This is a genomic window from Curvibacter sp. PAE-UM (assembly GCF_001432305.1).
Lineage (GTDB): Bacteria > Pseudomonadota > Gammaproteobacteria > Burkholderiales > Burkholderiaceae_C > Hylemonella.
The window spans coordinates 500428-555431 of sequence record NZ_KQ483358.1; the positions used below are offsets into that span (position 1 = coordinate 500428).

57 protein-coding genes (2 of these 57 only partly in view) are annotated in these 55004 nt (G+C 65.7%); 20 read left to right on the forward strand and 37 right to left on the reverse strand.

Translation table 11 applies throughout. The features are described 5' to 3' along the window. The 14 genes from rplB to AO057_RS02555 form a co-directional block, all read right to left on the reverse strand. Positions 1–56 carry the beginning of a 50S ribosomal protein L2 gene (gene rplB, locus AO057_RS02490; protein ID WP_057674141.1) on the reverse strand. It extends 769 nt beyond the left edge of the window, so the window shows 56 of its 825 coding nt (coding positions 1–56); the start codon lies at positions 54–56; its stop codon lies beyond the left edge, outside the window. Between the two features lie 2 nt (positions 57–58). Beyond that, the gene (gene rplW / locus AO057_RS02495; RefSeq protein WP_057674142.1) at positions 59–373 is read right to left on the reverse strand and encodes a 50S ribosomal protein L23; all 315 of its coding nucleotides are present in this window, start codon (positions 371–373) and stop codon (positions 59–61) included. Next, on the reverse strand, positions 370–990 hold the full coding sequence (gene rplD / locus AO057_RS02500; protein WP_057674143.1) for a 50S ribosomal protein L4: 621 nt from the start codon (positions 988–990) through the stop codon (positions 370–372). Before rplD ends, rplW begins: the two co-directional genes overlap by 4 nt. After that, positions 990–1670, reverse strand: a complete 681-nt coding sequence (rplC, locus tag AO057_RS02505) for a 50S ribosomal protein L3 (RefSeq protein ID WP_057674144.1) — start codon at positions 1668–1670, stop codon at positions 990–992. Before rplC ends, rplD begins: the two co-directional genes overlap by 1 nt. A 191-nt stretch (positions 1671–1861) precedes the next feature. Next, entirely contained in the window at positions 1862–2176 is a 315-nt protein-coding gene (gene rpsJ, locus AO057_RS02510; RefSeq protein ID WP_028250951.1) for a 30S ribosomal protein S10, read from the reverse strand. A gap of 23 nt (positions 2177–2199) precedes the next feature. Beyond that, positions 2200–3390, reverse strand: a complete 1191-nt coding sequence (tuf, locus tag AO057_RS02515; protein WP_057674145.1) for an elongation factor Tu — start codon at positions 3388–3390, stop codon at positions 2200–2202. Between the two features lie 140 nt (positions 3391–3530). After that, a complete protein-coding gene (gene fusA, locus AO057_RS02520; RefSeq protein ID WP_057674146.1) occupies positions 3531–5633 on the reverse strand; it encodes an elongation factor G in 2103 nt (700 codons plus the stop codon). Positions 5634–5702: 69 nt separating this feature from the next. Beyond that, positions 5703–6173, reverse strand: coding sequence for a 30S ribosomal protein S7 (rpsG, locus tag AO057_RS02525; protein WP_057674147.1), 471 nt, complete (start codon positions 6171–6173; stop codon positions 5703–5705). A 160-nt stretch (positions 6174–6333) separates the two neighbouring features. After that, entirely contained in the window at positions 6334–6711 is a 378-nt protein-coding gene (gene rpsL, locus AO057_RS02530) for a 30S ribosomal protein S12 (RefSeq protein WP_057674148.1), read from the reverse strand. A 152-nt stretch (positions 6712–6863) separates the two neighbouring features. Next, entirely contained in the window at positions 6864–8042 is a 1179-nt protein-coding gene (locus AO057_RS02535; RefSeq protein ID WP_057674149.1) for a D-alanyl-D-alanine carboxypeptidase family protein, read from the reverse strand. Next, positions 8039–8674, reverse strand: a complete 636-nt coding sequence (locus AO057_RS02540) for an alpha/beta hydrolase (RefSeq protein ID WP_057674150.1) — start codon at positions 8672–8674, stop codon at positions 8039–8041. Before AO057_RS02540 ends, AO057_RS02535 begins: the two co-directional genes overlap by 4 nt. Before the next feature lies 1 nt (position 8675). After that, the gene (locus AO057_RS02545; protein ID WP_057674151.1) at positions 8676–9035 is read right to left on the reverse strand and encodes a (2Fe-2S) ferredoxin domain-containing protein; all 360 of its coding nucleotides are present in this window, start codon (positions 9033–9035) and stop codon (positions 8676–8678) included. Further along, positions 9032–10153 (reverse strand): VanZ family protein, encoded by a 1122-nt coding sequence (locus AO057_RS02550; RefSeq protein ID WP_057674152.1) that lies wholly within the window; start codon positions 10151–10153, stop codon positions 9032–9034. The genes AO057_RS02545 and AO057_RS02550 overlap by 4 nt, the downstream gene beginning before the upstream one ends. Before the next feature lie 13 nt (positions 10154–10166). Then, entirely contained in the window at positions 10167–10595 is a 429-nt protein-coding gene (locus AO057_RS02555; RefSeq protein WP_057674153.1) for a CopD family protein, read from the reverse strand. A gap of 331 nt (positions 10596–10926) precedes the next feature. Between AO057_RS02555 and hemB the strand changes: the two genes are divergently transcribed. Further along, a complete protein-coding gene (gene hemB, locus AO057_RS02560; protein WP_057674154.1) occupies positions 10927–11928 on the forward strand; it encodes a porphobilinogen synthase in 1002 nt (333 codons plus the stop codon). A 17-nt stretch (positions 11929–11945) separates the two neighbouring features. Further along, positions 11946–13040 carry a magnesium transporter CorA family protein gene (locus AO057_RS02565; protein WP_057674155.1) on the forward strand — a complete coding sequence of 365 codons (1095 nt, stop codon included), beginning with the start codon at positions 11946–11948 and terminating at the stop codon, positions 13038–13040. Position 13041: 1 nt separating this feature from the next. Here AO057_RS02565 and AO057_RS02570 read toward each other — a convergent pair whose 3' ends face one another. Genes AO057_RS02570 through AO057_RS02585 form a run of 4 tightly spaced genes read right to left on the reverse strand, consistent with a single transcriptional unit; the run spans position 13042 to position 15913 of the window. Beyond that, positions 13042–13728 carry an LON peptidase substrate-binding domain-containing protein gene (locus AO057_RS02570; RefSeq protein WP_057674156.1) on the reverse strand — a complete coding sequence of 229 codons (687 nt, stop codon included), beginning with the start codon at positions 13726–13728 and terminating at the stop codon, positions 13042–13044. 1 nt (position 13729) lies between these two features. Further along, the gene (locus AO057_RS02575; RefSeq protein WP_156404455.1) at positions 13730–14593 is read right to left on the reverse strand and encodes an amidohydrolase family protein; all 864 of its coding nucleotides are present in this window, start codon (positions 14591–14593) and stop codon (positions 13730–13732) included. Positions 14594–14597: 4 nt separating this feature from the next. Further along, positions 14598–15281 carry a dienelactone hydrolase family protein gene (locus AO057_RS02580; protein WP_057674158.1) on the reverse strand — a complete coding sequence of 228 codons (684 nt, stop codon included), beginning with the start codon at positions 15279–15281 and terminating at the stop codon, positions 14598–14600. Between the two features lie 23 nt (positions 15282–15304). Continuing rightward, complete coding sequence (locus AO057_RS02585; protein WP_057674159.1) at positions 15305–15913, reverse strand: 2-hydroxychromene-2-carboxylate isomerase; 609 nt, start codon at positions 15911–15913, stop codon at positions 15305–15307. A gap of 79 nt (positions 15914–15992) precedes the next feature. Between AO057_RS02585 and AO057_RS02590 the strand changes: the two genes are divergently transcribed. The 3 genes from AO057_RS02590 to AO057_RS02600 are packed head-to-tail and all read left to right on the forward strand — an operon-like array spanning position 15993 to position 17862. Beyond that, positions 15993–16739 (forward strand): SDR family oxidoreductase, encoded by a 747-nt coding sequence (locus tag AO057_RS02590; protein WP_057674160.1) that lies wholly within the window; start codon positions 15993–15995, stop codon positions 16737–16739. Beyond that, positions 16739–17227: a MaoC family dehydratase gene (locus AO057_RS02595; protein WP_057674161.1), complete on the forward strand. Its 489-nt coding sequence runs from the start codon at positions 16739–16741 to the stop codon at positions 17225–17227. Before AO057_RS02590 ends, AO057_RS02595 begins: the two co-directional genes overlap by 1 nt. 2 nt (positions 17228–17229) lie before the next feature. Then, complete coding sequence (locus AO057_RS02600) at positions 17230–17862, forward strand: MarC family protein (protein WP_057674162.1); 633 nt, start codon at positions 17230–17232, stop codon at positions 17860–17862. Positions 17863–17869: 7 nt separating this feature from the next. Here the strand turns inward: AO057_RS02600 and AO057_RS02605 are convergent, their stop codons facing one another. The 8 genes from AO057_RS02605 to AO057_RS02640 form a co-directional block, all read right to left on the reverse strand. Next, on the reverse strand, positions 17870–19474 hold the full coding sequence (locus AO057_RS02605) for a gamma-glutamyltransferase family protein (RefSeq protein WP_057674163.1): 1605 nt from the start codon (positions 19472–19474) through the stop codon (positions 17870–17872). Between the two features lie 56 nt (positions 19475–19530). After that, a complete protein-coding gene (locus AO057_RS02610; protein ID WP_057674164.1) occupies positions 19531–20856 on the reverse strand; it encodes a TRAP transporter large permease in 1326 nt (441 codons plus the stop codon). Continuing rightward, positions 20849–21376 carry a TRAP transporter small permease subunit gene (locus AO057_RS02615; RefSeq protein ID WP_057674165.1) on the reverse strand — a complete coding sequence of 176 codons (528 nt, stop codon included), beginning with the start codon at positions 21374–21376 and terminating at the stop codon, positions 20849–20851. Before AO057_RS02615 ends, AO057_RS02610 begins: the two co-directional genes overlap by 8 nt. A 126-nt stretch (positions 21377–21502) precedes the next feature. Then, positions 21503–22597 carry a TRAP transporter substrate-binding protein gene (locus tag AO057_RS02620; RefSeq protein ID WP_057674166.1) on the reverse strand — a complete coding sequence of 365 codons (1095 nt, stop codon included), beginning with the start codon at positions 22595–22597 and terminating at the stop codon, positions 21503–21505. A 120-nt stretch (positions 22598–22717) separates the two neighbouring features. After that, the gene (locus AO057_RS02625; RefSeq protein ID WP_057674167.1) at positions 22718–23338 is read right to left on the reverse strand and encodes an ABC-type transport auxiliary lipoprotein family protein; all 621 of its coding nucleotides are present in this window, start codon (positions 23336–23338) and stop codon (positions 22718–22720) included. Positions 23339–23349: 11 nt separating this feature from the next. Then, complete coding sequence (locus AO057_RS02630) at positions 23350–24285, reverse strand: MlaD family protein (protein WP_057674168.1); 936 nt, start codon at positions 24283–24285, stop codon at positions 23350–23352. 10 nt (positions 24286–24295) lie between these two features. Then, positions 24296–25087, reverse strand: coding sequence for an ABC transporter ATP-binding protein (locus AO057_RS02635; protein ID WP_082605381.1), 792 nt, complete (start codon positions 25085–25087; stop codon positions 24296–24298). A gap of 157 nt (positions 25088–25244) precedes the next feature. Continuing rightward, the gene (locus AO057_RS02640; RefSeq protein ID WP_057674169.1) at positions 25245–26375 is read right to left on the reverse strand and encodes an MlaE family ABC transporter permease; all 1131 of its coding nucleotides are present in this window, start codon (positions 26373–26375) and stop codon (positions 25245–25247) included. A gap of 97 nt (positions 26376–26472) precedes the next feature. Between AO057_RS02640 and AO057_RS02645 the strand changes: the two genes are divergently transcribed. Both AO057_RS02645 and AO057_RS02650 read left to right on the forward strand, forming a co-directional pair. Then, the gene (locus tag AO057_RS02645; RefSeq protein ID WP_057674170.1) at positions 26473–27255 is read left to right on the forward strand and encodes an enoyl-CoA hydratase/isomerase family protein; all 783 of its coding nucleotides are present in this window, start codon (positions 26473–26475) and stop codon (positions 27253–27255) included. A 91-nt stretch (positions 27256–27346) separates the two neighbouring features. Continuing rightward, positions 27347–28858: a DASS family sodium-coupled anion symporter gene (locus AO057_RS02650; RefSeq protein WP_057674171.1), complete on the forward strand. Its 1512-nt coding sequence runs from the start codon at positions 27347–27349 to the stop codon at positions 28856–28858. A 3-nt stretch (positions 28859–28861) separates the two neighbouring features. Here AO057_RS02650 and AO057_RS02655 read toward each other — a convergent pair whose 3' ends face one another. Further along, the gene (locus tag AO057_RS02655) at positions 28862–29758 is read right to left on the reverse strand and encodes a LysR family transcriptional regulator (RefSeq protein ID WP_057674172.1); all 897 of its coding nucleotides are present in this window, start codon (positions 29756–29758) and stop codon (positions 28862–28864) included. A 91-nt stretch (positions 29759–29849) separates the two neighbouring features. On the opposite strand from AO057_RS02655, the gene AO057_RS02660 reads away from it, so the two are divergent. Then, a complete protein-coding gene (locus tag AO057_RS02660; RefSeq protein ID WP_057674173.1) occupies positions 29850–31361 on the forward strand; it encodes a CoA-acylating methylmalonate-semialdehyde dehydrogenase in 1512 nt (503 codons plus the stop codon). 144 nt (positions 31362–31505) lie between these two features. Further along, positions 31506–33212 carry a GMC family oxidoreductase gene (locus AO057_RS02665; protein ID WP_057674174.1) on the forward strand — a complete coding sequence of 569 codons (1707 nt, stop codon included), beginning with the start codon at positions 31506–31508 and terminating at the stop codon, positions 33210–33212. Positions 33213–33221: 9 nt separating this feature from the next. Here the strand turns inward: AO057_RS02665 and AO057_RS02670 are convergent, their stop codons facing one another. Then, entirely contained in the window at positions 33222–33536 is a 315-nt protein-coding gene (locus AO057_RS02670; protein WP_057674175.1) for a hypothetical protein, read from the reverse strand. Positions 33537–33810: 274 nt separating this feature from the next. On the opposite strand from AO057_RS02670, the gene AO057_RS02675 reads away from it, so the two are divergent. Further along, positions 33811–34569 carry a sulfite exporter TauE/SafE family protein gene (locus AO057_RS02675; RefSeq protein ID WP_057674176.1) on the forward strand — a complete coding sequence of 253 codons (759 nt, stop codon included), beginning with the start codon at positions 33811–33813 and terminating at the stop codon, positions 34567–34569. 13 nt (positions 34570–34582) lie between these two features. On the opposite strand, the gene mrdA is transcribed toward AO057_RS02675, so the two are convergent. The 4 genes from mrdA to AO057_RS02695 are packed head-to-tail and all read right to left on the reverse strand — an operon-like array spanning position 34583 to position 39099. Next, on the reverse strand, positions 34583–36565 hold the full coding sequence (gene mrdA, locus AO057_RS02680; protein ID WP_057674177.1) for a penicillin-binding protein 2: 1983 nt from the start codon (positions 36563–36565) through the stop codon (positions 34583–34585). A 9-nt stretch (positions 36566–36574) separates the two neighbouring features. Further along, the gene (mreD, locus tag AO057_RS02685; RefSeq protein WP_057674178.1) at positions 36575–37105 is read right to left on the reverse strand and encodes a rod shape-determining protein MreD; all 531 of its coding nucleotides are present in this window, start codon (positions 37103–37105) and stop codon (positions 36575–36577) included. Next, positions 37102–38040 carry a rod shape-determining protein MreC gene (gene mreC / locus AO057_RS02690; RefSeq protein ID WP_057674179.1) on the reverse strand — a complete coding sequence of 313 codons (939 nt, stop codon included), beginning with the start codon at positions 38038–38040 and terminating at the stop codon, positions 37102–37104. Before mreC ends, mreD begins: the two co-directional genes overlap by 4 nt. Positions 38041–38055: 15 nt before the next feature. Continuing rightward, positions 38056–39099 (reverse strand): rod shape-determining protein, encoded by a 1044-nt coding sequence (locus AO057_RS02695; RefSeq protein WP_057674180.1) that lies wholly within the window; start codon positions 39097–39099, stop codon positions 38056–38058. Positions 39100–39311: 212 nt separating this feature from the next. On the opposite strand from AO057_RS02695, the gene gatC reads away from it, so the two are divergent. From gatC to gatB, 3 genes are read left to right on the forward strand one after another with little or no spacing between them, the layout of a single operon-like run. Then, on the forward strand, positions 39312–39617 hold the full coding sequence (gene gatC / locus AO057_RS02700; RefSeq protein WP_057674181.1) for an Asp-tRNA(Asn)/Glu-tRNA(Gln) amidotransferase subunit GatC: 306 nt from the start codon (positions 39312–39314) through the stop codon (positions 39615–39617). Then, a complete protein-coding gene (gene gatA / locus AO057_RS02705) occupies positions 39617–41104 on the forward strand; it encodes an Asp-tRNA(Asn)/Glu-tRNA(Gln) amidotransferase subunit GatA (RefSeq protein WP_057674182.1) in 1488 nt (495 codons plus the stop codon). Before gatC ends, gatA begins: the two co-directional genes overlap by 1 nt. A gap of 1 nt (position 41105) precedes the next feature. After that, a complete protein-coding gene (gene gatB, locus AO057_RS02710) occupies positions 41106–42599 on the forward strand; it encodes an Asp-tRNA(Asn)/Glu-tRNA(Gln) amidotransferase subunit GatB (RefSeq protein ID WP_057674183.1) in 1494 nt (497 codons plus the stop codon). A 49-nt stretch (positions 42600–42648) separates the two neighbouring features. Here the strand turns inward: gatB and AO057_RS02715 are convergent, their stop codons facing one another. Next, complete coding sequence (locus AO057_RS02715; protein WP_057674184.1) at positions 42649–43299, reverse strand: hypothetical protein; 651 nt, start codon at positions 43297–43299, stop codon at positions 42649–42651. Between the two features lie 2 nt (positions 43300–43301). Then, complete coding sequence (gene pyrE, locus AO057_RS02720; RefSeq protein ID WP_057674185.1) at positions 43302–43994, reverse strand: orotate phosphoribosyltransferase; 693 nt, start codon at positions 43992–43994, stop codon at positions 43302–43304. A 10-nt stretch (positions 43995–44004) separates the two neighbouring features. On the opposite strand from pyrE, the gene AO057_RS02725 reads away from it, so the two are divergent. Then, positions 44005–44796, forward strand: a complete 792-nt coding sequence (locus AO057_RS02725; protein ID WP_057674186.1) for an exodeoxyribonuclease III — start codon at positions 44005–44007, stop codon at positions 44794–44796. Positions 44797–44803: 7 nt separating this feature from the next. On the opposite strand, the gene AO057_RS02730 is transcribed toward AO057_RS02725, so the two are convergent. Both AO057_RS02730 and AO057_RS02735 read right to left on the reverse strand, forming a co-directional pair. Next, on the reverse strand, positions 44804–46138 hold the full coding sequence (locus AO057_RS02730; protein ID WP_057674187.1) for a DUF3422 family protein: 1335 nt from the start codon (positions 46136–46138) through the stop codon (positions 44804–44806). A 41-nt stretch (positions 46139–46179) separates the two neighbouring features. After that, positions 46180–48681 (reverse strand): bifunctional diguanylate cyclase/phosphodiesterase, encoded by a 2502-nt coding sequence (locus AO057_RS02735; protein WP_057674188.1) that lies wholly within the window; start codon positions 48679–48681, stop codon positions 46180–46182. Positions 48682–48914: 233 nt separating this feature from the next. Here AO057_RS02735 and AO057_RS02740 point away from each other — a divergent pair, with 233 nt between their 5' ends. From AO057_RS02740 to AO057_RS02750, 3 genes are all read left to right on the forward strand, one after another. Beyond that, positions 48915–49553, forward strand: coding sequence for an MBL fold metallo-hydrolase (locus AO057_RS02740; RefSeq protein ID WP_057677146.1), 639 nt, complete (start codon positions 48915–48917; stop codon positions 49551–49553). Between the two features lie 131 nt (positions 49554–49684). After that, positions 49685–50287, forward strand: coding sequence for a hypothetical protein (locus AO057_RS02745; protein ID WP_057674189.1), 603 nt, complete (start codon positions 49685–49687; stop codon positions 50285–50287). Positions 50288–50429: 142 nt separating this feature from the next. Next, on the forward strand, positions 50430–51071 hold the full coding sequence (locus tag AO057_RS02750; RefSeq protein ID WP_057674190.1) for a hypothetical protein: 642 nt from the start codon (positions 50430–50432) through the stop codon (positions 51069–51071). A gap of 47 nt (positions 51072–51118) precedes the next feature. On the opposite strand, the gene AO057_RS02755 is transcribed toward AO057_RS02750, so the two are convergent. Then, positions 51119–52003 (reverse strand): M48 family metallopeptidase, encoded by an 885-nt coding sequence (locus tag AO057_RS02755; RefSeq protein WP_057674191.1) that lies wholly within the window; start codon positions 52001–52003, stop codon positions 51119–51121. Positions 52004–52037: 34 nt separating this feature from the next. Here AO057_RS02755 and AO057_RS02760 point away from each other — a divergent pair, with 34 nt between their 5' ends. From AO057_RS02760 to AO057_RS02770, 3 genes are all read left to right on the forward strand, one after another. After that, positions 52038–53366, forward strand: a complete 1329-nt coding sequence (locus AO057_RS02760) for an AmpG family muropeptide MFS transporter (RefSeq protein WP_057674192.1) — start codon at positions 52038–52040, stop codon at positions 53364–53366. Between the two features lie 79 nt (positions 53367–53445). Further along, positions 53446–54156 carry a response regulator gene (locus AO057_RS02765; protein WP_057674193.1) on the forward strand — a complete coding sequence of 237 codons (711 nt, stop codon included), beginning with the start codon at positions 53446–53448 and terminating at the stop codon, positions 54154–54156. A gap of 1 nt (position 54157) precedes the next feature. Beyond that, positions 54158–55004 carry the 5' portion of a sensor histidine kinase gene (locus AO057_RS02770; RefSeq protein WP_057674194.1) on the forward strand. Its footprint extends 344 nt past the window's final position, so the window shows 847 of its 1191 coding nt (coding positions 1–847); its start codon is at positions 54158–54160; its stop codon lies off the right edge, out of view.

The following is a 55004-nucleotide window of genomic DNA, read 5'->3' on the forward strand; positions in this document are numbered from 1 at the left end:
ATCTTCACCACGCCACGACGGCCCGGCGAAGTCGGTTTCATTTTGATGACAGCCATGATTACGCAGCCTCCCCGGACAGGTTCAGCTCTTGACCCGGCTGCAGCGTCACGTAAGCCTTGCGAACGTTGTCGCGACGACCGACGGACTTGCCATAGCGCTTGGTCTTGCCTTTGGTATTCACCACAGACACGCCCTTGACCTCAACCTTGAACATCAGTTCAACGGCGGCCTTGATTTCAGGCTTGGTCGCGTCCTGCAGCACCTTGAACGTCACTGCATTGCTCTTCTCGGCAACCATGGTGGCCTTTTCGGACACGATGGGAGCGACGAGCACCTGCATCAGACGACCTTCTTCAAACTTGGCGGTGCTCATGCGAACATCTCCTTGAGTTGGTCCATGGCCGCCTTGGTCACCAGCACCTTGCGGTAGTGCACCAGCGACAGCGGATCGGCGTAACGCGGCTCGACCACCAGCACGTTGGTCAGGTTGCGCGAGGCCAGGTACAGGTTTTCGTCGACCTGGTCGGCGATCACCAGCACGGAGTCCAGCTTCATGGCCTTGAACTTGTCAGCCAGCTGCTTGGTCTTGGGCGAATCCACCTTGAGGGACTCGACCACGGCCAGGCGGCCTTCGCGGGCCAGCTGCGAGAAGATCGAAGCCATACCGGCGCGGTACATCTTCTTGTTGATCTTCTGGGTGAAGTTCTCGTCCGGCATATTCGGGAAGATGCGACCGCCGCCGCGCCACAGCGGGGAGGAGGTCATACCAGCACGAGCGCGGCCGGTACCCTTCTGCTTGAACGGCTTCTTGGTCGAGTGCTTGACCTGTTCGCGGTCCTTCTGGGCGCGGGTGCCCTGGCGAGCGTTGGCCTGGAAGGCCACCACGATCTGGTGCACCAGCGCTTCGTTGTATTCACGACCGAAAACGGTGTCCGGGGCTTCCATCTTGGAAGCAGCCTGGCCCTGGTCGTTCAGGAGTTCGATCTGCATCAGTTCGCCCCTTTCGCGTTCTTGGCCTTGGCCTTCACGGCGTGGCGCACAGTCACGAAACCACCGGCGGAACCAGGGATCGCGCCCTTGATCAGCAGCAGTTGACGTGCTTCATCGATACGGATGACGTCCAGGTTCTGGATCGTCTTGGTCTGGTCGCCCATGTGGCCCGTCATGCGCTTGCCCGGGAACACGCGGCCCGGATCCTGCGCCATGGAGATGGAGCCCGGAACGTTGTGCGAACGGCTGTTACCGTGCGACGCGCGCTGCGACTTGAAGTTGTGGCGCTTGATCGTGCCGGCAAAGCCCTTGCCGATCGAGGTGCCCTGCACGTCGACCTTCTGGCCCACGGCAAACACATCGGTCACAGCCACAGCAGCACCCGCCTGGTACTTGGCGGCAGCATCGGCCTCAACACGGAATTCCTGGATGATTTCACCGGCCTCAACCCCTGCCTTGGCAAGGTGGCCAGCTTCCGGCTTGGTCACGCGCGAAGCTTTGCGCGAGCCAAAGGTCACCTGGAGGGCGACATAGCCGTCGTTGTCCTGGGTTTTGATCTGGGTCACTCGGTTGTTGGACACATCCACCACCGTGACGGGCACTGCATCGCCGTCATCAGTGAACAGACGCATCATGCCCACCTTGCGCCCCAGCAACCCCAATCGATTGCTCAGACTCATTTTTTCTCCTTTGCTTTCACCGCCACGACTTCAATTGGTCATGGACGTTGGAATGTGAAAGAGGGTTAATAAAACTCGGTCGAAATTCGACAGAGCCTGACAGTATAGCCTGATCTGCCACTTCTGGCAAATCAGGCCATTTCCGTCGGTTTTGGGGCTCCCGCCTTTCGGCCTGGAACTCCGAACTTGCCTTACTGCAGCTTGATCTCGACGTCCACACCAGCCGGCAGGTCGAGCTTCATCAGGGCGTCGACCGTCTTGTCGGTCGGGTCCACGATGTCCATCAGGCGCTGGTGGGTGCGGATTTCGAACTGGTCACGGCTGGTCTTGTTGACGTGCGGCGAACGCAGGATGTCGAAACGCTTCATGCGCGTCGGCAGGGGCACAGGGCCCTTGACGATGGCGCCGGTGCGCTTGGCAGTGTCCACGATCTCGGCAGCCGACTGGTCGATCAGCTTGTAGTCGAACGCCTTGAGGCGGATGCGGATTTTCTGTTTGGTAGCCATGGTAATTCCTTGTTGCTAGCGAATTACGCCAGGATCTTGGCCACCACACCGGCGCCCACCGTCTTGCCACCTTCGCGGATGGCGAAGCGCAGGCCTTCTTCCATGGCGATGGGGGCGATCAGCTTGACGGTGATCGACACGTTGTCGCCCGGCATCACCATTTCCTTGCCTTCGGGCAGCTCGATGGCGCCGGTCACGTCCGTCGTACGGAAGTAGAACTGCGGACGGTAGTTGTTGAAGAAGGGGGTGTGGCGGCCGCCTTCGTCCTTGCTCAGCACGTACACCTCACCCGTGAAGTGGGTGTGGGGCTTGATGGAGCCGGGCTTGCACAGCACTTGGCCGCGCTCGACTTCTTCACGCTTGGTGCCGCGCAGCAGGATACCGACGTTGTCGCCAGCCTGGCCCTGGTCCAGCAGCTTGCGGAACATTTCCACGCCGGTGCAGGTGGTCTTCTGGGTGACCTTGATGCCGACGATTTCGATTTCTTCGCCGACCTTGACGATGCCGCGCTCGATACGGCCGGTCACGACGGTGCCGCGGCCAGAGATGGAGAACACGTCTTCCACGGGCATCAGGAAGGCACCGTCCACGGCACGCTCAGGGGTGGGGATGTAGGTGTCCAGGGCGTCGGCCAGCTTCATGATGGCACCTTCGCCCAGCTCGCCCTTGTCGCCTTCCAGGGCCAGCTTGGCCGAGCCCTTGACGATGGGGGTGTCGTCGCCGGGGAAGTCGTACTTGGAGAGGAGTTCGCGCACTTCCATCTCGACGAGCTCGAGCAGCTCGGCGTCGTCGACCATGTCGCACTTGTTCAGGAAGACGATGATGTAGGGAACACCCACCTGACGGGCCAGCAGGATGTGCTCGCGGGTCTGGGGCATGGGGCCGTCAGCGGCGGACACGACCAGAATGGCGCCGTCCATCTGGGCGGCACCGGTGATCATGTTCTTGACGTAGTCGGCGTGGCCGGGGCAGTCCACGTGGGCGTAGTGACGGTTCTTGGTCTCGTACTCGACGTGGGCGGTGTTGATGGTGATGCCGCGGGCCTTCTCTTCAGGAGCCGCATCGATCTGGTCGTAGGCCTTGGCCTGGCCGCCAAACTTGGCCGCCAGCACAGTGGTGATGGCCGCCGTCAGGGTGGTCTTGCCGTGGTCCACGTGACCGATCGTGCCCACGTTGACGTGCGGCTTGGTCCGCTCAAATTTCTCTTTTGCCATTTTTCAAATCTCCAAAGAGCATTCCCGTGTATTGGTTTTACGTCTGCATCCGATTGCTGGTTCGCCCCGCACGGGAACAGGGCGGCACCGGATCGCAGACAACAAAAAAACAGCCCCGTCAGCACGGGGATGCGAACTTCTTACTTGGCGCGAGCAGCCACGATGGCTTCGGACACGTTGCGCGGAGCTTCAGAGTAGTGCTTGAACTCCATGGTGTACGTGGCACGACCCTGAGTGGCGGAACGCAGCGAGGTCGAGTAACCGAACATTTCGGACAGCGGCACCTCGGCCTTGATGGCCTTGCCACCACCGACCATGTCTTCCATGCCCTGCACCATGCCGCGACGCGACGACAGATCGCCCATCACGGTACCGGCGTAGTCTTCGGGCGTCTCGACTTCCACGGCCATCATGGGCTCGAGGATGACGGGGTTGGCCTTGCGGCAGCCTTCCTTGAAGCCGAAGATGGCCGCCATCTTGAAGGCGTTTTCGTTCGAGTCCACATCATGGTAGGAGCCGAAGGTCAACGTCACTTTCACGTCCACCACCTGGAAGCCAGCCAGCACGCCGGAGGTGATCGCCTCGATCACGCCCTTCTCGACCGCCGGGATGAATTCGCGCGGCACGACACCACCCTTGATGGCGTCAACGAACTCGAAGCCCTTGCCGGCCTCGTTCGGCTCGACCGTGAACACCACGTGGCCGTACTGGCCCTTGCCGCCGGACTGGCGCACGAACTTGCCTTCGACTTCGGTGACCTTCTTGCGGATGGTTTCGCGGTAGGCCACTTGCGGCTTGCCCACGTTGGCTTCCACGCCGAACTCGCGCTTCATGCGGTCCACGATGATTTCGAGGTGCAGTTCGCCCATGCCGGCAATGATGGTCTGACCGGACTCTTCGTCGGTCTTAACACGGAAGGACGGGTCTTCGGCAGCCAGGCGCTGCAGGGCGATACCCATTTTTTCCTGGTCAGCCTTGGTCTTGGGTTCCACGGCCTGTGCAATCACGGGCTCAGGGAATACCATGCGCTCCAGCGTCAGGATGGCATCCGGATCGCACAGGGTTTCACCCGTGGTCACATCCTTCAAGCCCACACATGCAGCGATGTCGCCGGCGCGGATTTCGTCCACTTCCAAGCGGTTGTTGGCGTGCATCTGCACGATACGGCCGATACGTTCTTTCTTGCCCTTGATCGGGTTGTAGACCGTGTCGCCCTTGGTCAGCACGCCGGAATAGACGCGCACGAAGGTCAACTGGCCGACGAAGGGGTCGGTCATCAGCTTGAAGGCCAGAGCGGAGAATTTCTCGCTGTCGTCGGCCTTGCGGGAAGTTTCCTTCTCGTCTTCGTCGAGGCCACCCACCGGGGGGATGTCCACCGGCGAGGGCAGGAAGTCGATCACGGCGTCCAGCATGCGCTGCACACCCTTGTTCTTGAAGGCGGTACCACACAGCATGGGCTGAATCTCGGCGCCGATCGTGCGGGTGCGGATGCCCAGCTTGATTTCGGCTTCGCTCAGGTCGCCTTCCTCAAGGTACTTGTTCATCAGCTCTTCGCTGGCTTCGGCGGCCGCCTCAACCATACCCTCGCGCCATTTCTTGGCGGACTCGAGCAGTTCAGCGGGAATCTCTTTGTATTCAAACTTCATGCCCTGGGAAGCCTCGTCCCAGATGATGGCCTTCATCTTGATGAGGTCGACCACGCCGGTGAAGTTTTCCTCGGCACCAATCGGGATCACGATCGGCACGGGGTTGGCCTTCAGGCGCAGCTTCATCTGGTCATAGACCTTGAAGAAGTTGGCACCGGTACGGTCCATCTTGTTCACGAACGCCAGACGCGGCACCTTGTACTTGTTGGCCTGGCGCCAGACAGTTTCAGACTGCGGCTGCACGCCGCCCACGGCGCAATAGACCATGCAGGCACCGTCCAGCACGCGCATGGAACGCTCCACCTCGATGGTGAAGTCCACGTGGCCGGGGGTGTCGATGATGTTGAAGCGGTGCTCGGGATAGGACAGTTCCATGCCCTTCCAGAAACAGGTGGTCGCAGCAGAGGTGATCGTGATACCACGCTCCTGCTCCTGCTCCATCCAGTCCATGGTGGCCGCACCGTCGTGCACTTCACCGATCTTGTGGTTCACGCCGGTGTAGAAAAGAATACGCTCGGTAGTCGTCGTCTTGCCGGCGTCAATGTGAGCGGAAATACCGATATTGCGGTAGCGCTCAATGGGCGTTTTGCGTGCCATGATGGTCTTTCGTTAAAACAGGTCAGGCCCGCTCGTGGCGGGCCTGCGCACCTGTGGGGCAGTTGTGGCTTAGAAACGGAAGTGGCTGAAGGCCTTGTTGGCTTCGGCCATGCGGTGCACTTCATCACGACGCTTCATGGCGCCACCACGGCCTTCGGTGGCCTCGATGATTTCGTTGGCCAGGCGCAGGGCCATGGACTTCTCGCCACGCTTGCGGGCGGCTTCCTTGATCCAGCGCATGGACAGGGCCAGACGGCGCACCGGGCGCACTTCAACCGGCACCTGGTAGTTGGCGCCGCCGACACGGCGGGACTTCACTTCGACCATCGGCTTGACATTGTTGATGGCGATCGTGAACAGCTCCAGCGCATCCTTGCCGGTTTTCTGTCCAATGGTTTCGAGGGCACCGTAAATGATGCGCTCGGCAACCGCCTTCTTGCCGCCTTCCATGATCACGTTCATGAACTTGGAGAGGTCGACATTGCCGAACTTCGGATCCGGCAGGATTTCACGTTTAGGGACTTCGCGACGACGTGGCATGTTTCACCTCATACTGCTTCAGTTGGCATCTTTTCAGACACCGCGAGAGCCATACAGAACTCTCACTTACTCGACCCACCCGGACGATTCCGAGCTTCGGGTCACTACGCTCAAACCGTCTGCCAGACGACTTGAACACCGAAAAATCAGGGCTTGAGAATCAAGCCTTCTTGGGGCGCTTGGCGCCGTACTTGGAACGCGACTGCTTGCGGTCTTTCACGCCTTGCAGGTCAAGCGAGCCACGCACGATGTGGTAACGCACACCCGGCAGATCCTTGACACGACCGCCACGAACCAGCACCACGCTGTGTTCCTGCAGGTTGTGGCCTTCACCGCCGATGTAGGAAATGACTTCGAAACCGTTGGTCAGGCGCACCTTGGCGACCTTACGCAGAGCGGAATTCGGCTTCTTGGGCGTCGTGGTGTACACACGGGTGCACACGCCACGGCGCTGCGGAGAGTTCTGCATGGCAGGACTCTTCGACTTGATGGTCTCGACCTCGCGGCCTTGACGCACTAGCTGGTTAATGGTTGGCATTTAAAAACGTCCCTCAACGTTTGATAAAAACGAAAACGTGAAACCCTTCGGAATTTCCGAAAAGCCTTCAAGTGTATCAGGTCAACCATGGACCCGCAATGCTTCCCTCGCCAATCCGCCTGTGCCGAGACCCGGAGAGGGGGCCGACGGGCTTATTGGATCCAGAGCCTGAAGGCATCCCAGGCGCGGCCGATCAGGCCCGCCTCTTCCACCGATTCAAGAGCAAGCAATGGAATTGTTGAGAGTGTGTGCTCGCCTATATTTATCTTCAAGGTACCGCTGGCCTGGCCCTTTTTAAGCGGGGCAATCAGGGGGTCAGGGCGCACGGCCTCGGTCCGCAGGCGACCGGCATATCCCGCCGGCACCGTCACCACCACAGCCAGTGGACGTCCCAACCGGACCTGGGCCGACCGGCCCTTCCAGACCGCCGGGGTGAGTACCGGCTGGTTGGCATCGAACAATTTGACCGCCTCGAAGGCGGTGTAGCCCCAGTTCAGCAGTTTCTGCGTCTCGGTGGCCCGGGCATTCTCGCTGTCGGTCCCGAGCACCACGGCCAACAGGCGCCGGACACCGGGCGCGCCGGCCGGCCCCAGATGGGGAAACTCGCGCTGGGCCGTCGCAATCAGGCAGTAACCGGCCGCTTCGGTGTGGCCAGTCTTGAGGCCATCCACTGACGGATCGCGAAACAGCAACAGGTTGCGATTGCTGTCATTGGCCGGCGGGGTGCCCTCGTAGCGGTATTTTCGGATGGCATGGAAGCGGGCCTGGTCCGGGAAGTCACGCAACAACCGTGTGGCCAGGATAGCCAGGTCGCGCGCCGTGCTCAGCTGGCCGGGCTGGGACAGGCCGGTCGGATTGACGAAGCGGGTCGCCTTCATCCCCAAGGCCTGGGCCTGCTCGTTCATGAGCTGGACAAAACGCTCCTCGCTGCCCGCTACGCCTTCGGCCAACGCCATGGCAGCATCGTTGCCGGACTGCACCAGCAAGCCCTTGAGCAGATCCTCCACCGGCACCTTCATCCGGGTGTCGATGAACATGCGCGAGCCGGGCTGGCGCCAGGCACGCTCGCTGACGGGCAAGGCCTGCTTCAACTCCAGCAGCCCCAGGCGCAGTGCATCAAAGACCAGATAGGCCGTCATGAGCTTGGTCAGGGAGGCCGGCTGAACCGGGCTGTCCGCCTCGCGGGCGGCCAGCGTCTGGTCGCTGGTCAGGTCCAGCAGCAGATAAGCCCGGGCCGCGACCTCGGGCGGCTGGGGCATGGCCTGGGCCCAAGCGTTGCCCCACAACAGGCCGCACGCAGCAGCCAGCAGGGCTAGGACGTTTTTCATCATGGCGCGGAAGAGAGGTGGCGCACCACCAGACTCTTGAGCAGGGGCAGTTGCCCATGGAAGAAGTGGCTGCCGCCGGGCACCACCGTCACCGGCAGCACCTGGGGACGGGCCCAGTCCATCACGGCCGCCAGCGGCACCGTGTCGTCGTGTTCACCGTGGATCACCAGGGTGCGTTCGTGCAGATCCTGGGGCACCTGGGCTACCTGGAAACGGCTGGCCGCCGCCCCGACGAACACCAGCTTGTCGATCTGGCGCGCCGGCCACAGGGAGGTCAGGGCCTGGCTCATCACGAAAGAGCCAAAGGAAAAGCCGGCCAGTGCCAGCGGGCCTTCGGGCGCGTACTGCTGCACCACGGCCAGAAAATCCTCGGCTTCGCCCCGACCTTCGTCATGCACACCCTCGGTAGCACCAACGCCGCGAAAGTTGAAACGCAAGGCCGACCAACCGCATTGCACGAAGGCGCGCGCCAGCGTCTGCACCACCTTGTTGTCCATGGTGCCGCCGAAGAGCGGATGCGGGTGGGCGATGACGGCCGCGCCACGCGGACTGACACCTTCAGCGGGTGCGTCACGCAGCACTTCAATGCGGCCCGCCGGGCCCGCCAGCAGCAGGCGCTCCGTCTGCGAGTTCATGTCAACGCCCCAGGTGCGGCGGCGTCAGCAGGCGCTCGACCACCTTGCCATGCTTGAGGTGCGACTCGACGATCTCGTCGATGTCACTCACATCGACATAGGAATACCAGACCGCATCCGGGTAGACCACGGCCACCGGGCCGCCAGCGCAACGATCCAGGCAGCCCGCGCGGTTCACGCGCACTTTCCCCGGCCCGGCCAGGCCGGCCGCCTTGACCAGGGATTTGCAACGCTCGAACGCCGCTTCGGCCTGATGGTTGGCGCAGCAAGACTCACCTGCGGGGCGTTGATTCAGGCAGAAAAAGACATGCCGCTCGTAATAAGAAGCAGAAGCGGCCTGCGGGACAGTATTGGTACTCATGCCTGAATTCTAGGTGCAGCCCCGTCCAGGCTGCGCAGAGCCCAGACGCGCGTCAGCACATACAACAGCACGGCATAGGGCCACAGCCAGCCCAGCCACTGGGCCACACCGTGGAACCGGATGAAACGCCCCTGCTCCCAGACCTGCAGGTTGTGGGCAAAGTAGGGGCTGGCCGGGGCCTGGTTGATCAGGCTCAGGTACAGGCCCAGACCCAGCAGCAGCAAAGCCGCACAGACGCGGGCCGGGACGCGCAGCAGCAGCAGGGCAACGACAGCGGCCAGCACCAGACCGGCCTTGACTGGCAAGCTGAACCAGGCCCAGGCATGCACCGGCCCGTAGCTCAGGGCCGCCGACAGCAGCGTGCCCCCCACGGCCGCGGCCAGGACGGCCAGCACGAAAGCGGCGCGGCGGACGGTTGAAGGAATGATGCTGAAACCAAGCAGACAGGGAATCAGGGCACCCAGCAAAACACAGGTCATTTCTGTGCCGGGCACCAGCGGCTGCAACTCCACGGTCCGCAGCGGCAGCCACTCCAGGAAGGGGGTGTCCATCAGCAGTTCGGCCAAGCCGGCTTCCACCCGCTCGAAGACCTGGCCCAGCCCTAGCGGCACCGCCGCCGGAAACAGCAGGGCACAGGGCCAGAGCGCCAGCAGCACCAGGGCCCCGCGCGCTTCGGGCACGAACCAGCGGGCGCGAAAACGGATCCAGCGGTCGATGGCGCCCAGCTTCTCCAGCAGGGTGGACGTCACGGCCCCAAGCCACGCCCCGGCCACGTTGAGCAGGAAATCGATGTTGGAAGGAACCCGCGACGACAGATAACCCTGCAGGGTTTCCATCAGCAGGGACAGGAAGCCCGCCGCCAACGTAGCCAGCAGCACGGCACGGGCGCCCTGGCCGATGCGCAACGCACCCAGGGCCAGCAAAAACCCGAGTGGCGCATACCCCAACACATTGGAGAAGAGATCGAAGGCCGTCCAGTAGTGCGGCCACGGCGCCACGAGAAAGCCCCAGGGCAGCGGCCCCTGGTCGCGCCAATCGGTAAAGGGATAAAGACTGGCATAAACCACCAGCCCCACATAAACCAGACTCAGGGGCCAGGCGGAAGTCTTGTGCGGCATGGCACCTGCCGGGTCAGAAGGGCTTGACCACCACCAGCACGACGGCCGCCAGCAACAGCAACACCGGCGCCTCGTTGAACCAGCGGAACCAGACATGGCCGCGCCGGTTCTCGCCGCGCCGGAACTTCTTCAGCAGAACGCCGCAGGCATGGTGGTAACCCAGAGCCAGCGCCACGACCACCAGTTTGGCATGCAGCCAGCCATTGCCCGGGCCTCGCCCCATGCCATAACCCAGCCAGAGCCAGAAGCCGAAGATCAGAGCCGGTACGGCCAGCACCGTGGTGAAGCGCATCAGCTTGCCGGCCATCAACAGCAGACGCTCACGCTCGGCCACCGAGTCGGCCGGCACCATGGCCAGGTTCACGAAGATGCGCGGCAGGTAGAACAGACCGGCAAACCAGCTGGCGACGAAGACGATGTGAAGTGATTTGACCCAGAGCATGCGCCGAGTTTAGTCGCGTGTGCCGGGTGAAGCCACAACCAGCTCAGCTGGTTGCGTCGTAGGCTAACTTTGGCCAAAGGACAAAGTTAAGCGCAGCGGCCGAAGACAAAAAAAACCCCGGCCATAAGCCGGGGTTGCAAGCCTTTTTTGCTGTCACACATCAAGGCCCCGCTCAGGGAGGAAAAGCGGGGGGTGGCGAACCACCCAAGCCCTAATCTAACAAAAACGTTCGCCAAATGCAAGCCAGCGCCAGCAAAGCACTGAAACCGGACATTTTTGGCATTTTTGAACGTCTGTCCTGACCGCAGTGGAATCGGGCACAATTTTCCCCATGACACCCTATGCCCCCTTCCCCATGGGCCGGCCGCGCCGGCTGCGCCGCGACGAGTTCACCCGCAACCTGGTACGCGAGCACGCACTCAGCGTGAATGACCTGATTTATCCGGTTTTCGTGCTCGATGGCCAGCAGCGTCGTGAGGCCGTGGCCTCCATGCCCGGCGTGGAACGCCTGAGCCTGGACCTGCTGCTACCGGTGGCCGAGGAGTGCGTGAAGCTGGGCATCCCGGCCATGGCCCTGTTCCCGGTGATCGACCCTTCGCTCAAGAGCCTGGACGGCAAGGAGGCCTACAACCCCGAGGGCCTGGTGCCACGTGTGGTGCGCGAGCTGAAGGCGCGCTTTCCCGAGCTGGGCATCATGACCGACGTGGCGCTCGATCCCTACACCAGCCACGGCCAGGACGGCGTGCTCGACCCGACGGGCTACATCCTGAACGACGAGACGGTAGAGATCCTGGAGCGCCAGGCGCTGACCCAGGCGCAAGCCGGTGTGGACATCGTGGCGCCCAGCGACATGATGGACGGGCGCATCGGCGCCATCCGCAGCGTGCTGGAAGCCAATCGCCTGGTGCACACGCGCATCATGGCCTACAGCGCCAAGTACGCCAGTGCCTTCTACGGCCCCTTCCGCGATGCCGTGGGCTCGTCGGCCAACCTGGGCAAGAGCAACAAGAAGGTCTACCAGATGGACCCGGGCAACACCGACGAGGCCCTGCGCGAAGTGGCGCTGGACATCGCCGAGGGCGCCGACATGGTGATGGTCAAGCCCGGCATGCCCTACCTGGACGTGGTGCGCCGCGTGAAGGACGAGTTCCGCGTACCCACCTTTGCCTACCAGGTCAGCGGCGAATACGCCATGCTGAAAGCCGCCGCGCAGAACGGCTGGCTGGACCACGACGCCGTCATGATGGAAAGCCTGCTGGGCTTCAAGCGCGCCGGTGCCGATGGCGTGCTGACCTACTTCGCCATCTCGGCAGCGCGCCTGCTGCACACATAAGACGACCCCAGGCCAGCATGCGCGTCTTCAGCATCAGCCCCGGCGGCGTCAGCGAAAGCGAAGCGCCGCCGACCCAACTGCCATCGCTCGGCCATGTCTGGATCGCTTGCACCCGCCAGGAGTTCGAGACCGGCTGGCCGCAGCTCCAGGCCACGCTGCAGAGCCTGTGCGGCATGCAACTGGTCGACCTGCACGTCTCGGACCTGCTCAACGCGCAGCTGCCCTCGCACTTCGACTACACCTCGCAATACGACCTGTTGGTGTTTCGCCGGCTGGCGACTGGCGCTGGCAGCGCCCCGGGTGCGGAACGAGGTTCGTCGCGCCGCGGCGGCCCGCCCATCCTGCGGCACGTCGACACCAGCCCGGTGGGCTTCGCGGTCTTCGAGCGCGTGCTGCTCACGGTCCACCCGGCTGATTGCGCGGCGCGCGATGCCTATGCGTCGCGGCTGCTGCAGGCCCACAGCAACGACGTGCGTAGCGCCAACAGCCGCCTGCCCACCTCCCCCGCCGACCTGATGCTGCGCATCGTCAACCAGATGGTCGACGGTTTTCTGGAGCTGCGCCGCGAACTCACGCGCCAGCTCGACCACTGGCAGACCGAGCTGCTCAACCCGCGCACGCGCTTCAACAACTGGTCCGCGCTGCTGGATACGCGGCTGGCGCTGCACCAGCTCGACGAGATCTGTGAAGACCAGCGTTCGTCCGTGCAGGACTGGATCGAAGCCGTCAAGACCTGGCCGGAAGCAGACACACCAGCGGCCCAGCGCGATCGTGACCTGCTCCTGGTGCGCAGCCGCGATCTGCTGGAGCACATCGAACGCGTGGTGCACCATGTGCGCCGGCTGGAGCAGAGTGTGGAGACCGCCGTGCAGATCCACTTCAACGCCCAGAGCAACCGCACCAATGACATCATGCGCACGCTCACGGTGCTCACTGCCATCTTCCTGCCGCTGAACCTGATCGCTGGCATCTTCGGCATGAACTTCGAGTTCATACCGTTGATCCACAACGACGAAGGTTTCTGGTGGGCCATGGGGTCGATGGGGTTGACCGCCGTGGCCCTGGTCCTGCTGTTCTGGCGCAAGCGCTACCTCGAGCGCAGCGGGCGTTAAGTCAGGACGGCCCGGGACTGGCCCCGGCCTCGGGCCCGGTGCCGATCTTCAGGTGCACCAGCAAGTCGGCCACCAGCTCCAGCCGCACCAGGGGACTGTCCACCGCCAGGAACTGCTGCTTGAGCTGCGGGCTCACCGGCAGGATGTCGCACCAGCGGTTGGCCAGCCAGCCGCAATCGTCCCACTGCAGCGGCGGCTGGATGGGCAACTCGTCACCGGGTTTGGCTTGCGCCTGCATGTGCTGCAGCAGGCGCTGCAGGCCCACCCGGACATGGACGAGATCCGCCGGCACCGGCAGGGGCGTGTCCTCCTCCAGGTATTCGGCCTCGCCGGTCCACAAACCGTGCTTGAGTTGCTCGCTGCGCAGCAGGCGAAAGCGTCGGCCGCCACGGCAGCGCACCAGCATCAGCCCCGGCTGCGGTCGCTCGAAGGAGGTGATGTGGGCCATCGTGCCCACGAGGTGAAACACCTCGGGCCCGAAGGCCGGCTCACCCGCCTCGCCGGGACGCGGCGGCTGCCGCACCTCGCTGCCCTGGCTCAGGCAGACCACGCCGAAAGGGGCGCCTTCCTTCTGGCAGCGCTGGATCAGGTCCAGATAACGCACCTCGAAGATGCGCAGCGGCAGCACGCTGCCGGGAAACAGCACGGTCTGCAGGGGAAACAGGGGCAGTTGGAAAGTCGAACTCATCTCAAGGTCTGCTCAGCTGGAACAGGTTCGCTCCGTTGTCCCAGGCGATACGGCGCGCCACCTCGGGCGGCAGATCGCCCAGCCAGCGACGGTAGCCGCGCATCAAGTCGTCGTAATACATCCAGCGCTGGTTGACCCAGGTGTCGGAGCCGATCAGGAAACGATCAGGGTATTTCAGCAGCAGCGCGCGCCATTCCGGGCACAAACTGCCCTCACCACAGGTCAGTCCGGGACGGTAGGACAGCTCACCCATGAGCCTGGGGTACTTGTCCAGCAAGGCCTGCACGCGCGCCGCCGGGGCGCCGCCTATACCGGTATGCGCCCAGATCAGGCGAGTTCCGGGCGCATGCGCCATCAGCAGGTCGATGGCCACGTCGTCCACATGCGCCAGCACGGCCAGCTGCTTCTCTGCAGCGAACTGCATCAGCTTCTTCGCCACCGGGCCGTTGGCATTGGCGCTGTCGTAGAGATGGAACTCGCCGATACCGCGGTAGGACCCTGCCGCCGTGCCGCGCGCGAACTCGGTCTGCACCATGGTGTAGATGCTCTCGTCACGGAACCAGTTGTCGTAGTCGGCCCGGTTGCGGTAGAGGCGGATGAAGGGCACCACCGTCACGCCGGCCGCGCGCGTCTGCGCCTGGGCGCCGGCCAGGGTCTTGGTGCCGTCGTTGGGCCGGCTGTTGGCAATGATGGCGCGCACACCGTTGCGCTGCATGCGGGCCAGCACATCGTCCAGCGGGTGCGGGCCCTGGTAGGCCTCTTCGTTGTAGTGCAGGTGGGCGTCGAACAGCGGGCCGCTGTAGTCAGCCGCCTGGGCCTGGCCGGCGAAGGCCAGCCAACACAACCATACCAGCGGGCGCCACATGATGTCAGCCCAGGTGTTTGGCAAAGAAGGCCAGGGTGCGCTCACGCGCCAACGCGGCGGCGGTGGCGTCCCAGGCGCCGCGATGGTCGCAGTTGAAGCCGTGGTTGGCCGCATAGACGTGCACCTCGACTTCCGGGTGGGCCTTCTGCAAGGCCGCCACACCATCGAGCGGAATCCAGTGGTCCTTCTCGCCGAAATGCGCCAACACCGGGCACTTTGGCGTGCGCGCGATCTCGGCCTCGGTGGTGACGCCGCCACCGTAATAGGGCACGGCCGCACTCACCCCCTTCAGCAGGCAGGCCGTGCGCCAGGTCAGCAGGCCGCCCCAGCAGTAGCCGACCACGCCCACCTTGCCGGCACCGGCCGCATGATGGATGGCGGCCTGGATGTCCTGCAGCACGCCCGGCGCAGGCAGCGCTTCCACCGTGGCCTTGAGCGCCATGCCCGCGCTCATGTCATCCGGCTGGTAACCGAGCTCGACGCCGGGCTTGACGCGATGGAAGGTGGCCGGCGCCACCGCCAGGTAACCCGCGGCCGCATAACCGTCGGCCACGGCGCGGATATGCGCGTTGACGCCGAAGATCTCCTGCAACACCACCACACCGCCACGCGGCTTGGTCGCCGGTTGCGCCACGTAAGCCGGGAACGTGAAACCGTCGGCGGCCTTGAGGTCGATGAACTGTCCCATGCGCTGTTCTCCAGGTTTGTTTGTCAGACGGATACGCCCAGCTTGCGGGCCACGAAATCGAGCCGGTCCTGGCCCCAGAAAATCTCGCCGTCGATGACGTAACTGGGGGCGCCGAAGACACCGGCAGCGATGGCCTGCTGCGTGTAGGCCTCGTAGCGTTCACGCACCTCCTGGCTATCGGACTGGGCCAGGCGTTTGGCGTCCAGGCCGTTTTCGGCCAGCAATTCGGCCAGCACCTGGTCGTCGCCGATATTGCGCTCCTGCGTCCAGACGGCGGACAGCACGGCGCCGGTGATCTTCATCGCAGCGTCCGGGCCGTCGTGCAGATCCACGGCAATGATCAGGCAGGCTGCGTGGTCGCCGCCGACGGGAAAGAACTTGGGTTGCGGGTGCAGGGGTATCTTCAGGTGTTCGCTGAATCGCTTGAGCTCCAAGAGGCGGTAGGCCTGGCGCTGCGGCGCGCGCTTCGGTAGCGGCAGCCCGCCGGAAATGGGAAACACCTTGCCGCCCAGGTCCACCGGCAGCACGCGGATGGTGACGCCGGCGGCCTTGGCCATGGCCGCAAAACGCGCATGGCCCAGATAGGTCCAGGGGCTTTGCGGCGCGAAATAGTAGTCCACCGTACGATTCATTGCGTCTCCTGGTTTGCGCGATCTCGCTGTTTCTGCGGCAATGGTATCTTGTCGTCATCACACCTGCAGGAGCTGGGATTTGGACAAGGTTCTACTGGTCACCGGAGGCGGCCGCGGCATCGGCGCGGCCACGGCGCTGCTGGCCGCACAGCGGGGTTACGCGGTCGCCGTCAACTACACGAGCAACTCGCTGGCCGCCGACGAAGTGGTGCGACAGATCCGCGCCGGCGGCGGCACGGCCATGGCGGTGCGTGCCGATGTGGCCCATGAAGATCAGGTGCTGACCATGTTCGAGCAGGTCGACGCCAAGCTCGGCCGCCTCACGGCCCTGGCCAACAACGCCGGTGTGGTGGACACGACCCAGCGCGTGGACGAGCAGAGCCTGGCACGCTGGCGCCGCATGTTCGAGATCAACGTCTTCGGCACCATGCTTTGCGCGCGCGAGGCCGTGCGCCGCATGAGTACGCGCCATGGCGGCACGGGTGGCGCCATCGTCAACGTCGGCAGCGTGGCCTCGGTGCACGGCGCGGCCGGGCAGTACGTGGACTACGCCGCCGCCAAGGGCGCGGTGGATGTCTTCACGCTGGGCCTGGCGCGCGAGGTGGCCGCCGAGGGCATCCGCGTCAATGCGGTACGGCCTGGCATCGTCGACACCGAAATCCACGCCAGCGGCGGCCAGCCCGGGCGCGCGCAGCGCCTGGCGCCGCAGATCCCGCTGCAGCGCCCCGGCACGGCGCAGGAAATCGCCCATGCCATCGTCTGGCTGCTGTCGGACGATGCCAGTTATGCGACCGGCTCCATACTGGACGTCACCGGAGGACGCTGATGAGTACGAAACCCCTGAAGTACTACTGGGAAGACCTGGCCGTGGGCAGCACCCGCGAGCTCGGCAGTGTCAGCCCCACGCGCGAACAGATCCTGGACTTCGCGCGCCAGTTCGACCCGCAGCCCTTCCATCTGGACGAGGCTGCCGCCCAGGCCTCGGTCTTCGGCAGCCTGTGCGCCAGCGGCTGGCACACCTGCGCCATGGCCATGCGCCTGATGGTCGACAACTTCCTGTCCGAAGCGGCCGGCCTGGGCTCGCCCGGGCTGGAAAGCCTGAAGTGGACCAAACCGGTGTTTCCGGGTGACGTGCTGACACTGCGCCACACCATCCTGGACAGCCGCCCCATGGGCAGCCGGCCCGACGTGGGCCTGGTGCGCACGCTGTGGGAGATGCACAACCAGCACGGCGACACGGTGCTGCACATGGAAGGCTGGGGCATGTTCCGCCGGCGCACACCGGCCTCAGCGCAAGACACCCACAAGGACTGAACATGGACTTCAAACCCCTCGTTACCCTGCTGGCCATCGTCAACCCGCTGGCCATCGTGCCCTTTTTCATCCACTACACCCAGGGTTTCACGCGCGAGCAGCGCCTGCGCACGATCTGGATCTCCTCGCTCAGCGCCTTTGCGGTGATCGCCATCAGCGCCCTGCTGGGCCTGCAGATCCTGGCTTTCTTCGGCATCTCCCTCGCAAGCTTCCAGGTCGGCGGCGGCATGCTGCTGTTGACCTCGGCCCTGGCCATGCTCAATGCGCAGCCGGCCGAAGCCAAGTCGAATGCCGAGGAAATGCAGAGCGCAGCCGAACGTTCAGCCGCACGCGCCAGCATTGCCGTGGTACCGCTGACCATCCCGCTGCTCACGGGGCCGGCCACCATGTCCACCGTGGTGATCTACGCCGACAAGGCCAAGGACTTCCTCCAGCTGGGCACGCTGGTGGGCTACGGCGTGGTGGTGGCGCTGGCCACGGCCTTGTGTTTTGCCCTGGCCGAGCCGATCGCACGCGTGCTGGGCAAGACCGGCATCAACGTGATGACCCGGCTCATGGGCCTGATCCTCGCGGCCCTGGCCGTGGAGGTGATGTCCGATGGGCTCGTGAAACTGTTCCCGGCCCTCGGCCGTTGAGCCAGCGCTAGAAGGACGCCACCGCGCCGTTGGAGCGCGGATCGAAACCGCCTTCCAGCACACCATTGGGGTGGCGCACCAGCATGCCGGCATGGCCCACGCCCTCGTCCCAGGCGCCGATAGTTTCCACCTCGTGGCCCAGCGCGCGCAACTGCGTCACCACGGCCGGGTCGAAGCGGCTCTCCAGCTTGAGCGAGTCGCTGCTCTGGCCCCAGGTGCGGCCCAGCAACCAGCGCGGCCGCTCGATGGCCTGTTGCGGGTGGTCGCCAAAACGCATCACGCGGTTGAAGATGGTGGCCTGGGTCTGCGGCTGGCCGTCGCCACCCATGGTGCCGTAGACCATGCTGCCGCCATCGGCCAGCTGGGCCATGGCCGGGTTCAGCGTATGGAAGGGCTTCTTGCGCGGCTCCAGCGTGTTCACGTGCGCCGGGTCCAGCGAGAAGCTGCAACCGCGGTTCTGCCAGTTCACGCCACTGCTGGGCAGCACCACGCCCGAGCCGAACTCGTGGTAGATGCTCTGGATGAAGGAGACGGCAATGCCGTTGCCGTCGATCACGCCCATCCAGATGGTGTCGCCCGGATCGGTCTTTTTGCCCCAGGGCAGGGCCACGTCGGACTTGAACTCACGTGCGAGCTCGTTGATGCGCGCCGGCGCCAGCAGCTCGGCCGGCGGCAGCGCCATGAAATCCGGGTCGGTGAGGTAACGATCGCGCACACGGAAGGCCAGCTTGGTCGCCTCCACCTGCGCATGCACGAAGGCCGCGCTCTCGGGGCCGGCCTGCTTCCAGCCCGGGAAACGCTCCATCAGCGCCAGGATCAGCAGCGAGACCAGGCCTTGTGACGGCGGCACCATGTTGTGCAGCTGCGCGCCACCGACCGGCACGGTCAGCGGGTCGATCAGTTTGGCCTGGTGCGCCTGCAGGTCGGCCAGCGTGAGGGGGCTGCCCACGGCGGCCAGCTCGGCCGCCATCTGCTTCGCCAGTGCGCCGCGGTAATACTCGTCCGTGCCCTTGCGTGCGATCAGCGCCAGCGTGTCAGCCAGGCGCGACTGCTTGAACAGCGCGCCCACCTGCGGCACCTGGCCCTGGGTCAGGAAGGTCTCGGCAAAACCCGGGCGGTCTTTCAGTTCGGCCAGCTTGGCCTGCGTGGTGCTGGCCTGGCTGCGCGTGACCGGGATGCCTTCACGCGCGAGGAAGATCGCATCTTCCAGCAGGCGGGACAGCGGCAGGCGACCTCCGAGCGATTGCGCCGAAAGTTTGTGCGCTGCCCCCCAGCCGGAGATCGTGCCGGCCACGGTGAGCGCCGCCGTGCCGCCGCGAAAGGGAATGCTGCCGCTGATGCCGCGCTGGGCGTACCAGTCGCGGCTGGCCGCCAGCGCGCTGCGGCCGCTGGCGTCGATGCCGCCGGGGCGGTTGCCCGGGCCGTTGATGACCCAGAAGCTGTCGCCGCCGATGGAATTCATGTGCGGGTAGACCACGGCAATGGTGGCCGCGGCGGCGACCATCGCCTCCAGCGCGTTGCCGCCTTCGCGCAGCACGGCCACGGCCGACTCGGCGGCCAGGGAATGGGGTGCCACCGCGATGCCGCGGCGGCCGTAGACGGATTGGGCCATGTGAAATTCCTCAGGAAAGGGAAAGGCGCCGACCGGCGCCTTTCCACTTGATCATGCTACCAGCCGATGGCCTTGGGCAACCACAGCGCGATCTGCGGATAGAAGAACAACAGCAGCAGCGCCAGGAACTGCATGGTGATGAAAGGGATTACGCCCTTGTAGATGTCCTTGATCGTCACCTCCGGCGGCGCCACCCCCTTGAGGTAGAACAGCGCCCAGCCGAAAGGCGGCGTCAGGAAGGAGGACTGCAGGTTGACCGTGATCAGCATGGCCAGCCAGACCGGGTCTACACCCTGGGCCAGCAGCACCGGCAGGAACAGGGGCACGGCGATGTAGCTGATCTCGATCCACTCGATGAAAAAACCCAGCACGAAGATCAGGAACATCATGAACCAGATGTCGCTGTTCACGCCGCCGGGCAGCAGATCGAACATGCGCGTGATCAGGTCTTCGCCATGCAGGCCACGAAAAGCCAGCGCGAAGACCTGGGCCGTCATGAGGATGAGCATCATGATGGCGGTGATCTTGCTGGTATCCAGCGCCACGTCCTTCAGAACCTTCAGGGTGAAGCGACCCGTGAAAACGGTGATCAGCACGGCACCGACGGCCCCCATGGAAGCGGCCTCGGTCGGCGCGGCGATACCGCCGACGATGGAACCCAGCACGGCCACCACCAGCATGATGGGCGGCACCACGACTTTCCAGAAGCGGATCCAGAGCTGGCGGCGCGAGACCCCGTCGCGCTCGTCCTGCGGAATCGGCGGCATCAGATCGGGCTTGAGCCAGCCCAGCACCAGCAGGAAGATGATGTAGACCGCCGACAGCAGCAGGCCGGGGCCGACCGCGGCGGCAAACAGCGTGCCCACCGAGAGCTGCATGATGTCGGACAGCAGGATCAGGATCAGGCTGGGCGGGATGATCTGGCCCAGCGTGCCCGAGGCGCAGATGGCACCACAGGCGATGCTCTTGTTGTAACCACGCTTGATCAGCGTGGGCAGGGTCAGCAGGCCCAGGGTGATGACAGTGGCGCCGACGATGCCGGTGGTCGCCCCCATGAGCACGCCGAACAGGATGATGCCCACGCCCATGCCGCCGCGCACGCCGCCGGCGATGTGGCCCATGACATCGAGCAGGTCATCCGCCAGGCGGGACTTCTCCAGCATCACGCCCATGAAGACGAAAAGCGGAATCGCCATCCATTGGTAACCGGCCACGATGCCGTAGAAACGCGCTGGCAGCAGGCTGAACAGCCCGTCACCAAAGCCCAGGTAGCCGAAGATGAAACCCACGGTCGCCAGCGTGGTGGCCACCGGAACGCCAAGCATCAACAGGGCGAAGAAGGCCACCAGCATCAGGATGGCATAGGTCTGCGGTTCAAACATGGCCACCCTCCACCGACTGTGCACGCTCGTGAAACAGGCGCAACAAGGCCGCCACCGTCTGCAGGGCCACCAGGCCGTAGCCGATCGGGATCAGCGACTTGACGATCCAGCGCAGCGGGATGCCCCCGGGGTCGGGTGAGCTCTCCTGGATGGAATAGGCCTGCATCACGTAGGCGATCGACACCTTGACGAAGATCAGCGCCACCGCCAGCATGAGCAGCAGCGAGATCACGTCGACGATGAATTTCTTGCGCGCCGAGTAGTTCGCGTAGAACAGGTCCACGCGCACGTTGTCGCCACGCTGCAGGGCGTAGCACATGCCCAGCAGGATGAGCGCGGCCAACAGGTGCCACTCCAGTTCCTGGGCCCAGACCGAACCGAAGCTGAAGGAGTAGCGCAGCAGAACATTGACCGCGACCAGTCCGATCATGGCCAGGGCCACCCAGAGGGTGGCCCGCCCGACGACATCGACCAGCGATTCAATCTTCTCCATCACGGAGGTGATCGCCTTGTTTTTCATGAAATACCTTTCGCATAGACCTCTGCAAACCCCTCGCCCGTTCGGGCTGAGCTTGTCGAAGTCCTTGTTATGGTTGGCAATGCGCTTCGACGGGCTCAGCGCGAACGTGGTGGTACGGACCCTCGTTCAGCCGCGGACCTTGGTGTGGTACTGCTCTTCGCTGACCTCGACCCAGCGGTCGTACTTGGCCTTGAAGCCCATGTAGGAGTCGTGCACCTTCTTGACCAGCGGGTCCTTGGCCACGGCCTCGGCCAGCACCTTCTCGGTCTCGCTGCGCAGGGCCTTGATCACCGCATCGGGCAGGGGCTTGGCGATGACCTTCTGGTTCTTGATCAGGTCTTCCATGGCTTCCGAATTGGCCTTCTGGCACCAGCCTTCGCTGATCACGTTGCAGGCGGCCGAGGCGTTCTGCACGATGGCCTGCAGGTCCTTGGGCAGCTTGTCCCAGGCGGCCTTGTTGATCAGCAGCTCGGAGACGGTGGCCGCCTCGTGCCAGCCGGTGGTGTAGTAGTACTTGGCCGCCTTCTGCAGGCCCAGGCGGCGGTCCTGGTAGGGACCGACGAACTCGGCCGCGTCGATCACGCCGCGCTCCAGCGCCGGGAAGATCTCCCCGCCGGGCAGCACCTTCACGTCCACACCCAGGTTGGCGTAGACCTTGCCGGCCAGGCCGGGGATGCGCATCTTCAGGCCCTTGAGGTCGGCGACGCTCTTGATCTCCTTCTTGAACCAGCCCGTCATCTGCACGCCGGTGTTGCCGCAGGGCATGGCCACCATGCCGAAGGGTGCGTAGACCTCGTTCCACAGATCGATGCCGCCGCCGTCGTAAAGCCAGCCGTTCATGCCCTGGAAGTTCAGGCCGAAAGGCACGGCGGTGAAGTACTGGGCGGCAAAGGTCTTGCCGGTCCAGAAGTAGCTGTTGGCGTGGTTCATCTCCACGGTTCCGGCACGCACGGCATCGAAGCCTTCGAAAGCCGGGATCAGTTCACCGGCGCCGAAGACCTGGATCTTCAGGCGTCCGCCGGACATGTCATTGATGCGCTTGGCCAGATCGGTCGCGCTGCCCGGGCCGTCCATATAAAAGGGCGAGCCCTTGGGGTAGGCACTGGTCATCTTCCAGTTGAAACTCTGCTGCGCCTTGGCCACCATGGGGAAGGCCAGCGCGCCGGCAGCGGCGCCGGCAGTCACGCTCTTGGAAACAAACGAACGACGGTCAAGTTTCATGGGAAAGCTCCTGGGTTGTGGATGGATGACACCCTGTCCGCAAGGAGCGTGCCTGAGTCAGGGCACTGACGATACTGGGGTTTGCACCATGTTGGGGCAAGCCTCAGTTTGTATGCATGCTTATCGTTCCGTTTGCAGCCACTGCACCAGTTCGGTCACCGCAGCATCGGTGGCTGCCCCCAAAGCGCGCACGCCACCGGCCGCGTCGGCACTGGCGGCGGGCTGCTGCAGCTGCAGTTCGCGCTGGGCCAGCAGCTGCTCGCCAGCGGCCGTGCGCTGCAGCAGCGTGGCGCGCAGGCGCAGCAAACCTGCACTCTGCTCCGCACTGCTGAAAAGCTGGCTGAACTCTTCCAGCTCGATGAGCAGCAGGCGCGGCGCCACATCACCGGGGGTCAGTACAAACTGCCGGCCCAGGCCCTCGCGCAGGCGCTGCTGCACCAGTTCAGCCGGCACCATGGCCCAGCGTGCCTGGCTGTAGGCACGCAATTGCTGCGCATCGGCATACGCCAGGCGATACAGCATGGCCGGGCTGTCCAGCGCCGGACTGGCCTGCACGCGCAAGGTCAGCAGCGGCCGCGTGCCCGGCGCTGGCTGGGTAAGAACGGCAGCGGCCGGGCCAAAGTCATAACGCAGCGGTGCCGCAGCGCGTTCGGGCAAGCCGGCACAGGCCGACAGCAGGGCGGCCGACAACAGCAGCGTCCACCGGACAGCGCTGCGGAAAGGGGCGGCTGTTTGGGTCACGTCGTCTCTCCTCATCGCGCACCTCGCGGCACGACAAAACCGGGCTCGCCCGGACCGGGCAGGGCCAGGGCGGGACCGTAGATCAGGGCCTGGGGGTTGTCGTCCAGCGTGGCGGCGGCGCGCCCCACCTGGCGCACCGAGCGGCCGGCGTCATCGAGCGCGCGGTTCAGGCGCGGCAGGCTGGACTGCTGCAGGGTCTGGCCGGTGCTCGCCAGCGACCCCACGCCCTGCTGCAGCTGGTCCAGCGTGCCGCCGGGCTGCTGCAGGCGCTGGGCCAGGCGCGCATAGTGGTCGGCCGTCTTGCGCACCTGCTCGGCACTGGCGCCGACGCTGTTGGCCGACTCGCGCATGGCCTGGAAGGAAACACGGGCCTCCTGCATGGCCGGCGGCACGGCGGCGGCGGCCTCGCCCAGGGCATCGATGCTCTTGCGCAGGGCGCGCTGGTTCTCGGGTGCCAGCAGCAGGTTGACGCGGCGCGTGGTCTCCTCCAGCTGCTCCAGGACGCGGCCGCCCTGGGCCGACCACTGCTCCATCAGCCCCGCCCGCAGCGGGATGCGCGCCAGCGCACTGCCCGGCTCGGGCTGCAATGCGCCGGGTGCCTCCCCCGTGTCGTCAAGCTGCACAAAGGCAATGCCGGTCAAACCCTGGTAGCCCAGCGTTGCGTAGGTGGAGCGCGTCACGGGCGTGTCGGGCTCGACATCCACAAGCACCAGCACCAGGCCCGGCGTCTTGGGGTCGAGGTCGATCCGGGCCACCTTGCCCACCTTGACGCCGCGGTAGCGCACGGCGGCCTGCGGCTGCAGGCCGGTGATAGTGCTGCGCGTGACGATCTCGTAACGACGCATGCCGCCCGTATCGCGGGTCAGCCAGACCGCCAGAACAATCAGCAGCGCTGTCACTCCGAGGACAAATACGCCAGCTGCGATCGCGTGTGCCTTGTTCTCCATAGGGGTTCTTCTAACCTTTCTGGTCCATGTCCGGCAACAGGGTTTGCGCGCGTCGTCCGCGTTCGCCCTGGAAGAAATCCTGCACGAAGGGATGCTTGAAGCGCGCCACCTCCCGGGCCGGCGCGCTGACGACCACCTTCTGGTCGGCCAGCACCGCCACCCGCGTGCTCAGATCGAAGATCGTATCCAGATCGTGCGTGACCATCACCACCGTCAGTCCCAACTCACGGTGCAGGGAACGCAGCAGACGGCACAGGGCGTCGGCGCTGTCAGGGTCCAGGCCGGCCGTGGGTTCGTCCAGCAACAGCAAGGGCGGGTCCATGATGAGCGCGCGCGCGAGTGCGACGCGCTTGATCATGCCGCCGGAGAGATCCGAGGGCATCTTGAGCGCCTGGACCGGCTCCAGCCCCACCAGCTGCAGCTTGACCAGTGCCGCGTCACGCACCAGATCCGGCGGCAGCGTACCCAGTTCCGTCAGGGGAAAGGCTATGTTCTCCAGCACGCTGAAGGCGAGAAAGAGCGCGCCATGCTGGAACAGCATGCCCACCCGGCTGCTTGCTCCCGGCTCGGTCATGCGCGAGGCCGGCTGTCCCAGCACCGTGACCCGGCCGCTGCTGGGTCGCTCCAGCCCCAGAATCTGGCGCAGCAGCACGGTCTTGCCGCTGCCCGAAGCCCCGGCGATGGCCAGCACTTCCCCCTCTTCGACCCGCAGGTCAAGGTCGCGGTGCACCACCGCCTGCCGGCCGGGCGAACGGAACACCGTGCTCAGGTTCTCGATTTCGACGACGGTGCGGCCGCTCATATCAAGACCCCCACGCTCGGCATGGCATGTCCTCGCTGGACGTGTCTCTGCAAGACGCAGAGACTCTTCCTTCCGTCCATGCCTGCGTTGGCAGGCATGGAGCCGCGGGCGTCAGCCCCAAGGGAGGCCCTCGCGCCTTCGGGCGGCCGTGTGGTGCTCATATCCCCACGTTCCTGAACACGACGGCGAACAGCGCGTCCACCAGAATCACGAGGGTGATCGACACCACCACCGACGCCGTCGTGCCCTGCCCCAGGCTCTCGGTGTTGGGCTTGATGCGCAAGCCGAAATGGCAGCCCACCAGCGCGATCATGAGCCCAAACATCGCCGACTTGGAGGAGGCCAGCGTGAGGTTGGACGGCATCACGGCGTCAGGCAATGCCGTGATGAAGTAAGTGGGCGACACGCCCAGGGTCACGTCCGCTGCCAGCATGCCGCCCAGCAGCGCCGCCGCCGTGGTCCAGACCGACACCAGGGGCATGGCCACCGTCATCGCCAGTACACGCGGCAGCACCAGCCGAAAGCTGCGCGCTATGCCCATCACGCGCATGGCGTCGATCTCCTCCGTCACGCGCATGACGCCCAGTTGCGCGGTGATGGTAGAACCCGAGCGCCCCGCAATCAGGATGGCCGCGAGCACGGGCCCGAGCTCGCGGATCACGGCGATGCCCATGATGTTGACGATGAACGGGTCGGCGCCGAAGAGGCGGAGCTGCTGCGCCATCAGGTAGGCCAGCACCACCCCGATCAGGAAGCCCACCAGCGCCGTGATGGGCAGCGCCGTGGTACCGAAGTGGTACAGGTGCCCGGAAAAGTCGCGCCAGGGCCCCTGCATCGGGTGACGCAGCAGGCGCCCGATGTCCAGCGCCAGCTGCCCCACCAGCCGCAACATGCCCAGCATGTGCCCCAGCACGCTCAGCACCTCAGCCCCGAGCGTCCACCACGCGTGAGCCCAAGCATGTCGTTCGCGCGGCGGCATGGACACCGTGTAGCGCGCCACACGCTCCAGCACCGCACGCTGGGCCGGCAGTGCCTCCAGCCGCGGTGGCCAGCGACGGCCCCAGCTGTTCCAAAGCAACTGGGCGCCCACGTGGTCAAAACGCGTGATCTGGCGCAGGTCCCAACCCGGTGCCACCGCGGGGCCCTGGCACAGGTTGCGCAGCTCCCGGTGCAGGGCCGTCCAGGCTGACGGCACGGCCAGCGCCGCCGCCGTCCACGGCCCCTGCAGCACCGCGTCGCCGCCTTGCGGCTGCGGCTGGCGGCTGATGGTCGGGGACTGCGCGGTCATGGGACTTATGAGTTATGAGGATGTGGCGCTGTCCCTGATGGTAAGCGGGTTTTCGCCGCCACAATAGCGGCATTGCACATACTCCACAGGAGAGCCCATGAGCGCCACCCCCGCCACCGACGAGCTGCTGGTCGAACAGCGCGGTCCCGTGCTATGGCTCACGATTCACCGCGAAGCGCGCCGCAATGCCGTCAGCCACGGCGTGCTGGCCGCCATGGCGCGCGCCATCGACGCGGCCCAGGCGCAGCGCGAGGTCCGCGCCATCGTCGTGACGGGCGCGGGCGAGAAGGCCTTCTGCGCCGGCGCCGACCTGCAGGCCGACCAGGCCTTCACCACCGACTACTCCGAGCCGCACGGCCACGTGGCGCGTGTGCTGCGCGCCGCCCAGGCCAGCACCGTGCCGCTGATCGCGCGCGTCAACGGCGCCTGCATGGCCGGCGGCATGGGCCTGCTGGCCATGTGCGACCTGGCGGTGGCCGCCCGCCACGCGGTCTTCGGCCTGCCCGAGGTCAAGGTCGGCGTGTTCCCGGCCCAGGTGCTCAGCGTGCTGCAACACCAGATCCCGCGCCGCAAGCTGGCCGAACTGTGCCTGACGGGCGAACCGCTGGACTCGGCCCAGGCCCTGGAATACGGCCTGGTGAACTACGTGGACGACGATGTCGATGCCCGCCTGCAGTGGCTGCTGGAGCGCCTGCTCGACAAGTCGCCGGCTGCCATCCGCCGCGGCCTGTACACGATGAAGAAGATCGAGGCCATGGCCTTCGAGGAGGCCATGGCCTTCACCGAAAGCCAGATCGCCCTCTTCACGCTGACGGAAGACGCCAAAGAGGGCCAGGCGGCTTTCAAGGAAAAGCGCAAGCCGGTCTGGCCTGGGCGCTGAGCACAGGCCACCCGGACTTTGACCCACGTCAAATTCCGGACTCGTTGACGGCGTAGCATGGCCCGACTATTCCAACCTAGGAGGAGACGTCATGACATCGAGTGAAGCGACAAGCCGCGCTCCGGCGCGCGAATCCGTCAACGTGGCGGGTCTGCTGGCCGCCCTGGCCGGCCTGATCATCGTCATGCTGCTGCCCAAACCGGCGGGGCTGCCGGTGGCCGGGCAGATCATGCTGGGCCTGCTGCTGTTTTCCGTGATCCTCTGGGTGAGCGAAGCGGTGGACTACGCCATCAGCGCCGTGCTCATCACCACCCTCATGGCCTTCATGCTGGGCCTGGCGCCCAACGCCGCCAAACCTGAGGCCATGCTGGGCACCGGGCCGGCGCTCACGCTGGCGCTGGGCGGGTTTGCCAACACGGCGCTGGCCCTGGTGGCCGCGGCCTGCTTCCTCTCCGCGGCCATGACCATCACCGGGCTGGACAAGCGCATTGCCCTCTTCATCCTCTCCAAGGTCGGGGCACGGACCAACCGCGTGCTGATCGGCGCCATCCTGGTGGGCATCGTGCTGTCCTTCCTCGTGCCCTCGACCACGGCGCGCGTGGCCTGCCTGGTGCCCATCATCATGGGCATCATCCTGGCCTTCGGTGTCGACCAGCGCTCGCGCTTCGCCGGCATGCTGATGATCGCCACGGCCCAGTCCGCCTCGATCTGGAACGTGGGCGTCAAGACGGCGGCGGCGCAGAACATGGTGGCCATCGGCTTCATCGAAAAGGCCTACGGCCAGACCATCACCTGGAGCGACTGGCTGATTGCCGCCGCGCCCTGGTCCATCCTGATGTCCATCGCCCTGTACTTCGTGATGATCAGGATGATGCCGCCCGAGACCAAGGAAATCGCCGGCGGCAAGGAAACCATCCGCCTGGCCCTGCATGCCCTGGGACCGATGAGCTGGGCCGAGAAGAAACTGCTGTTCATCACCCTCACCCTGCTGGCCTTCTGGGCCACCGAGAAGGTGCTGCACCCCTTCGACACCTCGTCCACCACCATCGCCGCCATCGCGCTCATGTTCACGCCAGGCATCGGTGTCATGGGCTGGAAGCAGGCGCAGTCGCGTATTCCGTGGGGCACCATCGTGCTCTTCGGCACCGGCATCAGCCTGGGCACGGCGCTCTTGCAGACCAAGGCCGCGGCCTGGCTGGCCAACATCATCGTCGCCAACCTGGGCCTGGCCGGCGCCTCGGCCTTCATGATCCTGGCCCTGCTCTCGCTGTTCCTGATCGTGGTGCACCTGGGTTTTGCCAGCGCCACGGCCTTGGCCTCGGCCATGATCCCCATCATGATCAGCGTGCTGCAGCAGATCGCCGGCGGCCCCGACGCCGCCCCCATGAACCTGGTGGGCATGACCATGCTGCTGCAATTCGTGGTGAGCTTCGGCTTCATCCTGCCGGTCAATGCGCCACAGAACATGGTGGCCTACGGCACCGACACCTTTGCCGTGCGCGACTTCGTGCGCACGGGGCTGGTGCTCACGGTGATCGGCTTTGCGTTGGTGCTGTTGCTGGGGGCGACGTACTGGCAGTGGATGGGCTACCTGGGCAAGTAAGGCTCAGCGCCAGACCTGTCCCAGCGCCGCCCATGCGCTGGCCAGCACCGGCTCCCCGCGCCGCGCGCGCAGACTGACGAAGCAGAGCTGACAGTCCAGGCTCACCCGGTCCGCCACCACCAGGCCGCGCGCCTGCGCCTCGGTGATGGCGATGGACTCGCGCACCAGGCTCAGGCCTACGCCGGAGCGCACCAGGTCCAGCATGGACGCCTCCTGGTCCACCAGGGCCACCTGGCGCGGGCTCACGCCCAGCGGACCGAAGACACCGGCCAGCAGGCGGTGGTGAGCCGAGGCCGGCGGCGTGGCGATCCAGGGCAGGGCGGCCAGGGCCTTCCAGTCGCGGCCCAGCACCTGTTCGCCCCAGCCAGCCGGCGCCAGCACGCGGTAGCTGAAGTGCGAAAGCACGCGCGCCTCGTACGGCCCCTCCTGCGTTTCCCCCGGCAAGCCCAGGTAGAAACCGACATCCAGTTCGCCGCGCCCGATCTGCGCCAGCACCTCGCCGCTCATGCCCTGGCGCAGTTCGGTTTCGATCTGCGGCGCGGTCTCCACCAGTTCCTTGAGGAAGGCGCCGAGGCGAATGAACTCGGGGTCGAGGATGGTGCCGATGCGCAGGCGGCCGCGCACGGTGCTGTGCAGGCTTTGCGCCGCCTGGCCGAAATCGGCGAGCGCCGCCAGCGCCTTTTCGGCCTGCGGCAGCAGGGCCGCACCGTCGGGCGTGAGCGCCAGGCCGTGCGGCGTGCGCGTGAACAGCTGCAGGCCTGTAAGTTCAGCGAGAGCCTTGAGCTGCAAACTGACGGCCGGTTGGCTCAGGTGCAAACGGGCCGCCGCGCGCGAGACATTGCCCTCCCGCGCCACGGCGACAAAGGCGCGCAAAGCCTGGAGGTCGGGAACGGTAGCCATATTTGAAAAATTTATACCACCATTTTGGGCAAATCATTGGAAAAATGCCTGGATTTCCCCGACACTTCGCCATCCCCGAGGAGACTTCACCATGAGCATTGCAAATATTGACCACTACATCGCCGGCAAGATCGCCGCCGGCACGTCCGGCCGCGCGCAGGACGTCTACAACCCCGCCACCGGCGCCGTCAGCGGTCGCACCGCCCTCGCCAGCGCGGCCGAAGTCGACAAGGCCGTGGCCGTCGCGCAGGCCGCCTTCCCGGCCTGGGCCGACACCTCGCCGCTGCGCCGCGCGCGCATCCTGTTCAAGTTCCTCGAACTGATGAACCACCACCGCGACGACCTGGCGCGCCTGATCACCGCCGAACACGGCAAGGTCTTCACCGACGCCCAAGGCGAGGTGACGCGCGGCATCGAGATCCTGGAATTCGCCACTGGCATTCCGCAGCTGCTCAAGGGCGACTACACCGAGCAGGTCTCCACCGGCATGGACAACTGGACCATGCGCCAGCCCCTGGGCGTGGTGGCGGGCATCACGCCCTTCAACTTCCCCGTGATGGTGCCGATGTGGATGTTCCCGGTGGCCTTGGCCGCAGGCAATACCTTCATCCTCAAGCCCAGCCCGATCGACCCCAGCCCCTCGCTCTTCATGGCCGAGCTGCTGAAGAAGGCCGGCCTGCCCGACGGCGTGTTCAACGTGGTGCAGGGCGACAAGGAGGCCGTGGACGCGCTGCTGGCCCACCATGACGTCAAGGCCATCAGCTTCGTGGGCTCCACGCCGATTGCCAACTACATCTATGAGACTGGCGCACGCAACGGCAAGCGCGTGCAGGCCCTGGGCGGCGCCAAGAACCACATGGTGGTCATGCCCGACGCCGACCTGGACCAGGCGGTGGACGGCCTGATCGGCGCGGCCTACGGCTCGGCCGGCGAGCGTTGCATGGCCATCTCGGTGGCGGTGCTGGTGGGCGACGTGGCCGACAAGATCATGCCCAAGCTGATCGAGCGCACCAAGACACTCAAGATCAAGAACGGCATGGAGCTGGATGCCGAGATGGGCCCCATCGTCACCAGTATCGCGCACCAGCGCATCACGGGCTACATCGAGCACGGCGCCAAGGAAGGCGCCAAGCTGCTGGTGGATGGCCGCGGCTTCCAGGGCAAGGCGGCCGGTGCCGGCTGCTCAGGAGGCTTCTGGCTGGGTGGCACGCTGTTCGACCACGTCACGCCCGAGATGAAAATCTACAAGGAAGAGATTTTCGGCCCGGTGCTGGCCTGCGTGCGTGTGCCCGACTTCGCCACCGCCGTGAAGCTGGTCAACGACCACGAGTTCGGCAACGGCGTGGCCTGCTACACGCGTGACGGTCATGCGGCGCGCGAATTCGCCCGCCGCATCCAGGTCGGCATGGTCGGCATCAACGTGCCGATTCCCGTGCCCATGGCCTGGCACGGCTTCGGCGGCTGGAAGCGTTCGCTGTTCGGCGACATGCACGCCTACGGCGAAGAAGGCGTGCGCTTTTATACCAAGCAGAAGTCGGTGATGCAGCGCTGGCCGGAGAGCATCGGCAAGGGTGCCGAGTTCGCCATGCCTACGAGCAAATGACGCCTTTGCAGTCTTCGCATGCCCCTCAAGCCCGGTGTGCGGGGCGGCGGGGCGGGTGATGTGGCAAAGCGCAGCGCCTCTGAGCCCGCCTCGCCGCCCCGTGCAAGCAGCCCCCGCCAACGCCAGCCCAGCAGAGCCCACACCATGAGCGACATGACGTTCGACTACATCATCATCGGCGCCGGCACGGCGGGATGTCTGCTGGCCAACCGGCTCAGCATGGACGCCAGCAAGCGCGTGCTGCTGATCGAGGCGGGGCGCCGGGATGACTACCACTGGATCCACATCCCGGTGGGCTACCTCTACTGCATCGGCAACCCGCGCACCGACTGGCTCTACAACACCGAGCCGGCCGCCGGGTTGAACGGCCGCAGCCTGCGTTACCCGCGCGGCAAGACCCTGGGCGGCTGCTCCAGCATCAACGGCATGATCTACATGCGCGGCCAGTCGCGCGACTATGACCAGTGGGCGCAGCTGACCGGCGACGACGGCTGGCGCTGGGACCAGGTGCTGCCCTACTTCAAGCACCACGAGGACTACTACAAGGGCGCCGACGCCCTGCACGGCGCCAAAGGCGTGCCGACCGAGCTGCTCGACCTCAAAAAACACCCCACCGACCACTACCGCACGCTGATGCGCCACCACATCACGGGGGGCGAATGGCGCATCGAGAAGCAGCGCCTGCGCTGGGACGTGCTGGACGCCTTTTCTCAAGCGGCGCAACAGGCCGGCATCCCTGCCAGCGAGGACTTCAACCGCGGCAACAACGAAGGCGTGGGTTACTTCGAAGTCAACCAGAAGAGCGGTTGGCGCTGGAACACGGCCAAGGCCTTCCTGCGCCCGAAATGCTACGGACGCCCCAACTTCGAGCTCTGGACTTCGGCGCAGGTGGCGCGCCTGGTCGTGGACACCGCGCCCGATGGCGGCAAGCAATGCACCGGCGTGCAGGTCTGGACCGGCCAGGAGATGGTGACGGCCACCGCCACGCGTGAGGTGGTGCTGACCGCAGGCAGCGTGGGCTCCACGCAGATCCTGCAGCTTTCGGGCATCGGCCCGGGCGAACTGCTGCGCCGCCACGAGGTGCCCGTGGTGCACGAGCTGCCCGGCGTTGGTGCCAACCTGCAGGACCACCTGCAGATCCGCTCGGTCTACAAGGTGCAGGGTGTCAAGACGCTCAACACCATGGCCAACAGCCTGTGGGGCAAGGCCATGATCGGGCTGGAGTACGCAATCAAGCGCAGCGGCCCCATGAGCATGGCGCCCAGCCAGCTCGGTGCCTTCACCCGGAGCGACCCGGCCCAGCCCTGGCCCAACATCGAATACCACGTGCAACCGCTCTCGCTGGACGCCTTCGGTGAACCGCTGCACGGTTTCAACGCCTTCACCGCCAGCGTCTGCAACCTCAACCCGACCAGCCGGGGCACCATCCAGATCCGCAGCAATCGCTTCGAGGATGCACCGGCGATTGCGCCCAACTACCTGAGCACCGAACAGGACCGCAAGGTGGCGGCCGATTCGCTGCGCGTGACCCGTCGCATCGTGGAGCAACCGGCGCTGGCGAAGTACCAGCCGCAGGAATGGAAACCCGGTGTGCAGTACCAGAGCGACGAAGACCTGGCGCGACTGGCCGGCGACATCGCCACCACCATCTTCCACCCGGTGGGCACCACGCGCATGGGACGTGCGGACGACCCCATGGCCGTGGTCGACCCGCAGCTGCGCGTGCGCGGCATCCGCGGCCTGCGCGTAGCCGATGCCGGTGTCATGCCCACCATCACCAGCGGCAACACCAACTCACCGACCTTGATGATCGCCGAGCGCGCGGCACACCTGATCCTGAGCGAGGCCTGAGCAAGCTGCTCAGCGCAGACGCCCGACGTAACGCGCCTCCAGCCCCGACAAGACCGATGCCTCTTCCCTGGGCATCACCTTGGGCACGGCCTTGACTGGTTTTGGTGCAGGGCGCAGGGCCTGCATGGCGGCATCCATGCGGTGCGCCAGTTCGGCCAGCTCGTCCAGGCCTTTTTCCAGGGCGGCAGCGCGGGCAAAGCGCACCACGTCGTCGGCATATTCCAGGTTGCGGGCCATCCATTCGGTATCGGTCACCCGTCCGGTGACCCGGCGCAGCTGCACGTGCAGATGGGCGGCGATGGCGATGCGTTCACTCTCGAGCATGGTGGTTTCCTGCAGGACACGGACCAGCCGGGAAGCAGTATCCGTGCCACAGCCTGGACCAACCGCCGGCCCGGCCCGGGGAAACCCCTAGTCCGGCGCCTGGCGCACTGACTTACATTACGACCACTCGCAAGCGCGCCCCGGGCGCCGCATGAGAGGAACCGAGGAAGACTTCGACTCAAACGTACAAGAAAATTGATACCATCCAGAGCAGATGGCGTTCACCAAGGCACCGCTAACCCCGGTGCCTTTTTATTTGTAGTCCCGGTTCTTCATGGAATTTTTTCTCGTCACGCTGGCCTCGCTGCTGGCCGGTTTCGTCGACGCCATCGTGGGCGGCGGCGGCCTGGTCCTGTTGCCGGCCCTGTTTGCCGCCTACCCCACGGCCCATGCGGCCACCCTCTTCGGCACCAACAAGTCCGCCTCGGTCTGGGGCACGGCCTTCGCTTCGGTGCAGTACGTGCGGCGCGTGGACCTGCGCTGGCGCACCATGCTCCCGGCCATGGCCCTGTCTTTTGCCGGCGCGCTGGCCGGGGCCTGGCTGGTCACGCTGATCGCGCCGGATTTCCTGCGCAAGCTGCTGCCGGCCGTGCTGCTGCTGGTGCTGGTCTACACGCTGATGAAAAAGGAGCTGGGCCGACACCATGCGCCGCGTTATGCGGGCCGCCAGGAGCTGCTGGCCGCCGGCACGGTGGGCCTGCTGATCGGCTTCTACGACGGCTTCTTCGGTCCGGGCACCGGCAGCTTTTTCGTCTTCCTCTTCGTGCGCTGGCTGGGTTATGACTTCCTGCACGCTTCGGCCGGGGCCAAGCTGCTCAACCTCAGCAGCAACCTCTCGGCGCTCCTGCTGTTCGCCCTCAAGGGCCATGTCTGGTGGCATTTCGCGCTGACGCTGGCGCTGGCCAATATCGTGGGCAGCCTGCTGGGCACACGACTGGCACTCAAGCACGGTGCCGGCTTTGTGCGCGGCGTCTTCATCATGGTGGTGAGTGCGCTGATCCTCAAGACCGGCTACGACGCTTTCCTGCGCTAGCGAGGGGAGAGGGTCACGGCTCCACAGCCACCTGCACGCCTGCCTTGCCCTTGGGCGGCCAGGCCACCTCGGCCGCCAGGCGCGGCTTGCCGATCGGCGTCGCCGCACGGCCCTGCTTGACGGCGGCCAGGTCTTCCTCGCTCGGGTACTGGCCCAGCAGCCAGTAGTCGAACACGCGCCGCGCCATCGGGGCGGCATGCTCGGCACCGAAACCCGAGTTCTCCACGATCACCGCCAGGGCGATCTTGGGCTCGTCCACCGGTGCGAAGGCGATGTACAGCGCGTGATCGCGCTGGTGTTCCTCCATCTTGCGCGCATCGTACTTCTCCTTCTGGCCGATGGTCACGGCTTGCGCGGTGCCGGTCTTGCCGGCGCTGAGGTACTTGGCGCCGAGGAAGGAGCGCGCCGAGGTGCCGTCCTGCGTGACGGCCGCCAGCGCCCGGCGCACGACGGCCAGGTTCTGCTGGCCGTAGCGCAGGTTCTCCGGCTGTTTCTTGGCCACGTCCTGTATCACCGTACTCCCGGCATCCTGCGTGCCGATGACCAGATGGGGCGTGTACTTGACCCCGTTGTTGGCCAGCGTGCCCGTGGCCGACGCCAGCTGCAGCATGGTGAAGGTGTTGTAACCCTGGCCGATGCCCAGTGAAATGGTTTCACCGGCATACCATTTCTGCTGCTCCGGCCGCTTGTAGGTCCGGCGCTTCCAGGCCTGGCTGGGCAGCACGCCGCGCACCTCGCCCTGGATGTCGATACCCGTGAGCTGGCCGAAACCCAGGGGTTTCATGAAATCGTGGATGGCGTCCACGCCCAGCTCGTTGGCCAGGGAGTAGTAGTAGACGTTGCTGGACTTGACGATGCTGCGGTGCATGTCCACCGGGCCCAGCCCGCCATCACCGTGGCTGCGGAAGGTGTGGTCGCCGAAGGTCCAGGAACCGCCGTCGTAGACGATGGTGGACGGCGAGCGCTTGCCAGTCTCCAGCGCCGCCATGGCCATGAAAGGCTTGTAGGTCGAGCCCGGCGGGTAGGTGCCACGCAGGGCCCGGTTCAGCAGCGGTTTCTCGATCGACTCGTTGAGCGCCTGCCAGGACTCGAGGTCGATGCCTTCGACGAACATGTTCGGGTCGAAGGTCGGCTTGCTGACGAAGGCCAGGATCTCGCCGTTGCTGGGGTCGAGCGCCACCAGCGCACCGCGCCGTGCGCCGAACATCTCTTCGATCAGGTTCTGCAGCTTGATGTCGATGGACAGCACCACGTTGTTGCCTGGCTTGGCCAGGCTGCTGGCGAGCTTGCGCACGGCGCGCCCACCGGCCGAGGTCTCGACGCGCTCGAAACCCGTGATGCCGTGCAGGTGTTTCTCGAAGCTTTGCTCCACGCCGAGTTTGCCGATGTAATCGGTGCCGCGGTAGTTGGCCTGGTCCTCGTCATCCCACTCCTCCTGCTCCTTCTTTTCGGCCGGGTTGATGCGGCCGATGTAGCCCACCACATGGCTGCCGAGCTCCCCCCAGGGGTAGTTGCGGAACAGGCGCGCGCGGATGTCCACGCCGCTGAAGCGATAACGCTGCACGGCGAAGCGCGCCACCTCCTCGTCGGACAGGCGCGTGCGGATGGGCAGGGACTCGGCGCCCTTGGTCTCTTCCATGAGCTTGCGGAAACGCCGGCGGTCGCGCGGAGTGATCTCGACCATGTCGGCCAGTTCGTTGGTGGTCTGCTCCAGATTGGCGACCTGGGAGGGCGTGATTTCCAGCGTGTAGGCCGAGTAGTTGGTCGCCAGCGGAATGCCGTTGCGGTCCAGGATCAGACCGCGCGTGGGCACCAGCGGCACGACCGTGGTGCGGTTGATCTCGGCCTGCTCCTGCAACTCGGCATGGCGGACCACCTGCAGGTAGACCAGCCGGAAAAACAGGATCAGGAAGCAGGCGAACACCAGCGCGGAGACGACCAGCCCGCGCGCACGGAAGCGATGCAGGTCGGCTTCGACGTTGCGCAGTTCGGTCATGGCGGCAGGCTACAGCGGCCGGTTGGCGTCGGGGTCGGGCGCGCGCCGCTGCGGCAGCAGCAGCAGCATGGAGGCCAGCGGCCACAGCAGCGCCTCGATCAACGGCGCCAGCAGCATGGAAAAGCCCGGGAAATTGCCGCCCACCATCAGGCGCACGGCCAGCGCCACCGAATGGGCGGCGATCAGCAGGGGCAGCACGTGCACCGACTGCGAGGCCAGCGTGAACCACAGCAGACGGCGATGGATGGCGATGGCCAGGAAGTTCAGCACCGAGTAGGCCAGGGCGTGCTGCCCCAGCACGCTGCCCTGGTGCACGTCCATCAGCAGGCCGAACACGAAGGCCGCCCCGATGCCGATGCGCTGCGGCTGGTGCACACCCCAGAAGACCAGGGTCAGGGCCAACAGGTCCGGCGCCCAGGGCGCGCGCCCCCAGAGCGCGATGTTGAGCAGCAGGTTGAGGCCGAAAGCCCCCGCCAGGCTGCCCCAGATGAAGAGGGGGTTGGCGGGCAGCAAGAGCTGCTGACCGGGGCGCATGATCATTTCTGCACCCCCTTGCCGCCGTCCTTCTTGCCCGGTTTCGGCGCGATCACGACCTTGTCCTGCGGACGCGGCGGCTGCTGGCCGGCCAGCGTGGGCAGCACCAGCACCTGCGAGGCGCCGGCCACCCGGGCCTGCGGCACGCAATAGATCAGCGCAAAGGGCAGTTCAACGCGGCGCTCGACCTTCTCGACCCGCGCCACCGGCAGGCCCGGCGGGAACACGCCGTCGATGCCGCTGGTGGTCAGGATGTCGCCAGGCTGCACGTCGGCATTGCTGCCCATGTAGCGCAGCTCCAGGGCACCGCCATGCAGGCTCGGATCGCCAAAGGCCACGGCGCGCACGCCGGTGCGGATATTGAGCACGGGGATGGCCTGGTCGGCGTCGATCACCAGCGTCACCTCGCTCAACGAAGGGTAGACCCGGGTCACCTGGCCCAGCACGCCCGATTCGTCGAGCACCGGGGCACCGGCGCTCACGCCGTGGATCAGGCCCTTGTCGATGATGACCTTGTGCGCATAGGGATCGGCCGCGTCGTAGAGCACCTGCGCGGCCAGGCCGGGCGTGGGCATGCGCGCGCGCAGTTCCAGCAGCTGGCGCAGGCGCTCGTTCTCCTGGGACAGCTGGTCGAACTGCTGCACACGCGGCGCCTGCAGGCGCAGCTGCTCGCGCAGGGTGGTGGCGTCGTCCTGCGCACTGCGCAGCGACTGCACCTGGCGAAAACCGTCACGCGTCCAGGTCACCGGCTGCAACAGGGCCCATTGCACCGGATAAAGCACCGAAGCGATGGTCATGCGCACCGGACCGGTGAGCTGAAAACGCGTGTCCGCCACCATGAGGAACAGCGCCACGGCGCTGAACAGCATGAGCTTGGACAGGGCCGAAGCGCCCTGCCGGAAGAACGGGGGAGGTGCCCTGTCCAGCGTACCAAGTGGCATCGCTGACCTTGTTGATTACTCGTTGGTGAAGATGGCGCCGAGACGATCCATGCGTTCCAGGGCGATGCCGCAGCCGCGCACCACGCAGGTCAGCGGGTCCTCGGCCACCAGCACGGGCAGGCCGGTTTCCTCCGACAGCAGGCGGTCCAGATCGCGCAGCAGCGCGCCACCGCCCGTCAGCATCATGCCGCGGTCGGCGATGTCGGCGCCGAGTTCGGGCGGGGTCTGCTCCAGCGCATTTTTCACGGCCGAGACGATGTTGTTGAGCGGATCGGTCAGGGCTTCGAGGATTTCGTTGGACGAGATCGTGAAGCTGCGCGGCACACCTTCGGACAGGTTGCGGCCACGCACTTCCATCTCGCGCACTTCGCTGCCGGGGAAGGCCGAGCCGATGTTCTTCTTGATGGCTTCGGCCGTGGGCTCGCCGATCAGCATGCCGTAGTTGCGGCGGATGTAGTTGATGATGGCTTCGTCGAACTTGTCGCCGCCCACGCGGACCGAGCCCTTGTAGACCATGCCGCCCAGGGAGATCACGCCGACCTCGGTGGTGCCGCCGCCGATGTCCACCACCATGGAGCCGCTGGCTTCCGACACGGGCAGGCCCGAACCGATGGCCGCGGCCATGGGCTCCTCGATCAGGTAGACGTCGCTGGCACCGGCGCCCAGGGCCGATTCGCGGATGGCGCGGCGCTCGACCTGGGTCGAGCCACAGGGCACGCAGATGATGATGCGCGGGCTGGGTTTGAACACGCCGCGCGGGTGGACCATCTTGATGAACTGCTTGAGCATCTGCTCGGTGACAGTGAAGTCGGCGATCACGCCGTCCTTCATCGGGCGGATGGCCTCGATGTTGCCGGGCACCTTGCCCAGCATGGCCTTGGCTTCACGGCCCACGGCCTGGATGGTCTTCTTGCCCTGCGGACCGCCTTCGTGGCGGATGGCCACCACCGAAGGCTCGTCCAGCACGATACCGCGGTCGCGCACGTAGATCAGGGTGTTGGCCGTGCCCAGGTCGATGGCCAGGTCAGTGGAAAAATACTGACGGAAAGCTCCAAACATTGCTCGTTCCTCTCTGTGGGCACGGCCGACCTTCGTTCGCCCGTCGCCCGATGCGCAAAACGCGCGGGTTTGACTCGTGGCGTGGCACCGTAATTCCTGTGGACAGGAATCGATGCCACTAAAGGCGGGATAATACCCTATCCCCTGTGTATAACCCGCTATTTCGGGGCCTCCGGGCCCTGGGATTACACCCGGTTTCAACCCCTGCTGCCATGTCCCTGAACCCTGACGACATCTCGCGCATCGCCAATCTGGCCCGTCTGGCGCTCTCTCCCGAGGAGAGCGCCCGCATGCGGGAGCGCATCAACGGCTTCTTTGCCATCGTCGAGCAGATGCGTGCCGTCGATACCGCCGGCATCGAGCCCCTGGCCCATCCCACCATGGCCGCCGTGTCCGGTCAGGCCGCCCTGCGCCTGCGCGAAGACCTGGCCAGCGAGCCCAACCAGCGCGAAGCCAACCAGCAAAGCGCGCCCGCCGTCGAACGCGGCCTGTTCCTCGTGCCCAAGGTGATCGAGTGATGTCCGAACTGCACCAACTCACCCTCACCGGGCTGGCCCGCCAACTGCGCGAGAAGAAGGTTTCCGCCACGGAAACCGCGCAGCATTTCCTCGGGCGCATGCGCGCCCACCAGGACCTCGCAGCCTTCCTGGCCGTGGATGAAGAAGCCACCCTGGCGCAGGCCCGCGCGGCCGATGCGGCGCTGGCCGCGGGCGCGGCCGGCCCCCTGGCCGGTGTGCCCATCGCGCACAAGGACATCTTCGTCACGAAAGACTTCGTTTCCACCGCTGGTTCGAAGATGCTGGCCGACTACCGCTCGCCTTTCGACGCCACGGTCGTGCGCCGCCTCGCCGAAGCCGGCGCCGTGACGCTGGGCAAGCTCAGCTGCGACGAATTCGCCATGGGCTCGGCCAACGAGAGCGTGGCCGTGCCGGCCGTGGGTCACAGAGCCCCGACCCCCGTGCGCAACCCCTGGGACCGCAGCCGCACCCCCGGCGGCTCCTCGGGTGGCAGCGCCGCCGCCGTGGCCGCACGCCTGGCCCCGGCCGCCAGCGGCACCGACACCGGCGGCTCCATCCGCCAGCCCGCCGCCTTCTGCGGCATCACGGGCATCAAGCCCACCTACGGCCGCGCCAGCCGCTACGGCATGATCGCCTACGCCTCCAGCCTGGACCAGGCCGGCCCCATGGCACGCAGCGCTGAAGACTGCGCCCTGCTGCTCTCGGCCCTGTGCGGCCCGGACCTGGACCGCGACTCGACCTCGCTGGACGTGCCGGCGGAAGATTTCTCACGCTCGCTCAACGACCAGCTCGACGGCCTGCGCATCGGCATCCCCAAGGAGTTCTTTGGCGCCGGCCTGGCCGCCGACGTGCGCGCCGCCATCGACGCCGCGCTCAAGGAATACGAGAAACTGGGCGCCAAACTGGTCGAGATCTCGTTGCCGCGCACCGAACTCGCGATTCCGGTTTACTACATCATCGCCCCGGCCGAGGCCAGTTCCAACCTCTCGCGTTTCGACGGCGTGAAGTTCGGCCATCGCACCGAAAAGTACAGCGACCTGCTCGAGATGTACAGGAACACCCGCGCCGAAGGCTTTGGCGACGAGGTCAAGCGCCGCATCATGGTGGGCACCTACGTGCTATCTCACGGCTATTACGACGCCTACTACCTGCAGGCGCAGAAGATCCGCCGCATGATCGCCGACGACTTCCAGCAGGCCTTGCGGCAATGCGACGTGATCGCCGGCCCGGTGGCCCCGACGGTGGCCTGGCAAATTGGCGACAAGGCCGACGACCCGGTGGCGGCCTACCTGGCCGACATCTACACGCTGCCCGCCTCGCTGGCCGGCCTGCCCGGCATGAGCGTGCCCTGCGGTTTTGGCGCGAACAACATGCCTGTCGGCCTGCAGCTGATCGGCAACTACCTGCAAGAGGCCAAGCTGCTCAACATCGCCCACCGTTACCAGCAGGTGACCGACTTCCACCTCCGCACCCCGGGAGGTTATTGAGATGACAGCCAAACTCGTTCAAGGTTACGAAGTCGTCATCGGCTTCGAGACCCACGCCCAGCTCTCCACCCAGAGCAAGATCTTCAGCCGCGCTTCGGTCGCTTTCGGCGCCGAACCCAACACCCAGGCCTGCGCCGTGGACCTGGCCCTGCCGGGCACCCTGCCGGTGATGAACCGCGGCGCGGTCGAACGTGCCATCGAGTTCGGTCTGGCCATCGGCTCGCACATCGCACCGCGCAGCATTTTTGCGCGCAAGAACTACTTCTACCCCGACCTGCCCAAGGGCTACCAGATCAGCCAGTTCGAGATCCCGGTGGTGCAGGGGGGCGAGGTGTCCTTCTTCCTCGGCGACGAGAAGAAGACGGTGCGCCTGGTGCGCGCCCACCTGGAAGAGGATGCGGGCAAGTCGCTGCACGAGGACTTCATCGGCCAAAGCGGCATCGACCTGAACCGCGCGGGCACGCCCTTGCTGGAGATCGTGACCGAGCCCGACATGCGCTCCAGTGACGAGGCCGTGGCCTACGCCAAGGAACTGCACAAGATCGTGACCTGGATCGGCATCTGCGACGGCAACATGCAGGAAGGCAGCTTCCGTTGCGACGCTAATGTCTCGGTGCGCAAGCCCGGCCAGCCGCTGGGCACACGCCGCGAGATCAAGAACCTGAACAGTTTCAAGTTCATGCAGCAGGCCATCGACTTTGAAGTGCGTTGGCAGATCGAGCAGATCGAGGACGGCCACGCCATCCAGCAGGCCACCGTGCTGTTCGACCCCGACACCGGCGAGACGCGTTCCATGCGCACCAAGGAAGACGCGGCCGATTACCGCTATTTCCCCGACCCGGACCTGCCGCCGCTGGTGATCGAGCCGGAGTGGATCGAACGCGTGCGCAGCGAACTGCCCGAGCTGCCGCGTGCCATGGCGGCGCGCTTCGTGGCCGACTACGGCCTCTCGGAATACGACGCCGTCACGCTGACACAAAGCAAAGGTATCGCGAGCTATTTCGAGAAGACCGCCAAGGCATGCCAGCAACCTAAGCTGGCCGCCAACTGGGTCACCAACGACGTGCGCCGCTTCATGACGGAAGGTGCGCGCGACGAAGAAGGCGCGCCAGAGGCAAGCGAAGTGCGCGATGACACGCCCGGCGTTGAAGTTATTCGAGTGCCGGCTGAGGCACTCGCGAAACTGATCACGCGCATCACCGATGGGACCATTTCCAACGCCAGTGCCAAGAAGGTCTTTGGCGAGCTTTGGACTGGACAGGGCGACGAGGTTGACGCTGTGATCGAGCGCCTCGGCCTCAAGCAGATGAACGACAGTAGCGCGCTGGAAAAGATCATCGACGAGGTGATCGCCGCCAACGCCGACAACGTGGCGCAGTTCAGGGCCGGCAAGGACAAGGCCTTCAACGCGCTCGTGGGTCAGGTCATGAAGGCCAGCAAGGGCAAGGCCAATCCGCAACAGGTCAACGACCTGCTGCGCAGCAAGCTGGCTTGAGTCTCTTCAGCGGGCAGACGGCCGGCTGCGGCCGGCCGGCCGGGAAGGTTCAGTTCGACGGCGCGGCGATCTGCGCCCAGAGCTGCTGCAGGCGCACCAGCTCCTCGTCGAAACGACCGTTGACACGCCCCATCTCGGCTTCCTGGTCGGCGATGAAACGCTCCTGCACCGCCATGCTTTTCGCATTCTCATCTACCAGGCGCTGGAGCGAGGGTGGCACCTTGCTCGGATCCTTGGCGTAGAACTCCAGCTCGGTGTCGAGTTCCCTGCGCTGACGCTCCAGCTCCTTGACGCGGTTGATCGCCGCCTGCCGCACCAGACTGATGGAGGCCAGGGCTTCGGAGCGCTCCTTGTCGTGCACGGAGCGGCTGGGATAACGCACCAGCAGGGCGCGCTCACGGCGTTTTTCCTCGGCCTGGCGCGCCTGCTCCTCGGCTTCACGGCGTTTTCTGGCCTCCAGGGCGGCACGTTCCGGCCCGGTCAGGGTGGGGCCGATGATGGCGCGCACCGTGCCGCTGGGGTTGAGCAGCCTTTGCTCTCGGTCGGCGCATTCACGGATGGGACGATCGGAGGTGAGCTTGCGCCCCTTGGCATCGATGCAGGTGTAGATGCCACCCTCGGCGCTGCCCTGCGCGTAGACCTGCAAGGTGCTGCCAGCCAGCAGCACACCCACCCCTACCATTCCTGCCAATCGCTTCATGTTCAAGTGTCCTGGACGCCGTATGTCTGCCGGTAAGCCAGCACGCGCTGATGGTCGGCGGCCAGGCCGGCGCGGCTGTGTTGTTCCAAATACTGCAGTAAATCGGCCAGCTTCGCAATGGCGGCCACCTGCAATCCCAGGCGATTTCGTACATATTGCACGGCGCTGTAAGGCACGTCCTGGCCGTTTTCAGTGGCCATTTCCTGCCGGTCCAGGGCAATCACCACCCCGTGCGGCCGGGCGCCGGCCGCCTCGATCAGGGCAATGGACTCGCGCGCGGCGGTGCCGGCAGACATCACATCGTCGACGATGAGCACCCGGCCCTTGAGCGGCGCGCCCACCAGGGTGCCGCCCTCGCCGTGGTCCTTGGCCTCCTTGCGGTTGTAGGCAAAGGGCACGTTGCGCCCGCGCCGCGCCAGTTCCACGGCCAGCGCCGCGCCCAGCGGAATGCCCTTGTAGGCCGGGCCGAAGATCATGTCGAACTCGATGCCGGACGCGATCAGCCGGCGGGCATAGAATTCGGCCAGCCGGCCCAGCTTGGCGCCGTCGTCGAACAGTCCTGCATTGAAGAAATACGGGGAGAGACGACCGGCCTTGGTCTTGAATTCGCCAAAACGCAGCACGCCACATTCGACCGCAAAGGCCACGAAATCCTGGGCCAGGCTGTCCCGACCACCCTCCACACCGTCCACCATGGGAAATTCCTTGTTCAAACTCGTCAGCCTCAACCTCAACGGCATCCGTTCGGCCACCAGCAAGGGGCTGGAAGCCTGGCTGGACCAGACGCGCCCCGATTGTATTGGCGTGCAGGAAGTCAAGGCGCAGGCCGGCGACGTGGCCGGGCGCTTCGAGGAACTCTCGGGCCTGCGCGGCCATTTCCATTTTGCCGAGAAGAAGGGCTACTCGGGCGTAGGCCTCTACACCCGGCACGAACCCAGCGACGTGCGCATCGGCTACGGCTCGCCCGAATTCGACGCCGAGGGCCGTTACGTGGAGTTGCGCTTTGATACACCGCAGCGCAAGCTTTCACTGATCAGTTGCTATTTCCCGAGCGGCTCGTCCGGTGAAGAGCGGCAGCAGGCCAAGTTCCGCTTCCTCGACCAGATCTACCCGCACCTGCAGCAGCTCCGGCAGGAACGCGAGTTCATCGTCACCGGTGACGTCAACATCGCGCACAAGGAGATGGACCTGAAGAACTGGAAGGGCAACCTGAAGAACTCCGGCTTCCTGCCCGAGGAGCGCGCCTGGATGACGCGCCTGCTGGGCGAAGGCGGCCTGGTGGACGTCTACCGCCAGCTGCAGCCCGAGGCCACCGAGGCCGCCTACACCTGGTGGAGCAACCGCGGCCAGGCCTACGCCAAGAACGTGGGTTGGCGCATCGATTACCACCTGGCCACGCCGGCGCTGGCCGCGCGGGCGCGCAGCGAATCCATCTACAAAGGCGAGAAGTTCTCCGACCACGCCCCCCTGACCGTCGTCTACGAAGGGCTGATCTGACCGTCGCTCAGCGCCCGGCGTGCAGCCTGGCGTGGATGCGCCGGGTGGTGCGCCACACGCCCCAGAGCACCAGCGGGATCAGCGCGCCGACGGCAATCTCTGTATTGAGCGGCACGCCCATCGCCTTGACGGCCTTGACGCCGTAGAGCAGCAGGCTGACCACATAGTAGGAAATGGCCGCGATGGACAGGCCTTCCACGGTGGACTGCAGGCGCAGCTGCAGTTCCTGCCCGCGGGTGAGCTTGGCCAGCAACTGCTGGTTCTGCACCTCGGTGGCAATGTCCACGCGCGTGCGCAGCAAGGCGCTGGCGCGCGACACGCGCTCGGAGAGCGAGGCCAGGCGCTGCGCCGTGGCCACGACCGTGGCCATGGCCGGCGAAAGGCGGCGCTGCAGGAATTCGCCCAGGGTCTGGGTGCCGGAGACGGGCTGCTCGCGCAGCTCGGTCAGGCGCTGCCCCACGAGGGTGTCATAGGCCCGTGTGGCCGAGAAGCGGTAGTCGTGTTCGGCCGTGGCGCGCTCGACCCGACCGGCCAGCGAGACCAGCGTGTCCAGCAACTCCTGCTCGGAAGCCGACTTGTTCTCCAGCTGCGCCGTGATGTCGGCCAGCTGCCGCTCGGCATCGCTCAGCATGGGGCCCAGCCCCTTGGCCACGGGCAGTCCGCGCAGGGCCATGAGGCGGTAGGTCTCCAGTTCCAGCAGTCGCTGTGAAATACGGCCGGCTCGCGTCTCGGACGTGGCGGACGGTGCGATCACCAGCAGGCGCTCGAAGCCGCTGTCGCGCAGCTGGAAGTCGGTGACCGCCAGAGAGTGGCCGTTGTTGCCCATGACCGAGGCCACCAGGGGATGGCCGCCGAACCAGTCACGCGCCTGGGCCATGGTCGCCTCTGGCGCCTTCAGGTCGCCGTGCACCATGGCCAGCTTGATGGCGGCAATGGTGCGGCCCGGTATCTCGCGCAACCACCCGGGCGCCACCACCAGGGCAGACAACAGTTCGGGATCGCTGGCGCCCAGGTGCGCGTGCGCGGGCAGCGGCTGCACGATGGAATAACGCGTGAACTCGGTGTGCCGTTCCCACTTGACGGTATAGCCCTCGAAGCGCAGGCGCAGGAAGTTGCCCTGCAGGCGCTCGGGCGTGAGATCCTGCTGGCCGGGCAGGCGGCGCAGGTGCTCGCACTCCTGCTCGCGGCTGATGCCTTCATTGAGCACGGCCACGTAGACCACCAGGGCCGGCAGGCGGATACGTGCCGAGGGACGGGCATGCACCTCGTTGTGCAACATGGCGCGCTGCACGTCATCGGCGGGCAGCAGGCGGGAAATATCGGGGGGCTGGGACGGATTCATGGACTGGATTGTGCCGAGAAATGCGTGGCGCGCACGAACCCTCACCCGGTGCAGTGAGCACCAGGAGCGAACAGGGGCAACGCTTCGAGCTCGCTGGCCGGACAAGGGCGACCGAAGTGGTAGCCCTGCAGAAGGTCGACGCCCAGCTCGCGCAGTGCACGCGCCGTGTCTTCGTCCTCCACGCCTTCAGCCACGGTACGCAGGCGCAATGCCTGGGCCATGCTGACGATGCCTTGTGTCATTCGCCGGCCTTCCTCGCTGTGCATCCGGCGCACGAAGGAAATGTCGATCTTCAGCTCGCTGATCGGCAGTTCGTGCAGCTGCGACAACGACGCATAACCCGTACCGAAATCGTCGATGGACAGCGTGAAGCCAGCCCCGGCCAACTGACGCAGACGTTCTTCGGCGAACTCCACGTCCATCAAGGCCACGGATTCGGTGATTTCCAGCACCAGCGAATGCGGGTCCAGGCCATACTCCTCGACATCCGCCGACAGCATGGACATGAACTCCGTCGCGAAGAGTTGGCGCTTGGAAATGTTGATCGACAGTGTCAGTCCGGGATGGGTCTGGCGCCAGGCACGGAACTGCTCGAAAGCCCGGCGACGGACCAGCAGGCCGAGTTCCCCGATCAGGCCCAGGTTTTCCGCCATCGGGATGAAGCTGCCAGGCGAGATCCAGCCCAGGTCGGGATCGTGCCAGCGCGCCAGCGCCTCCACCCCGACCAGCCGCACCCGGCCATCGGGCATGGGCTCGGCCGCCACCAGCGGCTGGAACCAGACGGCAATGCGTCGCTCCCGGATGGCCTGGGCCAGACGGGTCTGGATGTAGAGCTCCTTCTTGCCCAGGCCCTTGGATGACATGTCGGCAAACAGCTGGAAGTTGTTGCGCCCCTGGGATTTGGCGTAGAACATGGCCCGGTCGGCCCGGGCCAGCAGGCTGTCGATGTCGCCCTCGCCCTCGTCATCGGGATACACCGCGATGCCCATGCTGAAGGTGGCATTGATGCTCAAGCCGTCCAGCAGGATCGTCTGGCGCATGGACTCCACCATCTTTTGCGCCACCTGCCGCACCGCGTCGGCGCTGTGCAGATCGGGCAGCAGCACCACAAACTCGTCGCCCCCCCAGCGCGCCAGGGTGTCCCCTTCGCGCAAGCAGCCTTTGAGCAGTTGCGCCAGCGTCAACAGCAGGGCATCTCCCGCCTTGTGACCATAGGCATCGTTGATGTTCTTGAAATGATCGAGGTCGATGAAGCACACCGCCACGTGGTTGCCGGTACGCGCCGCCTGCTGGATGGCCTGCTTGATACGGTCTTCCAGAAGCACGCGGTTGGGCAGCCCGGTCAGCGCGTCATGCAGCGCCATATAGCTGATGTGGCGCTCCTGCAGATAGCTCTTGGTGATGTCACGCAATACACCACGCACGCCGGAGATCTCGCCCGTCTCGGCACGCTCGACCACAAAACGGCACTCCAGCCACTGCTCGGATCGCGCCGGCGACTGGAAGCGGTAGCGCCCGCGGAACTCGTCCTTTTTGCCGGTCGCCAGGCTGATGAAATGGAGTTCGAAGGCACTGCGGTCCTCTTCATTGAGGTGCTCCATGAGGCTGACATCCGATGTCGGGGCGGCGCCGATCAGCAGCCACCAGCCGCTGTTCGCGCTGACGATGCGTCCACGCGTGTCCAGCTCGATCACCGCCTCTTCGAGCAGATCCAGCGTGCGCACGAAGGAGTGCTGCTCGGCGGCACGCGTCTTTTCCTTGCCCAGCGCCTCATGCAGTGCCTCGAAAGGCTGGCGTACGCTGCTGACGAAAACCGCGCGGTAGATGAAGTAATAGCTGACGATCTTGTAGACGTGACCCGTCGCATTGACCAGGTCCGTGACACGCTCATAGCGCGTGAAAAACAGCTCGGAGAGCCCGGCGATGGCGGCCGCGGCAAACAGGTCGATGTCGCTGGCATGCGACGACGGCGTGCCGGCTCGATAGCGCTGCCGGTAATAGAACAGCAGGGCAGCGCTCCCGTAGACCGCAACCAGCACGTACTCCAGACGGACCTTGAAGGGCGTCAAGCCCTGCCCGGGCACGAAAAGGGCCGGCAGCAGATCCGGCCGGGCCAGTATCAGCCAGTAGACCAGCGCCACGTAGACCAGCACGGCTGTCATCAGCCCGTGACGGATATGCGGTGTGCCCAGCGGGCGCCAGGATCGCAGGGCGATGGCCAGAAGGCCGACGGCCACCAGCAGGCGCGCGGGCAGCCAGAAGGCGATGGCCTTGCCTGGGCTGGACGGTGTCGCCAGATCCGGCATCCCGGCGTAGGACAGGGTGTGGCCAAAGTCGAGCAAGGCGGTGGCGAACAGCACCATGCCCAGGATCACGATATTGCCCGGGCGCTCGCTCGAATAGGCGTGCCAGGCGATGCCGAAACCGAGCATGGAGACGATGATGGAGGCAAGCTCCAGCGTGGTGTGCAGCACCAGAAACTGGCTGGCCGGGATGTCGACGGCCAGCACGCCGGTCCACAACAGCGTGCAGAGCAGGGCCATGATGCCGACCCCCGCCAGGACAGGTCTTGCGTTGTGCCTGTCTGCCTGTGTTGTGTTCTTGTTGTGCATACTTGCCGGTGACATCCAGTCTCCCTGCTGTTTGTTGTCCGCTGCCTGCCGCCGGTAAACGCCGGTCCGCAGAACAACTTGCTCCCCGATCGCGGCCGCCAGACGTCCGCGATCCATGCAAAATGCTGGTGAAAGCATACCAGCCCGGCCTTCGATCCATCAACATGCTCAAGTACCAGACCGTTCCCGTCACCGCCTTCGAACAGAACTGCTCCATCGTCTGGTGTGACGAAACCCTGGAAGCCGCCGTCATCGACCCGGGCGGTGACCTGCCCCGCATCACCGCCGCGGTGGCGCGCCTGGGCCTCAAGCTCACGCAGATCTGGCTCACGCATGCCCACATCGACCACGCCGGGGGCACCGCCGAACTGGCCCGCCAGCTGGGCCTGCCCATCATCGGCCCGCACCCGGGCGACCAGTTCTGGATCGACGGCCTGGCCGAGCAGAGCCGCCGTTTCGGCCTGCCGCCCGCCGAGGCCTTCACCCCGACCCGCTGGCTGCAGGACGGCGACACCGTCAGCATCGGTCACTGCACGCTCAACGTGCGGCACTGCCCGGGCCACACGCCGGGGCACGTGGTCTTCCACTCCCCCGAAGCCCAGCGCGCCTTCGTCGGCGACGTGCTGTTTGCCGGTTCGATCGGCCGCACCGACTTCCCCCAGGGCAACCACGCCGACCTGATCCGCAGCATCACCGAACGACTGTGGCCCATGGGCAACGACACCGTCTTCATCCCCGGCCACGGCCCCGAAAGCACCTTCGGCCACGAACGCCAGAGCAATCCTTTCGTCGGCGGAACGTGAGCGCCCGCTCATGTCTTTCCATACATGGCTGTGAACCTGCACAAAGACCATGTACACCGCTCATCTAAGTGCTTCTGCCTGCCGATATTCTGAATAATCAAGACCAGTGTCTGAATTCTTCAAGGTTAGTCATGAACTCGCTACGCGCCCATTGGCTGGCGCTGGCCGTCTGTTCCGCAGCGGCTGGCCCCGCAGTGGCACAGAATATTTATACCGAACTGGGCCTGCCCGGTCTGTACTCGCTCAGCGGCAGCCTGAGCCTGCGCGGTGACTCCACCCCGGGCCTGAACTGGAATCGCTCCGGCAGTGAGGGCCTGGTGGATACCGGCGCCGGACTCCAGGCGAACCGCGCCCGGGTGTATGCCGACTGGTTCCCCTTCGGTGGCGGCCTGCGTCTTGTGGGTGGCGTCAACCTCACCGAGAACCGACCGGACCTCGTCAATGCACCGGTGAACGGCTTGGCCGGCAACCCGAACAGCCTGCGCCTGAAATACCCCAGCTCTTCCACCTATCTGGGCATCGGCTACGGGCAGCACACCCTCTCAAGCAAGGGCCTGGGCTTTTATGCCGACATGGGGGTCTCACTGAGCACCCTGCCGGCCGACGCCGACACCAGCCAGGGCGGCGGCACCAGTTCGGCGGCAGGCATGGAAGGCTGGCGCACACAGACCAACGGCTGGCTGGGCTTTCGTTACCTGCCCAGCGTTTCGCTTGGCCTGATCTACCGCTACTGAAGCGCTACGCCCGAGCGCTTCGGGCTCCTCGCGCAGGCCAGAAAACTCTGTCTGTGCCCGACTACCACCAGGGGTTACCGATGGCCCAAACGCCCCTGTTTTGAAATAATTGCGGCCTGAATTCCCTTTTTACTCTCCTGAAATGAAAAAATACCTCATCAGCCTGGGCCTGCTCGCCAGCTTGGGCGCCAACGTCCAGGCGCAAGACATCTATGGCGGCATCGGCTTGCCCGGCCTTTACACCCTCGGTTATGCCCACCCCGTCAGCAAGAGCTGGGGGGTGCGCGGCGAATATGCCGGCGGCCTGTCGGCCAGCGCCAGCGGTACCGACAACGGCGTGCGCTACGACGCGACCTTCAAATCCAGCCGCGCCGGCCTCTTTGCCGACTGGTTTCCCTTCAGCGGCGGGTTCCGCCTGGTCGGCGGCGTCACGGCCAACGACACCAAGCTGACCGTGAATGGCGTGGGTGGTCCCAACACCACCATCGGCAGCGTCACGACCGATACCACCGGCAAGAAATTCAATGTGAGCCTGAAATACCCGAGCACCACCGCCTACCTGGGCCTGGGCTATGGCCACCACGTCTCGACCAAAGGTCTGGGCTTTTATGCCGACGCCGGCATCACCCTCGGCTCTTTCACGGCCGACATCGATACCGACTTGGTGGGCTACAACGGCATAACCCAAGCCGATGTCGATGCACAGAAGAAGAAGATGAATGACTCCCTTGGAGGCTTGGGCTACCTGCCCAGCGTTTCCGTCGGCATGGTCTATCGCTTCTGATCGACGACCCGCCCCCATGAAAAAAACGCAGCCCGGCTGCGCTTTTTTCATGGCCGGCCGGTGCCGCGCGGTGAAACCGGCGAGCGTGCCCGCTCGTACAACGGCAGCACCTTGGGGAGGTTCTTCTCGATCTCGGCGATGCGCGTCTTGCCCGAGGGATGGGTCGAGAGCCACTGGGGCGGGGCGCCCTTGCTGGCGGCACTCATCTTCTGCCAGAGGCTGACACCGGCGCGCGGGTCGTAGCCGGCGCGCGCGGCCAGTTCCAGGCCGACCAGGTCAGCCTCCGATTCATCGCTGCGGCTGAACTCCAGCGCCAGCAGGTTGGCGCCGCCGCGCGCCACGCCATCGGTCAGGCGCGGGTCCACCCCCAGCCAGGCAGCCACCACCGCGCCGCCCACGCGTGCCACACCCTGGGTCACGGCGCCCTTGCCCATGCGCTCGCGCGCATGCTCGCGCAGCGCATGCGCCATCTCGTGGCCCATGACCATGGCCACCTCGTCGTCGCTAAGCTGCAGCCGCTCCAGGATGCCGGTATAGAAGGCGATCTTGCCGCCAGGCATGCAAAAGGCATTGACCTGCGGCGAGTTGATCACGCTGACCGACCACTTCCAGTCCTGCGCACGCGGATTCCACGCCAGCGCGTGGGGAATGATCTTCCTGGCGATGGCCTGCAGCCGCTGCACCTGCGGATGGTCCCTGGGCAGCAAGGCATGCTTGCTGGCCGCCTGCATCTGGAGCTGGGTGTATTGCTGCTCGGCCGTTTTCTCGACCTGCTCGGCCGACACCAGCTTGGTGAAGGCCGAGTTCTTGCCCACGTCCACGCCGTCGCGCTGGGGCGCAGGACGCTCCTTGCAGCCTGTCAGCAGCAGGGCGGCCATCAGCAGGGCACTCAGGGCGGCAAAGGAAAGTCGTCTGGTTTCGATCATGGGCATGGTGAGCAGGAGGGCTGCGCTTATTATTCCCCGCATGACATCAAGTGCGCCCGAACCGGATCAACTCAAGCCCTCCTGGGCCGACACGCTGCGCGTCTACCTCGAACCCGCCACCCTGCGCATGCTGGCCCTGGGTTTTGCGGCCGGCCTACCCCTGCTGCTGGTGCTGGGCACGCTGAGTTTCCGTCTGCGCGAGGCCGGCATCGGCCGCGACACCATCGGTGAACTCAGCTGGGTCGGCCTGGCCTATGCCTTCAAGTGGGCCTGGGCCCCGCTGGTGGACCGCCTGCCGCTGCCCGGCCTGACCCGCTGGCTGGGCCTGCGCCGCAGCTGGCTGCTGCTCTCGCAGATGGCCATCATGACCGGGTTGGTCGGCATGGCACTGGCCAACCCGCAGGACGGCCTGCATGCCGTGGTCTGGTGTGCGCTGGCCGTGGCCTTTGCGTCGGCCACGCAGGACATCGCGCTGGACGCCTTCCGCATCGAATCGGCCGGGGCCGAGCGCCAGGCCGCGCTGGCAGCGGCCTACCAGACCGGCTACCGCATGGCCATGATCTGGGCCGGCGCCGGCGTGCTGTGGCTGGCCGCGCGCGCCGAAATCCAGGCCACGGGCTACCAGAACGCCGCCTGGGCCACGGCCTACCTGGTCATGGCGGCCAGCATGCTGCCCGGCGTGCTGACCGTGTTGTTCTCGCGCGAACCCAAACGCCACGAACTGCCGCCGGCGCGCAGTGTGAGCGAGTGGCTGCAGGGCGCCGTGGTGGAGCCCTTCACCGACTTCCTGGGCCGCTACAAGTGGCAGGCCGGCCTGATCCTGGCGCTGATCGCCGTCTACCGCATCAGCGACGTGGTCATGGGCATCATGGCCAACCCCTTCTACGTGGACATGGGCTACAGCAAGGACGAGGTGGCCGCCGTGACCAAGGTCTACGGCGTCATCATGACCCTGGTGGGCGCCTTCGTGGGCGGCGTGCTGGCCATGCGCCTGGGCGTGATGCGCGTGCTCATGCTGGGCGCCGTGCTCAGCGCGGCCAGCAACCTGCTGTTTGCCTGGCTGGGCTCGCGCGGGCACGACGTGACGGCGCTGATCTTTGTGATCTCGGCCGACAACCTCTCCAGCGGCATCGCCTCGGCCGCTTTCATCGCCTACCTCTCCAGCCTGACCAACATCAGCTACTCGGCCACGCAGTACGCCCTGTTCAGTTCCATGATGCTGCTGGCGCCCAAGTTCATCGCGGGTTTCTCGGGCCACTATGTGGACGCCTACGGCTACAGCCAGTTCTTCGTCTCCACCGCCCTGTTGGGCCTGCCCGTGCTGCTGCTGGTAGGGCTGGCGGCGCGGGCCGCACGGCGTCAAGGCTAGCGTTTACCTATCTTTACGGGCGCGACAAGGCCGGCTGACGGCTGCGCAGCATCATGGGCACATGGATAAACTCGCGAACATGAGCCAGCCCCTGCTGATGATCGAGGATGATGCCCGCCTGGCCGCTATGGTCAGCGAGTATCTGGCGCAGTCCGGTTACACCGTGGAGATCGCGGGCAGTGGCGAGGAAGGTCTGGCCCGCCTGCAGGCCGCCCATCCCGCGCCCCAACTCCTGGTTCTCGACCTGATGCTGCCCGACATGGACGGGCTGGAGATCTGCCGCCGCATCCGTGCCCTGCCCTCGGCCCTGGCGCAGACCCCCATCCTGATGCTCACCGCCAAGGGCGACCCCATGGACCGCGTGATCGGCCTGGAAATGGGCGCCGACGACTACCTGGCCAAGCCTTTCGAGCCGCGTGAGCTGCTGGCGCGCATCCGCGCCGTGCTGCGCCGCCGCGGCGGCAACGGTCCGGCGCCGGCCAGCCAGCTACGCTTCGGCTCACTGGCCATCGACCGCGACGCGCGCACCGTCAGCGTCAACGGGGCTGCCTGCGAGCTCACCTCCTACCAGTTCGACCTGCTGGTCGCGCTGGCCGAACGCGCCGGGCGCGTGCTCACGCGCGACCAGATCATGGAAGCCGTGCGCGGGCGCGAACTGGAGGCCTTCGACCGTTCGATCGACGTGCACATGGGCCGCATCCGTGCCGCCATTGAAGCCGACCCCAAGGCACCCAAGCGCATCCTGACGGTGCGCGGCGTGGGCTACGTCTTCGCCCGCCAGCAGGACTGACATGGGCACGCCGCTGACCCAGCGCCTCTACATCCGCATCTGGCTGGCCGTGGTGGCCGCCATCGTGCTGCTGACCCTGATCTTCGGCTGGATCTGGCGCGAGGAAGCGGAACGCGAGCGCGCCCAGCGCCCGGGCCGCGAGATCATCCTGCGCAATGCCCAGGGCGAAGTGCTCGGCCAGGCCCAGACCCGGGGCGCGCGCGTGCCCGGCCAGGGCTGGGAGTTCGAAGTGCCGCTGCGCGACGGCCAGACCGTCTTTGTGCAATTGCCGCGCCCCGGCAACCGCCCGCCGCCCTCGCCGCCGCTGGGCCCGACCGGCCTGCCCCCACCCTACAACCTGCTCGTACTGCTCGGCCTGGTGGCCGCCGCTGTGGCCCTGGGCGCCTACCCCATCGTGCGCCGGCTGACCAAACGGCTCGAAACCCTGCAACAGGGCGTGGAGCGCTGGGGCGAGGGTGACCTGGCGCGCCGCCTGCCCGAGGACGGGCAGGACGAAGTGGCCTTCCTGGCACAACGCTTCAACATCGCCGCCGCCCGCGTGCAGGCCCTGCTCCTGTCGCACAAGGCCCTGCTGGCCAATGCCTCGCATGAGTTGCGTTCGCCCCTGGCACGCATCCGCATGGGCCTGGAACTCATGCAGGCCCAGCCCAGCCCGGCCACCCATGAGGAAATGGCACGGAATATCCGCGAGCTGGACCAGCTGATCGACGAAATCCTGCTGGCCAGCCGGCTGGACGCCAGCCCCGATGATCTGGGGCCGCTGGAGCCGGTCGAACTGGTCGGCCTGTGCGCCGAGGAATGCGCCCGCACCGGCGCCGAACTCGAAGCGCCGGCCGGCACCACCAGCG

Coding starts and splice junctions, on each gene's coding strand:
- rplW (WP_057674142.1), bottom strand. CDS start 373: ATGAGCACCGCCAAGTTTGAAGAAGGTCGTCTGATGCAGGTGCTCGTC.
- rplD (WP_057674143.1), bottom strand. CDS start 990: ATGCAGATCGAACTCCTGAACGACCAGGGCCAGGCTGCTTCCAAGATG.
- rplC (WP_057674144.1), bottom strand. CDS start 1,670: ATGAGTCTGAGCAATCGATTGGGGTTGCTGGGGCGCAAGGTGGGCATG.
- rpsJ (WP_028250951.1), bottom strand. CDS start 2,176: ATGGCTACCAAACAGAAAATCCGCATCCGCCTCAAGGCGTTCGACTAC.
- tuf (WP_057674145.1), bottom strand. CDS start 3,390: ATGGCAAAAGAGAAATTTGAGCGGACCAAGCCGCACGTCAACGTGGGC.
- fusA (WP_057674146.1), bottom strand. CDS start 5,633: ATGGCACGCAAAACGCCCATTGAGCGCTACCGCAATATCGGTATTTCC.
- rpsG (WP_057674147.1), bottom strand. CDS start 6,173: ATGCCACGTCGTCGCGAAGTCCCTAAACGTGAAATCCTGCCGGATCCG.
- rpsL (WP_057674148.1), bottom strand. CDS start 6,711: ATGCCAACCATTAACCAGCTAGTGCGTCAAGGCCGCGAGGTCGAGACC.
- AO057_RS02535 (WP_057674149.1), bottom strand. CDS start 8,042: ATGATGAAAAACGTCCTAGCCCTGCTGGCTGCTGCGTGCGGCCTGTTG.
- AO057_RS02540 (WP_057674150.1), bottom strand. CDS start 8,674: ATGAACTCGCAGACGGAGCGCCTGCTGCTGGCGGGCCCGGCGGGCCGC.
- AO057_RS02545 (WP_057674151.1), bottom strand. CDS start 9,035: ATGAGTACCAATACTGTCCCGCAGGCCGCTTCTGCTTCTTATTACGAG.
- AO057_RS02550 (WP_057674152.1), bottom strand. CDS start 10,153: ATGCCGCACAAGACTTCCGCCTGGCCCCTGAGTCTGGTTTATGTGGGG.
- AO057_RS02555 (WP_057674153.1), bottom strand. CDS start 10,595: ATGCTCTGGGTCAAATCACTTCACATCGTCTTCGTCGCCAGCTGGTTT.
- hemB (WP_057674154.1), top strand. CDS start 10,927: ATGACACCCTATGCCCCCTTCCCCATGGGCCGGCCGCGCCGGCTGCGC.
- AO057_RS02565 (WP_057674155.1), top strand. CDS start 11,946: ATGCGCGTCTTCAGCATCAGCCCCGGCGGCGTCAGCGAAAGCGAAGCG.
- AO057_RS02570 (WP_057674156.1), bottom strand. CDS start 13,728: ATGAGTTCGACTTTCCAACTGCCCCTGTTTCCCCTGCAGACCGTGCTG.
- AO057_RS02575 (WP_156404455.1), bottom strand. CDS start 14,593: ATGTGGCGCCCGCTGGTATGGTTGTGTTGGCTGGCCTTCGCCGGCCAG.
- AO057_RS02580 (WP_057674158.1), bottom strand. CDS start 15,281: ATGGGACAGTTCATCGACCTCAAGGCCGCCGACGGTTTCACGTTCCCG.
- AO057_RS02585 (WP_057674159.1), bottom strand. CDS start 15,913: ATGAATCGTACGGTGGACTACTATTTCGCGCCGCAAAGCCCCTGGACC.
- AO057_RS02595 (WP_057674161.1), top strand. CDS start 16,739: ATGAGTACGAAACCCCTGAAGTACTACTGGGAAGACCTGGCCGTGGGC.
- AO057_RS02600 (WP_057674162.1), top strand. CDS start 17,230: ATGGACTTCAAACCCCTCGTTACCCTGCTGGCCATCGTCAACCCGCTG.
- AO057_RS02605 (WP_057674163.1), bottom strand. CDS start 19,474: ATGGCCCAATCCGTCTACGGCCGCCGCGGCATCGCGGTGGCACCCCAT.
- AO057_RS02610 (WP_057674164.1), bottom strand. CDS start 20,856: ATGTTTGAACCGCAGACCTATGCCATCCTGATGCTGGTGGCCTTCTTC.
- AO057_RS02615 (WP_057674165.1), bottom strand. CDS start 21,376: ATGAAAAACAAGGCGATCACCTCCGTGATGGAGAAGATTGAATCGCTG.
- AO057_RS02620 (WP_057674166.1), bottom strand. CDS start 22,597: ATGAAACTTGACCGTCGTTCGTTTGTTTCCAAGAGCGTGACTGCCGGC.
- AO057_RS02630 (WP_057674168.1), bottom strand. CDS start 24,285: ATGGAGAACAAGGCACACGCGATCGCAGCTGGCGTATTTGTCCTCGGA.
- AO057_RS02635 (WP_082605381.1), bottom strand. CDS start 25,087: ATGAGCGGCCGCACCGTCGTCGAAATCGAGAACCTGAGCACGGTGTTC.
- AO057_RS02640 (WP_057674169.1), bottom strand. CDS start 26,375: ATGACCGCGCAGTCCCCGACCATCAGCCGCCAGCCGCAGCCGCAAGGC.
- AO057_RS02645 (WP_057674170.1), top strand. CDS start 26,473: ATGAGCGCCACCCCCGCCACCGACGAGCTGCTGGTCGAACAGCGCGGT.
- AO057_RS02650 (WP_057674171.1), top strand. CDS start 27,347: ATGACATCGAGTGAAGCGACAAGCCGCGCTCCGGCGCGCGAATCCGTC.
- AO057_RS02655 (WP_057674172.1), bottom strand. CDS start 29,758: ATGGCTACCGTTCCCGACCTCCAGGCTTTGCGCGCCTTTGTCGCCGTG.
- AO057_RS02660 (WP_057674173.1), top strand. CDS start 29,850: ATGAGCATTGCAAATATTGACCACTACATCGCCGGCAAGATCGCCGCC.
- AO057_RS02665 (WP_057674174.1), top strand. CDS start 31,506: ATGAGCGACATGACGTTCGACTACATCATCATCGGCGCCGGCACGGCG.
- AO057_RS02670 (WP_057674175.1), bottom strand. CDS start 33,536: ATGCTCGAGAGTGAACGCATCGCCATCGCCGCCCATCTGCACGTGCAG.
- AO057_RS02675 (WP_057674176.1), top strand. CDS start 33,811: ATGGAATTTTTTCTCGTCACGCTGGCCTCGCTGCTGGCCGGTTTCGTC.
- mrdA (WP_057674177.1), bottom strand. CDS start 36,565: ATGACCGAACTGCGCAACGTCGAAGCCGACCTGCATCGCTTCCGTGCG.
- mreD (WP_057674178.1), bottom strand. CDS start 37,105: ATGATCATGCGCCCCGGTCAGCAGCTCTTGCTGCCCGCCAACCCCCTC.
- mreC (WP_057674179.1), bottom strand. CDS start 38,040: ATGCCACTTGGTACGCTGGACAGGGCACCTCCCCCGTTCTTCCGGCAG.
- AO057_RS02695 (WP_057674180.1), bottom strand. CDS start 39,099: ATGTTTGGAGCTTTCCGTCAGTATTTTTCCACTGACCTGGCCATCGAC.
- gatC (WP_057674181.1), top strand. CDS start 39,312: ATGTCCCTGAACCCTGACGACATCTCGCGCATCGCCAATCTGGCCCGT.
- gatA (WP_057674182.1), top strand. CDS start 39,617: ATGTCCGAACTGCACCAACTCACCCTCACCGGGCTGGCCCGCCAACTG.
- gatB (WP_057674183.1), top strand. CDS start 41,106: ATGACAGCCAAACTCGTTCAAGGTTACGAAGTCGTCATCGGCTTCGAG.
- AO057_RS02715 (WP_057674184.1), bottom strand. CDS start 43,299: ATGAAGCGATTGGCAGGAATGGTAGGGGTGGGTGTGCTGCTGGCTGGC.
- pyrE (WP_057674185.1), bottom strand. CDS start 43,994: ATGGTGGACGGTGTGGAGGGTGGTCGGGACAGCCTGGCCCAGGATTTC.
- AO057_RS02730 (WP_057674187.1), bottom strand. CDS start 46,138: ATGAATCCGTCCCAGCCCCCCGATATTTCCCGCCTGCTGCCCGCCGAT.
- AO057_RS02735 (WP_057674188.1), bottom strand. CDS start 48,681: ATGGCCCTGCTCTGCACGCTGTTGTGGACCGGCGTGCTGGCCGTCGAC.
- AO057_RS02740 (WP_057677146.1), top strand. CDS start 48,915: ATGCTCAAGTACCAGACCGTTCCCGTCACCGCCTTCGAACAGAACTGC.
- AO057_RS02745 (WP_057674189.1), top strand. CDS start 49,685: ATGAACTCGCTACGCGCCCATTGGCTGGCGCTGGCCGTCTGTTCCGCA.
- AO057_RS02750 (WP_057674190.1), top strand. CDS start 50,430: ATGAAAAAATACCTCATCAGCCTGGGCCTGCTCGCCAGCTTGGGCGCC.
- AO057_RS02755 (WP_057674191.1), bottom strand. CDS start 52,003: ATGCCCATGATCGAAACCAGACGACTTTCCTTTGCCGCCCTGAGTGCC.
- AO057_RS02760 (WP_057674192.1), top strand. CDS start 52,038: ATGACATCAAGTGCGCCCGAACCGGATCAACTCAAGCCCTCCTGGGCC.
- AO057_RS02765 (WP_057674193.1), top strand. CDS start 53,446: ATGAGCCAGCCCCTGCTGATGATCGAGGATGATGCCCGCCTGGCCGCT.